This window comes from Mycobacteriales bacterium, from assembly GCA_035550055.1.
Lineage (GTDB): Bacteria > Actinomycetota > Actinomycetes > JAFAQI01 > JAFAQI01 > DASZTV01.
Genome location: DASZRO010000018.1, coordinates 1 through 57,671 on the forward strand (window position 1 = coordinate 1; position 57,671 = coordinate 57,671).

The following is a 57,671-nucleotide window of genomic DNA, read 5'->3' on the forward strand; positions in this document are numbered from 1 at the left end:
GCGGTGACCCTGTCGTGCAAACGGGCCTATCTCGATCGGTACGCGCGCGAGGACAAAGGGTGGACCGATCGCGACGAAGCACGATGGACCGTGCCGTACTGGCACGTCGACACCGGAATGGTCGCGTTGCTGATGCTGCTCGCCGCGGTCGACGAAGGCCTGGGCGCGCTGTTCATGGGCATGGCCCCCGAGGCGGTCCCGCGCTTCCGCGCGGCGTTCGGCGTACCGGAGGATCACGACGTGGTGGGCGTCGTGTGTATCGGGCATGAAGCCGCCGACGCGCCGCGACGCGACTTGCGCTCGCGGCGGCTAGCTGTCGACGACGTCGTCCACCGCGGGCGATGGTGAGCCGGCTGGGCTGACCTGCCCGATCCGGCCCAGCAGCTCGACGAACTCCGCGGCGAGGCGCACCGCGCTCTCCTCGGTCTCCTGCATCGCCACTTCGCGACCGGCCTCAGCGACCACCGTCGTCAGCACCGTGACGAGGGTCTCGCCCAGCGGCTCGTCGTCGGTGCGCAGCAGGATCCCGTTGACGCGCACCCATTCCCGGTAGCGACGGCGAGCGATCAGCTCGAAGCCGGGCGGACCGCCGCCGTCCAGAAACACCCGAGCCAGATCGCGCTCCTCCCAGCACCCGCGCAGGTAGGACATCGCACCCGCCAGCCACAGTTGCATCGGATCGTCAACGCCTCGGGCGCGCGACTGTCGGACCGCGTCAGCGGTGCGCTGCTCTTGCCTGGCCTGGTAGTCCTCGAACAACGCAAGGTAGAGATCGGCCTTGCCGCCGAAGTGGTGGTAGAGGCTGCCGACGCTCGCTCCCGCGCGCGCGACCACGTCGGTGATGTTGGCGTCGGTGAATCCGCCGGCGGCAAACGCGTCCCGTGCGGCAGCGAGCAGAGCCGCCCGCGTTGCGCTGGCGCGCCCCACGTTGCGGTCCGTCGTACTGCGAGCGCCCGTCACCCGTCCTCCAGCCGGCCGGTACCGCGAAGTCGCCGCTGGCGAACGCCAGCATGGATCTCACTCTGCCAGGCGCGGCCGCGACTCGCGACTGCGGTGGTCGGCACGGCCGGGCAGATGGCAGGATTTGGTCATGAGCAACGACTCGGACGTCCCGGGGGCACTTCGAGTCGGAGGTGAGCGGCCCGACCGCAACCTCGCACTCGAGCTGGTCAGGGTGACCGAAGCCGCGGCGATGGCCGCGGGTCGCTGGGTCGGGCGCGGCGACAAGAACGGCGCCGACCAGGCAGCGGTCAACGCGATGCGTCAGCTCGTGTCGACCGTGTCGATGAACGGCGTCGTCGTCATCGGCGAAGGCGAGAAAGACGAAGCGCCGATGCTCTACAACGGCGAGGAGGTCGGCGACGGCAGCGGCCCGGAGTGCGACGTCGCGGTCGATCCGATCGACGGCACCACTCTCACCGCGAAGGGGATGACCAACGCGATCGCGGTGATGGCGGTCGCCGACCGCGGTGCGATGTACGACCCATCGGCCGTCTTCTACATGGAGAAGCTGGTCACCGGTCCGGCCGCCGCAGGCCTCGTCGACATCGAGGCCCCGGTCGAGCACAACATCAACGCCGTCGCGAAGGCCAAGGGCGGTTCCGCAGAAGACGTGACGGTGATCATCCTCGACCGGCCGCGCCACGAGAACCTGGTGCGCGAGGTTCGTGAGGCAGGCGCCCGGATCAAGTTCATTACCGACGGCGACGTCGCCGGCGCGATCCTCGCGGTGCGCGAGGGTTCCGGCGCCGACCTGCTGCTGGGCATCGGGGGAACCCCGGAGGGCATCATCACCGCCTGCGCGGTGAAGTGCCTCGGCGGGGTGATCCTCGGCAAGCTCTGGCCACGCGACGACGATGAGCGCAAGAAGGCGCTCGACGCCGGCCTCGACCTCGACCGGGTGCTCGGCACCGATGACCTCGTGCAGGGCGACAACGTCTTCTTCGTCGCGACCGGCGTCACGGACGGCGAGCTGCTCGACGGTGTCCGCTACCGCGCCGGCGGTGCGACGACGCACTCGCTCGTCATGCGTTCCAAGAGCGGAACGATCCGTTCGATCAAGAGCGACCACCAGCTGACGAAGCTCCGGGCGTACGCCGCGATCGACTTCGAGCACCACGCCTGACCTCGAACGTCGAGCCCAACGTTCTTGGCCACTCAGACCCCTCTGAGTGGCCAACTTCGTTGGGCTCGGCGGGGCATTGGACAATGGGCACCATGAATGACGACGACTTCCGTATCGAGCACGACTCCATGGGGGACGTGCGCGTACCCAAGGCCGCCCTGTGGCGTGCCCAGACGCAGCGTGCGGTGGAGAACTTCCCGCTGTCGGGGGTCACGATCGACCCCGCCCTGATCGGCGCCCTCGGCGCGATCAAGGGCGCTGCGGCCCAGGTCAACGCCGAGCTCGGCGTCCTCGACGCGGACCTTGCGAAGGCGATCACCGACGCGGCGTACGAGGTCGCCGCGGGCAAGCACGACGACGCGTTCCCGATCGACGTCTACCAGACCGGTTCCGGCACGTCGAGCAACATGAACACCAACGAGGTCATCGCCACGCTGGCCAGCCGAGCGCTCGGTCGCGACGTACACCCGAACGACCACGTCAACGCGTCGCAGTCGTCCAACGACGTCTTCCCGTCGGCGATCCACATCGCCGCAGCCCGCTCGATCGTCAACGACCTGATCCCGGCGCTTCGCCACCTCGATGCGTCCCTGTCGCGCAAGGCCGAAGAGTGGGCTGACGTGGTCAAGAGCGGGCGCACCCACCTGATGGATGCCACGCCGGTGACCCTCGGTCAGGAGTTCGGCGGGTACGCCGCGGCGGTCAGGTTCGGGATCGAACGGCTCGAGGCGTCGTTGCCGCGGATCGGCGAGCTTCCGCTCGGCGGCACCGCCGTCGGGACCGGCATCAACACGCCCGCCGGCTTCTCCGCGAAGGTGATCGGCGTACTCGCCGAGACCCTCTCGCTTCCGCTGACCGAGGCCCGCAACCATTTCGAGGCGCAGGGTGCCCGTGACTCGCTGATCGAGGCGAGCGGACAGCTTCGCACCATCGCGGCCGGGCTCTACAAGCTCGCCAACGACTTGCGGTGGATGTCCTCAGGGCCGCGGGCCGGCCTCGGCGAGCTCCACCTGCCGGACCTTCAGCCGGGGTCGTCGATCATGCCCGGCAAGGTCAACCCGGTGATTCCCGAGGCGGTCTGCCAGATCGTCGCGCAGGTCTATGGCAACGATGCAGCCGTGGCGTTCGGCGGCGCTGCCGGCAACCTCGAGCTCAACGTCATGTTGCCGGTCATCGCGCGCAACCTGCTCGAGTCGATCCGGTTGATCGCGAACTGCTCCCGGCTGCTCGCCGACCGCTGCATCGACGGCACGACCGCCGATGTCGACCGCTGCCGCGAGTACGCCGAGTCCTCGCCGTCGATCGTCACCCCGCTCAACGGCTACATCGGATACGAGAACGCCGCCAAGATCGTCAAGAAGGCGGTCGCCGACGGGACGACGGTCCGCCAGGCGGTCTTCGACCTCGGCTTCGTCGGAGACGGCGATGGCAAGGTCAGCGAGGCCGACCTCGACAAGGCCCTCGACGTACTCGCCATGGCCTACCCCCACGGCCGCTAGCAACCCACAAATCTCGGTGATCTTGACGTTGTCGGCCCGAAGACGCCAGTGAAAGACAATCTACGTAGGTCTCGACGTAGGTCTCGACGCGATCTTTGACGGCCTCGGAACCGGCGCCCCGACGGGGCACATGGCTAGACGCCCAGGTCTTCGAGCATCTCCGTCACCAGGGCGGCGATCGGGGATCGCTCGGAGCGCACCAACGTGACGTGGGCGAAGAGCGGGTGACCCTTGAGTGCCTCGATGACCGCAGCCACGCCGTCGTGACGACCGACTCGGAGGTTGTCGCGCTGCGCCACGTCGTGGGTGAGCACGACGCGCGAGTTCTGACCGATGCGTGACAGGACGGTGAGCAGGACACCGCGTTCGAGTGACTGGGCCTCGTCGACGATGACGAACGCGTCATGCAGACTGCGGCCGCGGATGTGGGTCAGCGGGAGCACCTCGAGCATCTCCCGGTGGATGACCTCGTCGACGACGTGGTCGGGCACGAGCGCGCCGAGGGTGTCGAAGACCGCCTGACCCCATGGCGTCATCTTCTCGGCCTCGCTGCCCGGCAGGTAGCCGAGATCCTGGCCGCCGACCGCGTAGAGCGGCCGGAAGACCACGACCTTGCGGTGCAGCCGCTTCTCCAGGACCGCGTCAAGACCGGCGCACAACGCGAGCGCCGACTTGCCGGTGCCGGCGCGGCCACCGAGCGAGACGATGCCGATCTCGGGATCCATGAGGATGTCGAGCGCGATGCGCTGCTCCGCGCTGCGGCCGTGGATGCCGAACGCGTCACGATCGGCACGCACCAGCCGCAGCGACTTGTCCGGCGTCACGCGCGCCAGCGCGGAGCCGCGTTCCGACAGCAGCACGACGCCGGTGTGGCACGGCAGGTCACGCGCGGCGGCGAGCTCGAGGCTGTCCGCGGCATACAGCGCGTCGACCTCATCTCCGGAGACGTCGAGCTCGGTCATCCCGGTCCAACCGGACTCGACCTGCTCGGCGAGGTACTCCTGCACCGCGATGCCGATGCTTGCCGCCTTGATCCGCAGCGGCATGTCCTTGCTGACGAGCACGACGTCGGTGCCTTCGGCCGCCAGGTTTCCGGCGACGGTCAGGATCCGTACGTCGTTGCCGCCCTGGCGGAAGCCGTGGGGCAGCACCGACGCGTCACTGTGGTTGAGCTCGACCCGAAGGGTGCCGCCCTCCTCGTTGACCGGAAGCGGCTGATCGAGCCGACCGTGCTTCGCCCGCAGATCGTCCAGCAGCCGCAGCGACTGCCGCGCGAACCAGCCGAGCTCGGGATGGTTGCGCTTCGCCTCGAGCTCGGTGATCACGACCACCGGCAGGACGACCTCGTGCTCGGCGAAGCGGCCGATCGCCGACGGATCGGCGAGCAGGACGCTGGTGTCGAGGACGAAAGCACGCCGCGGTTCGGCAGTCGCGGACTTGCGGCGCTTCGTCGAGGAGTTCCGTGCAGGGGCTGACGCGGCGGTTGTCGCGACTGGGGACACGTGGCCTCCGGAACTTCGGCTGACCGGCGGACAGCCGCTATGGCCGAACGGTACGACTCGTACCGACTCACCGCGCCTGCGACACGCCCGGGAGCGGGTGAGTTCACCCAGCCTTATACGCCGTGCCGACGCTCACGCTGGGCGTAGGAGCGCAGCGCGCGCAGGAAGTCGATGCGGCGGAAGTCCGGCCAGAGTGCGTCGCAGAAGTAGAACTCGGAATGCGCCGTCTGCCACAGCAGGAAGCCCGACAACCGCTGCTCGCCCGACGTCCGGATCACCAGATCGGGATCCGGCTGGCCGCGGGTGTAGAGGTGGTCGGCGATGTGGTCGACGTCGAGGATCTCCGCGACCTCTTCGAGCGAGGCGCCCTTCGAGGCGTGCTCGTGCAGCAGGCTGCGCACCGCGTCGGTGATCTCACGACGACCGCCGTACCCGATCGCCACGTTCACGAGCAGCCCGGTCTTGTCCTGCGTCGCTTCCGCGGCCTCCTTCAGCACCCGCACCGTCGAGTCGGGAAGCAGGTCGAGGGCCCCGACCGGATGCACGCGCCACGGCTGGGCGGGCGAGGCGAGATCGCGCACCGTCTCCTCGATGATCGCGATCAGCTGAGCGATCTCACTCGCCGGCCTGGCCAGGTTGTCGTTGGACAGCAGCCACAGCGTGACGACCTCGACTCCGGCGTCAGCGCACCAGCCGAGCAGGTCGGTGATGTGATCGGCGCCCGCCTGATGTCCTCGAGCCACGTCGGCGGCGCCGGCCGCCCTCGCCCAGCGCCGGTTGCCGTCGAGAATCACGCCGACATGGCGTGGCCGCGGTGCCCCGGAGAGGTTCGCGATCAGTCGGCGTTCGTAGACGCCGTACACGAGATCGCGCACGTTCACGCAGCGAAGGTTACGCCGCTTCGCCGCGCGTTCGACTCATCCGGTTGGGTGTCAGATGAAACCGCGCGCCTGGTCGCGACGTCTGATCGGCAACACTCCGTGACCAACAGGACCGACCATGAACCGCACCACCTCACGCGTCAGCGTCGTCGCCATCGCACTGCTGTCCGTCGTCACGGCGGCGACGGCGGTCGCCGTCATCGCCGACTCCGGCGGTGGGCCCGCGGATGCGTCGACCTCGGCCGCCAAGACGATCTCGGTCAGCGGCCAGGGCACGGTGCAAGGGGTTCCCGACACGCTGGTCGCGAACCTCACCGTGCACAGCCGGCAGGCATCGGTTCAGGACGCGCTCGACGCGGTCGCGACGGACATGCGCCAGGTCGAGTCGACGCTGGTCAACAAGGGACTCGCACGGTCCGACCTGCAGACCACCGACCTCGAGCTCGACCCGGCGTACGACGACCACAGCCGCGTCATCGGGTACGACGCGAGCGAGTCGCTATTGGCGAGCATCCACCCGCTCAGCCACGTCGGCGCGATCCTGTCAGCCGTCGCGACCTCGGCGGGCAACGCGGTGGACATCGACGGCCTGTCTTTCAACATCGCCGACGACTCGACGCTCATCGACGCCGCCCGGCAGAAGGCGTTCGACCAGGCGAAGGCTGCCGCGGCTCAGGACGCGAGCCTGGCCGGCGAACAGCTCGGTGACGTCGTCTCGATCAAGGAGAGCGAGCAGACGACGACGCCCCCGCAGCCGTTCTACAACGAGTCGTTCGCGGACGCGAAGAGCGCGAGCGTGCCGATCAGTGCCGGCAAGCAGCCGGTGTCGGTGACGCTCGATGTGGTGTGGTCGCTGTCCTAGCGACCACGCTCGTCAGCCGAGGCGGCTTTCGAGAGCGGCTAGCTGGTCCCACAACGCCTGTGGGGTGTGGCTGCCGAAGCGCTCATAGTGCGGGTGGACCAAGGCAGCCTCTTCGCGCCAGGCGTCCACGTCGACGGTGAGCAGGACCTCGAGCTGGTCGTCGGTCAGGTCGAGACCTTCGAGGTCGAGCGCCTCGCGGCTGGGCACCCGGCCGATGGGAGTGTCGACCGCTTCGGCGTTGCCGTCGATGCGCTCGCTGATCCACTTGAGGACCCGGCTGTTCTCACCGAAGCCCGGCCAGACGTACTTGCCGTCGCTGTCCTTGCGGAACCAGTTGACGAAGTAGATCCGCGGCAGCTTGGACGCGTCCGCCGCGGCGCCGGTCTTGAGCCAGTGCCCGAAGTAGTCGCCCATGTTGTAGCCGCAGAACGGCAGCATCGCGAACGGGTCGCGACGCAGCTCGCCGACCTTGTTCTCCGCGGCCGCGGTGCCTTCGGAGGCAACGTTCGACGCGAGGAACACGCCGTGCTCCCAGTCGAAGGCCTCGGTAACCAACGGCACGCTGCTCGCCCGGCGGCCACCGAACAGGATGGCGTCGATCGGGACACCTGCCGGGTCTTCCCACTCGTCCGCAGCGGTGGGGCACTGGGAGGCCGGGGCGGTGAAGCGCGCGTTGGGGTGCGCAGCCGGCTCGCTGGACTCCGGCGTCCAGTCGCGGCCCTTCCAGTCGATGAGGTGCGCCGGCGGGGTGTCGGTCAAGCCCTCCCACCACACGTCGCCGTCATCGGTGAGGGCGACGTTGGTGAAGATGCAGTTGGCGAACAACGTGTCGATCGCGTTCTTGTTGGTCGAGTTGCCGGTGCCGGGCGCGACGCCGAAGAAACCTGCTTCCGGGTTGATCGCGCGCAGCCGGCCGTCCGGACCGAAGCGCATCCAGCAGATGTCGTCCCCGACGGTCTCGGCCTTCCAGCCGGGCAGCGTCGGCTGGAGCATCGCCAGGTTGGTCTTCCCGCAGGCGCTCGGGAAAGCGGCGGCGATGTACTTCACGGATCCGGTCGGCGACGTCAGCTTGAGGATGAGCATGTGCTCGGCGAACCAGCCCTCGTCGCGCGCCATCACGCTCGCGATCCGCAGCGCATAGCACTTCTTCCCGAGCAGGGCGTTACCGCCGTACCCCGAGCCGTACGACCAGATCTCGCGGCTCTCCGGGAAGTGCACGATGTACTTCTGCTCGTTGCACGGCCACGCCACGTCTGCCTTACCGGCCTCCAGCGGGGCGCCCACCGAGTGGACGGCGGGTACGAAGAAGCCGTCCTCGCCGAGGGCGTCCAACGCCGCCTTGCCCATGCGCGTCATGATCTTCATCGAGATCACGACGTACGGCGAGTCGGTGATCTCGACGCCGAGCGCGGAGATCGGCGAGCCGACCGGGCCCATGCAGAACGGGACGACGTACATAGTGCGTCCGCGCATGCAACCGGCGAACAGCCCGTCCAAGGTGGCGCGCATCTCGCTGGGGTCGACCCAGTTGTTGGTCGGTCCGGCGTCCTCTTCGCGTTCCGAGCAGATGAAGGTGCGGCTCTCGACCCGCGCGACGTCAGCGGGGTCCGACCTGGCGTAGAAGGAGTTCGGGCGAAGCTTCGGGTTGAGGCGGATCAGCGTGCCGGCTTCGACGAGCTGGCGGGTGAGCTGGTCCCATTCCTCCTCGGAGCCGTCGCACCACACGACCGCGTCCGGCTGCGTGAGCGCCGCGACCTCGTGTACCCATTCGATCAGCCCGCCGTGGCTCGTCGGGGCATCATCGAGGCCTGGGACCACTGGCGCGATCGTCATGCGTGTCTCTCCTACGGGTTGCGCCACTCGCTGCTCCCGCCCGAAGCGTCCGCAATGGGGGTGCGCAACGTCACGGACACCGGCCGGTAACACGGTGGGGGGCTAAGCATAACGCTCGTCATGTATGCCCGCTACGACGGCCGGCACTCCTTTCGCCGGAGACAAAACCCTCAGCCGGTCGCCACTCCAGGGCCGGCTTCACGCAGCCGCTGCACCTCGCGCATCGCCTCCCGAAGCTCGCCGAGCCAGGCGTTCGAATGCTGCCCGACGAGGCGCACACACCACCCGAGCGCGTCGGAGCGCGAACGCGCGACGCCGGCGTCCACCAACGTGTCGAGGACGAGCCGTTCGGCCTGGCGCAGGCGCGTCATCACGGGCATCGACACCGATGTGAACGCTGCGTGTTCCTCGCCGCAGCGGGCGCCCCAGCTCACCTTCCGGCCGAACCGCTGCTCAGCCTCCTGGGCGATGCGGATCCGCTGGTCTCGGGTCTCCTCACGGAAGCGGGCGATCCGCCCGGACGCTACGCTGCGGTCGTCCTGCGATGCGTCGGGAGCCGGAATCGACACCTCGACGAGGATCTCCTCCCGGTCGACGGTGACCGTGTGCCCGGCGGCGGACCACTCGGCGGGCAACCGGCCGGCGAACCACGCCGCGATCTCGTCGTACATCGCTGCCTCCTGTCATCAGATGATTACAGGATTACACCGTAACTACCCCGATCCGCAAGGCCAGTTGCGCCGGGTCGGACGTGGGCGCGTCACAGACGAACCCGCGACAGACGTACGCCGCGCCGGGCGGGCGGTCGGCGAGCAGCGGCGACTCCCCGCCGGTGACGACGACGGCGCCCGGCGAGGTGGTACGACGCGCGACGGCCGCGAGGTCCGGGGCCTCGACCACGGCGATCTCCAGCGGGCCTGCCAGAAGCGCCTCGGCCACGGCGGCGGACGCCCCGGCAAATCGCGGAAACCGCTCGATGAGCTGCGACGCCGACCCGACGATTCGCTCCGCGGCCTCACGATGCGCCGAGCTGCCGGTCAACGCCGCGCTGGCGAGCAGCGCGCCCGCGAGCGCGGACGCCCCCGACGGCGTCGCACCGTCAGTCGGGTCGCGAGGGCGGCGGACGAGCTGCTCGGCGTCGTCCGCGCTGTCGAAGAACCCGCCCGCTGCGTCGGCGAACCGGATCAGCGCGACATCGAGCAGGTCCGTCGCCAGTGACAACCAGCCCGCCTCGCCGGTGACCTGGTGCAGGGCGAGCAGACCCTCGGCAACGTCGCCGTAGTCCTCGAGCACACCCGCCGGCGCGCCGACCGTGCCGTCGCGCGACACCCGGCGCAACCGTCCGTCGACCACGTGAACCCGCCCCAGCAGCTCCGCGCAGCCGCGCGCCGCACCGACGAAGTCGTCCCTGTCGAACAGCGTCCCGCACTCGGCCAGAGCGGCGATCGCCAGGCCGTTCCACGCCGCGACCACCTTGTCGTCTCGTCCGGGGCGAGTGCGCTCGGCGCGGATCGCGAGCAACCGCGCGCGCTCCTCGGCGTACGCCGCCGGATCCGGCGGGTCGGTGAGCAGCTGAAGCACCGAACGGCCGTGCTCGAAGGTCCCGGCGGCGCTCACCCCGAAGATCGCGGCCGCGCGCGGCCCGACCTCGTCCGGCGTCCACGCGTAGAACTTGCCCTCTTCGCCTTCGCTGTCGGCGTCCAGAGACGACGCGAAGCCGCCCTCCGCGGTCGCCAGCTCGGCGATCATCCAGTCGCAGGTCTCGACCGCGACCCGCCGCGCAAGGGGCGAGCCGGTCTGCCGCCACCAGTGCGCATAGACCCTGGCCAACAACGCGTTGTCGTACAGCATCTTCTCGAAATGCGGCACGACCCACGAGGCGTCGACTGAATAGCGAGCGAACCCACCGGCCAGCTGGTCGTACATGCCGCCGCGTGCCATCGCCTCGCAGGTCTTCTCGACGATCTCGCCACTGCGCGCGCTGCCGGTCCGGGCCGCGTGACGGAGCAAGAACTCGAGGGCCATCGACGGCGGGAACTTGGGCGCCCCGCCGAAGCCGCCTCGGACGTCGTCGTGGTCTTCCGAGAGCCGGGCGGCCGCCGCATCGAGTCCTTCCGCGGTGACGCCGACGCCGCGCTGCGGCGGCGCGCCGTCGCGACGGTTCAGCTCGGCGACGATCTGCGCGGCCGCCGTACGCACCTCATCGCGACGCGACTCCCACGCGTCGACCACGGAACGAAGCAGCTGACCGAACGACGGCATGCCGTGGCGCGGTGTAGGCGGGAAATAGGTGCCGCAGTAGAACGGCTCACCGTCAGGAGTCAGGATCGCGGTCATCGGCCAGCCACCCTGGCCCGTCATCGCCTGGGTCGCCTCCATGTACACGGCGTCGACGTCAGGGCGCTCTTCGCGATCCACCTTGATCGAGACGAAGTGCTCGTTGAGATACGCCGCGGTCGCGGCATCCTCGAATGACTCGTGGGCCATGACGTGGCACCAATGGCATGCCGCATAGCCGACGCTCAGGAATACGGGTACGTCGCGACGTCTCGCCTCGTCGAACGCATCATCACACCACGGCCACCAGTCGACCGGATTGTCCTTGTGCTGCAACAAATACGGACTCGTCGCAGTCGCAAGGCGATTGGCCATATGGCCGACTGTAGGCCGCAACCCCCGGTGATCTTGACGTTGTCGGCCTGATAGGTGGGCCATGGGGCCGAAAGCGTCAAGATCACCGAGGGAAGGTCATCGGAGCTCTACCGCCTGGTGGAAGGTGCCGCGGTTCTCGAAGGGTTGCGGCGGGGTGCTGATCGCACCGGCCGTGGTCGGGAGGTTCTCGTCGCACGTCGGCGAGCTCGTGCCACACAGCACGGGCTTGCGCCACGTCGCGGGGTTGCCGCCGTCCGTCTTGACCAGTGCCGCTACTGCACTCGCCAGCGCTCGCCGCAGCACCTGCCGGCAGCTCGTCAACGTGCCGGAGCCGCAGTAGGTGCCCGTGGGGTTGGACGGGTCGTTCACCCCGAGCACCTTGTGGAATACGCCGAGCAGCTGGCTCTGCCAGCCGTCGAAGAAGCCGGACGCCACGGCTGGTTGGCCGAGGACGAGGTCTTCCCGATCGGCGATCTCGTCGAGGGTTGTCGAGCCGAGGACCGGCCCATAGATGCGGTGGATCACCCGGGTCCACCAGCCGTCGAAGGTCAGGATCGCCGCACTGTGGTCGTCGTAGGACCGGCCCCCGGTCGCGCGCCGATGGGCACCGGTCCGGATCCACGCGCGCAGGTCGCGCACCAGCTGGCGTTCCCGCCGCCCCGTGACCGGACCGAGCACGTCGAGCATCGCGGGGAGCACTTTCAGCGCGCGAAGGTCTTCGGTGCTGGCACGTCCCGCGATGCCGACCAGGTCGGCAAGCGTCATCTTGCGATGCGCGGCAATCGCACGCTCGACCGGGTCGGCGAGGAGCTCGACGCGCTGTACCTGCCCCCACGACCAAGTGCCCGGCGACGCGGCCATGCCTTTGGCGCCCTTGTTGTTCCACGACGCGAGGAAGCCCCGCGCCGGGTCGATCGAGTACGCGTTGAAGGAGTTCGGCTCGCGCTTGTAGGAGTAGGTCTTCGGGTTGAAGCCGACCCAGTCGTCCTTGCCGGTCCCCCACGCCGGCAGCTGCAGGCTGGTGTGCGCGGCGTGGCGCTGGAACCACCCGCTGGCGAACCAGGCGATGTGTGACTTGGAGACGTAAAACCAGTTCTCGTTGCCGGTGTAGTGGCGCATCGCGCTGATGAACTGCTGCGGCGAATGGACCTTGTTCTCCGCCAGCAGCTCGAAGGCGACCAGGCTTCGCAGTCCGTGGTGATAGACGGCGCTCGCCCGAGTCAGCGCGACGGGTTGCTTCCCGACCCAGCCGTAGTCGACCACCGGTCCGTGCACGCTTCGTTCGGTGCGCAACGTCACGGTCTCGGGGATCGACGGCGAGGTCGGCGCAAGCGGCGTCTGCTCGACGACGGTTCGCTGTTCGAACGCCCGGCACTTGCCGCGGTACACGTAGTGCGTCGACGCGAACGTCGGCTTCGTCCCGTCGGGGTTGCACAGCTTCTCGGCGAAAGTGTCGGCGTTGTCTCCCAACGCCGTGGTGCCGGTCCATGCGAAGGACTTGGTGTGCCCGATCAGCGGGTACGGGCTCACGCCCGGGAAGATGACGCCGGAAGCCTGGATGCCGGGCATGTGCAGCTCGTACTCGTCGAAGATCTCCGGCGAGTAGTAGCCGACCTGCGGACCCATCGCGGCGATCGGGTGACCGCTTCTGGTGTGGCTGCCCTCGACGAGAAGCGCGTTGGACTCTTCGTCGGGAAGCTGCAACCCGGTGCGCGCGAGCCGGTCAGCCCAGGCGGGCATGTCAGCGCCGGTCGCGGACTCGCTCGCCTCGCTCAGCGGCTTCGTGATGCTGACCACCGCGTTGCGCGGCTGCAGCGAACCCGGAGTGATGTGCGCACTCGCGGTGCGCGATGGCCTGCCGGTGGTGTCGCTGGGGAAGCTCGCCGTCGTCGTCGTGAAGGCGTCCGGGTCGTCCTGCAGACGCAGGTCGTCGAAGACCTCGCGACCACGTCGGACGCCGAGCTTGTGCTCGAGCCGGTCGAGGATGTCGGATTGGAACTGCTCGCCGTCACCAGCAACCGTGAACTGCGCGATCAGCAGATAGCCCTCGGCGGCCGAGTCGGCGAGCGTCCACGGCCGAGGCGTGGCGCCGAGCGCGACGTACTCCGCCGGGAGCAGCGCCGGGTCGGTCTGCGTGGCCTTGATGTAGCCGTTGATGCCCGCGACGTACTCCTCGATGTCGTGCAGTGCGTCGCGACCTTCTTTGCCCTCCTGCTTCGCGACCTGCTTGATCTCGTGGGTCAGTTCGGCGGGCGAGAGGTCGAACTGACCGAGCGCAGAGCTGTCGCTGGCGATCGCGCTCGGGCCGAGCAGTCCGGCTTGCTCCCCCTCCGCCATCCGCCGCAGGACGTCCATCAAGAACAGCCGGTCCTCCGCGCTCACGTAGCCCGCGGCGTACATGCCCGCACTTCGGGTCGAGGCGTAGATGTGCGGGACGTCGTACTTCTTGTCGCGGATCACCGTCGCGCCGGCGATCGGATGCTCGACGGACTCGACGTCGGCGCCCGTCGGCACGGAGAAGTCGGAGTCCTTGTAGAAGTTGCTCAGGTCGGCGTCGCTGTTCGGCTCGCGATCGATCACCCGGTTGTAGAGCGCCGCCTGGTTGGTGAAGCTCGGCGGGACAGCGCCGCCCGCCTCGAACGTCGCAAGGTCGAGCACCGTCGTCCGACCGCCCTCGCCGTAGCCGAGAACGCTGTGAAACCCGCTCTCGCTTCGTTGGAAGTCGGGGACCTGGCCTGCCTTCACCGTGGCCGCATGCGGCGATGCAGCGGCGCCCGTCACAGCGGTCATCGGCGCGGCGACAGCCGCGGCGAGTGCGAGGAGGGCAAGACGGCGGCCCGGGACGTTCATTGCGCGGCTCCGATCGAGGGGCGACAGCGGCGTGAGCCCCGCGCACGATCTTGCCGCAGACCGGCTATCGCTCTTCGCGGAGCAGCGACTCGAGGATGGGCAGCAAGTCGAGCAGCCGCTGTACGTCGGCCGGAGACATGTCCGACAGCCGCTGGACGAGCGCCGTTGCCTGGGCGCCGCGGACCGACTCCAGCTTCTCCCGCGCCGCGTCGGTCAGCGCGATGTAGGAGGTACGACGGTCCGACGGGTCGCTGGAGCGCGACAGCAGGCCGGCGTCCTCGAGGCTCGCGACCACCCGGGTGGCGGTCGGCGCCGTGACGCCTTCACGCTCCGCGAGGTCGCCGATGCGCAGCGGGCCGTGGGTCTCGACGGTCGCCAACGCCGACCACTGCGACGGGGTCAGGCCACCTGGACTGTGCTGACGCAGCTGGCGAGCCAACCGGGCCACCACGACGCGAAGCCGAGCCGCGGTCTCCGCGTGCGCAACCGCATCACGGGCGGGTGCGATCACCCTTACTCCTCGTCGCGAGTCGGCTGCTCGAACTTCTCCGGCACCTTGCGCAGATGCCGGTTCATCGAGCGGAACAGGAAGAACGATGCCACGCACAAAGCCAGTACGACGGCGAACGCGATAAACCCTGCTCCGAAGTCACTGTCACCTGCGGCGAGCACCCGGACCGCCGGAAGGGCCAGCACGTGTGCGGTCACGTCGCCACCCGGTCTCTCACGCCCGCGAACAGGTCGTCCTCCGGCGTCGTCGTGTCGACGACGGACCGCGCGAGCTCGTAGTCCTCGGTGGGCCACACCCGCTGCTGGATGTCGAGCGGGCAGGCGAACCAGAACCCCTTCGGGTCGACCTGGGTCGCGTGCGCCAGCAGCGCCCTGTCGCGCACCGGGAAGTAGTCGGCGCACTCCACGCGCGTGGTGACCCGCGACGCGACGTCCGGGCGGTCCTTCCACTGCGCGAGGCGCTCGGCGTACGGCGACTCCATGCCGGCGGCGAGCATCGCGTCGTGCAGTGCCTGGAAGCGCTCGAGGTGCATGGACATGTGGTAGTAGAGCTTCAGGGTCTGCCAGGGCGCGCCGAGCTCCGGGTAGCGGTCCGGGTCAGCCGCTGCCTCGAACGCCGCCACGCTGACGTTGTGGCACATCACGTGGTCGGGGTGCGGGTACCCGCCGTTCTCGTCGTACGTCGTCATGACGTGCGGGCGGAACTGCCGCACGATCCGCACCAACGGCGCGGCCGCCGACTCGACGGGCTGCGCCGCGAAGCAGTCGTCGGGAAGCGGTGGCGGCGGGTCGCCTTCGGGGAACCCGGAGTCGGTGAAGCCGAGCCACTCGTGCCGGGCGCCGAGGATCTCGATCGCGGCGGCCATCTCGCGGCGACGGACCTCGGTCAGGTCGGCCACGACCTCGGGTCGTTCCATCGCGGGGTTGAGAATCGACCCGCGTTCGCCGCCGGTGCAGCTGACGATGAGGACCTCGGCGCCCTCGGCGACCAGCCTGGCCGTGGTGGCCGCGCCCTTGCTCGACTCGTCGTCGGGATGCGCGTGCACCGCGAGCAGCCGAAGCGGGCCGTCAGTCACCACTCCATGGTTTCACGAGTGTCGAACGATGGCGCTGGGTAGCCTGAATCGGATGAGCGAGACGAACACCACGTGGTTGACGCAGGACGCCTATGACCGGCTCGAGGCAGAGCTCGAGCACCTGTCGGGACCGGGTCGGGTGGAGATCACCCACCGGATCGAGGCGGCGCGCGCCGAGGGTGATCTGAAGGAGAACGGCGGCTACCACGCCGCGAAGGAAGAGCAGGGCAAGATGGAAGCCCGGATCCGTCAGCTCTCCCAGCTGCTCCGCGACGCTCAGGTCGGTACGCCTCCCGCCGCGAACAGCGGCGTCGCCGGCCCCGGCATGGTCGTCACGATCCGTTACGCCGACGGCGACGAGGAGACGTTCCTTCTCGGCTCACGCGAAGAAGCTGCCGTCACCGACCTCACCGTGTACTCCGCGCAGTCGCCGCTCGGTCAGGCCCTCGACGGCGCGACTCCCGGCGAGAAGCGGTCCTACGTCGCACCCAACGGCAAAGAGATCGCCCTCGAGCTCGTCGACGTCAAGCCGTACCTGTAGCCGGCCCGCGAGAGGCGGAGCTGAGCGCCTCAGCGATCCGCTGCGTCGTCTCGCCGAGCCGCAGCCGCTCTTCCTCGCCGGCCGTCGCGGCAAGCGCGCGGCGGGCAGCGGCCACGTCGGCGGCGAGCATCCGGCGCTCGTCCGGTTCCAGGCTGAGCCGACATCCGTCAGCGACCGGGAGCTCCGCCGCGCACGTCGCCAACGCTCTGCCCGCAACGAAGTAGCCGTAGCCCACCCGCAGTCGCCGCGGCAGGCGACGCAACCACCGAAGCGACGCACCCGCCAGGTCGGCCGCCACCGACGCGGCCCGAAAGCGTGCCAGCTCCGCAGCCGCGAACGCCGGTTGTGCGTCGGCTGACGCGAGCACCGCGGCAACGGTGCCGAACGCGATCGCGAGCTGGCGGCGTACTGCGTCGACGTTGCGGATCGGGAGCACCAGCCACGCGGCGAGGACACCGAGCGAAGCGCCGAGCAGGATGCCCTCGAGCCTGGTAGCGAGCAGGTCGGTGCCGGCCTCGCCGTAGAAGTCGTAGAGCAACGCCAGCGCCGACGTCATGCCGGCCGCCCAATAGGCGTAGCTGAGCGGTCGCAGCCACATCGCCACGGCGAGCACCGCGAACAGCACGACGATCGACCAGTCGTCGTGGGGCGGGAACGAATGCGAGACCAGTTCCGCCACAACGGTTCCGCATGCGGCTCCCGCGATGCGAAGCAACGCCTTGTATGTCACGTCGGCACGGCCCCGGTTCCCGCTGCCGACGATGTACGCCGAGAGCACCACCCAGGTCCAGTGCACGCCGAAGGCCGCTCGCCCGCACGCGAAGGCCGCGCCCAGCGCGACTCCCATCTGCAGCGACATGCGGGTGCTGGGCAGGACCTGCCGGTGCCACGGCAGATCGTCGCGGCGAGTTCGCGCGACCGGTGCCGGGACCGCGGGATCGGGCTCGACTCTGGCCAGCACCCCGATGCGTTCTGCGAGGAACTGCACCAGTCGCAGCCAGCCCAGCGCGACCAATGCGATGACCGCCGCCCACCATCTGCTCGGCGGGTTGGACCCGAGCGCGACGGCCGGCGCCGGCGTGACGAGCATCGCGAGGAACGCCGACGAGACCAGCGACCCCACCCGTCGCAGGTGCGGGCCGAAGCGCCGCAGCCAGATGCCCGCGGCCATCCCGACGGCGAACAGCGTGTCGCCGAAGTTGGGATGCGTGAACATCCACTTGCCAACCTCGGTGGAGGCGACGACGAGGAACGGCATCGCGATCGGGGCGAGCCAGCGGGCCAGCGCCGACTCGTGGCCGCGCCGGTCGGCCCGCCCGAGGGTCAGTGCCAGGACCACGGCCAGTACGACGCTGCTCGTCGTCAGATTGAACAGGTGGTCGAGCAGCAACGCTGTCGCGAAGCTCAGCAGTGCCGCCGACATGGCGACTCCGGCGACCCGAAGCCGCGCCAGCCCGGGATCTATCGACACGGCCGCTCGATCGTCACTGCAGGACGAGGGCGGCGGCTCCGACGAGTCCCGCATCGACAGCGAGTTCGGCGGGCACGATCTCGCAGCGGGACACGTAGGCCATCCCGGCATGGCGCGCGAAGGCTTCCCGCATCGGAGCGAAGATCAACTCTGCGGCGCCGGTCGCAAAACCGCCGCCGACCGCGATGCGGTCGAGCTCGAGCAGCGCGGCGGCACTCGCCAGCCCGACGCCGAGCGCTCGACCGGCCCGGTCGATCGCGGCGATCGCGACCTCGTCGCCGCCACGGGCGGCCGCCACGAGCGATCGCCCGTCAGCTGACTGATCGCCGGATTGCCAACCGTTGGCCACAGCGTGCGCCACGACCGCCGGTCCGCGCGCAATCGCCTCGAGGCAGCCGACCCCGCCGCAACCGCAGGGCGGCCCGTCGGGGTCGGCGACGACATGCCCGATGTGGCCGGCGTTGCCGGTCGTGCCGTCGAGGATGCGGCCGCAGAGGACGACACCGCCACCGACGCCGGTCGAGACGACCACCCCGAGGAAGTGGCGGACGCCTCGTCCCGCGCCGAGCCAGGACTCACCCGCCGCCATCGCCACCGCATCGTTGTGCAGCCGGACCTGAGCCGTCGGGAACAGCTCCCGCACCCGCTCGAGCAACGGGAAATCACGCCAGACCGCGATGTTGATCGGCGAGACCTCGCCGGTGTCGAGCCGCAGCGGGCCACCACACCCGACCCCGACCGCGGCCGGCGGCTCGCCGTCGAGCCGCGAGGTCAGAAGGTCACGTACCGCCGACCAGAGTGCTTCGGAGTCGGCGGCCACCGTGGGCACCTCAGCCCGCGCGTGGACAGAACCGTCCGCATCGACCCAGGCTGCCGCGATCTTCGTGCCCCCGATGTCCAGCGCGAGCGCGCGAGGGCCGATCACGCCGACAGTCTGCTCCATCGGTTTGCCCCAGAGTCGTAACGTGAGGAAATGACGAGCATCCCGCCAGCGAGCGACCTTCCCCGCACCCTCGGCGCACTTCGCGCGTCCGGTCACGTCGCCAAGACGGTCAAGGCCGAGCTACGCGACAACCTGCTCGCGCGAATGCGGGAGGGCGGCGACCGCTTCCCGGGAATCATCGGCTTCGACGAGACCGTCCTGCCGCAGGTGGAGCGGGCGATCCTTGCCGGTCACGACATCGTCCTGCTCGGCGAGCGCGGCCAAGGCAAGACGCGGCTGATCCGGACGCTGGTGCAGCTGCTCGACGAGTGGACGCCGATCGTCCAAGGCTGCGAGATCAACGATCACCCGTACTACCCCGTGTGCGGCCGCTGCCGTCGGCTCAAAGAGGAGCAGGGCGAGGCGCTCCCAGTCGCCTGGAAGCCCCGCGACGAGCGGTACGCCGAGAAGCTGGCCACCCCCGACGTCTCCGTCGGCGACCTGATCGGTGACGTCGACCCGATCAAGGTCGCCGAAGGCCGCGCGTTGGGAGACCCGGAGACGGTGCACTACGGCTTGGTGCCGCGCACCAACCGCGGCATCGTCGCCATCAACGAGCTGCCCGACCTCGCCGAGCGGATCCAGGTGGCGCTGCTCAACGTCTTGGAGGAGCGCGACATCCAGGTCCGCGGCTACGTGCTGCGGCTGCCGCTGGACCTCGTGCTCGTGGCGTCGGCGAACCCGGAGGACTACACGAACCGCGGCCGCATCATCACCCCGCTCAAGGACCGTTTCGGTGCGGAGGTGCGCACCCACTACCCGCTCGACCTCGACGACGAGCTGCGCGTGGTCACCCAGGAGGCCCTGATCGTCTGGGGCGACGACGCGGTGTCCGCGGCGCTGCCCGATCACCTCATCGAGGTGATCGCCCGGTTCACCCGGCACGTGCGGGAGTCGCCCGCGGTCGACCAGCGCTCCGGCGTCTCGGCCCGGTTCGCCGTGTCGGCCGCCGAGACCGTGGCCGCCTCTGCGGTACGCCGCGCCGCGCTGGTCGGCGAGGAGGTTGCGGTTGCGCGGGTCTGCGACCTGCCGGCCATCGTGCCGGCGGTGCAGGGCAAGGTCGAGTTCGAGACGTCCGAGGAGGGCCGCGAGGCCGACATCCTCGAACATTTGCTGCGCCGCGCGACCGCGGACACCTTCCGCAGCCGACTCGGCGGCGTCGACCTCTCTGCGATCGTCGACCTGTTCACCGAGGGCACGACGGTGGAGACGGGTGAGCTGGTCCCGGCCACCGACCTACTCGCCGGCGTCGGGACGGTGCCCGGCCTCGGACGTCTGCTCTCCGCCCTCGGGATCGACGAGGGTGCCGAGACCCCGGGCCTCGCGGCAGCCGGACTGGAGTTCGCCCTCGAAGGCCTCTACCTGCTGCGCCGGCTGTCGAAGGACGAGCTGCCCGACCGCATCGTGTACGGAGCGCGATGAGGAGATCTCGCTACTCCGAGTGGCGTGGCGGGGACGACCCGCTCGCGCCGCCGTACGACCTGTCGGACGCCCTCGACCAGATCGGCGACTCGGTGCTCGACGGGCAGTCACCGGCGGAGGCGTTCCGGTCCATGACCCGTCGTGGGCTGTCCGGCCGGCAGGGCCTCGACGACCTGCTGCGGCAGGTCCGCGAGCGGCAGCGGCGGGCCCGCGAGGCGGGCCGCCTCGACGGCACCCTCGACCGCGTTCGCGAGCTGCTCGACCAAGCGCTCGAGGCGGAACGCAACGCCCTGTTCCCCGACCCGAGTGACGACGCCCGGCTCGCCGAGGCCGAGCTCGACGCCCTGCCGCAGCAGACCGCGCGCGCGGTCCGCGAGCTCAGCGACTACCAGTGGCGCAGCCCCGAGGCGCGCGCCGCGTACGACGAGATCCAGCAGCTGTTGCGAAGCGAGGTGCTCGACAGCCAGTTCCGCGGGATGAAACAGGCGCTGCAGAACGGCGACCCCGAAACGCAGCAGCGCATCAAGGACATGCTGGGCGCGCTCAACGACATGCTCGACGCCGATGCCCGCGGCGAGGACGTGTCGCAGCAGTTCGAGCAGTTCATGCAGAACTATGGCGAGTTCTTCCCCGACAACCCGCGCAACCTCGAAGAGCTCGTCGACTCGCTCGCCCGCCGCGCCGCGGCCGCCCAGCGACTGACGAACTCGCTGTCTGCCGAGCAGCAGGCCGAGCTCGCCGGGCTGATGCAGCAGGCGTTGCAGGACGCGGGACTCGCCGAGCAGATGGGGCGGCTCTCCGACCAGCTGCGGGCCCGGCGCCCCGAGCTCAACTGGACCGGGCGCCAGCGGATGAGTGGCGACACACCGCTCGGGCTGGGCGACGCCACTACCGCCCTGGAGGAGTCGGCCGACCTCGACGAGCTCGCCCAGATGCTCAGCCAGGACTACCCGGGCGCGTCCCTCGACGACGTCGACCCTGAACTGCTTGCCCGAGCCCTGGGACGCAACGCGGTCGATGACCTCGAGGCGCTACGCCGGATCGAGCGCGAGCTTCGGGATCAGGGCTACCTCCAGCGCAGCGACGGCGGGCTCGGGTTGACCCCCAAGGGGATGCGCCGGATCGGTCAGACCGCACTGCGACGCATCTTCAACCGGCTTCACGCCCGCGGTCGCGGCAACCACGACATGCACGACGCCGGTGCGGCCGGTGACCCGACCGGCGCGACGCGCACGTGGGAGTTCGGGGACGAGCAGCCCTTCGACGTGGTCCGAACGGTGCGCAACGCGGTCCTTCGCTCGGGTCCGGGTTCGCCGGTGCGAATCGCGGTCGAGGACTTCGAGGTGGTCGAGACCGAACGGCGATCCGGCGCGGCGGTCGCGCTGCTGATCGACCTGTCGTACTCGATGGCGTTGCGAGGCACCTGGCCCGAAGCGAAGTCGACCGCGCTTGCGCTGCACACACTGATCTCGACGCAGTACCCGCAGGACGCCATCGAGGTCATCGGGTTCTCCCGCTACGCGCGGGTGCTCCGCCCGCAGGACCTTCCCGGGTTGTCGTGGGACATGGTGCAGGGGACCAACCTGCAGCACGCCCTCGTCCTCGCGTCACGTCACATCGCGCGTCACCCCAACGCCGAGCCGGTCGTCATGGTCATCACCGACGGTGAGCCGACCGCCCATCTGCTCGCCGACGGCAGCGCCTGGTTCGACTGGCCGACCCATCCCGAGACGACCGCCGCGACGATGGCCGAGGTCGAGCGCATCACTCGTCGTGGCGCGACGATCAACGTCTTCATGCTCGACGACGAGCCCGGCCTGATCCGGTTCGTGAAGGCCATGGCCGCCCGCAACGGCGGCCGCGTGTTCACGCCGGACGCCAACCGGCTGGGCGACTACGTCATCAGCGACTACCTCAGCGCCCGGCAGGGCCGCCGCGGTGGCCGCGTCGCCTGACGGTCAGTTCGTTAGCTGATGGCGAGGGGCGGCACCGGGCAGCAACCGCTGCCCCGCGAGATCCGGGTGCTCGTCGCGGTGGCGTTCTTCGTCGCGCTCGGTTTCGGCATCGTGGCGCCGGCCCTCCCGGTTTTCGCACGCAACTTCGGGGTCGGCAAAGCGGCGGCCGGTGCGGTGATCAGTGTCTTCGCCGTGATGCGGATCGCGTTCTCGCTACCGGCCGGGAAGCTCGTCGACCGTTACGGCGAGCGCCTCGTCATGGCCACCGGCATCGGCATCGTCGCCGTCAGCAGCGTGCTGGCCGGCATCGCTCAGAACTACGGCGAGCTGATCGCGTTGCGCGGGATCGGCGGGGTCGGGTCGGCGATGTTCTCGATCTCCGCCCTCGGCCTGCTGGTCCGGATGACCGCACCGGCGCAGCGTGGCCGGGCGATGGGTTTCTGGCAGGGCGGCTTCCTGCTCGGCGGGATCACCGGGCCGGTCCTCGGCGGCTTCATCGACGGTGTCTCGATCCGGTTGCCGTTCTTCATCTACGCCGGCACGCTCAGCGCAGCCGGAGCGGTCGGGCTGATCCAGCTGCGGGCGACGCCGCTCGCCGACCGGGCGCACGCGGGCAAGGCGGCCGCCACCAAGCTGACCGACGCGCTGCGCAACCGCGCCTACCGGGCGGCGCTGGCGGCGAACTTCGCCGACTCGTGGGGCGCGATCGGCGTACGGTCCGCGCTGGTGCCACTGTTCGTCGGCGACGTGCTGCACCGCAAGCCCATCTGGACCGGCGTCGGCTTCCTCGTCGTGTCGGCGGTCAACGGCGCCACGCTGATCCCGGCCGGCCGGTTCGCCGACAACGTCGGGCGCAAGCCGCTGCTGGTCGGCGGGTGCATCGGCAGCGGCGTCGGCATCGCGATCCTCGCGGTTGCGCAAGATCTGCCCGGCTACCTGATCGGGCTCGCCGTTCTGGGTTTGGGCTCGGGACTGCTCGACGTCGCCCCCGGGGCGATCGTCGGCGATCTCGTCGAGGGGCGGGCGGGGCCGGTCTTCGCGGCGTACACGATGTCGTCGGACATCGGGACGGTCGTCGGCCCGGTGGCGGCGGGGGCGATCGCCGACATCTCCTACGGGGCGGCGTTCCTCAGCACGTCAGGCATCCTCGGCGTGGCCGCCGTCGTCGCGCTGCTCGCTCCGGAGACGCGCGGCTGGTCAGCCCAGGGCCCGCTGCAGATCGGCGAGCAGATCGGTCACGGCCTCGATCCCGACGCTCAGCCGAACGAGATCAGCGGGGACCTCCAGCGCTGAGCCGGCGACGCTTGCATGGGTCATCCGGGCCGGGTGCTCGATCAGCGACTCGACGCCGCCGAGGGACTCGGCGAGGGTGAACAGCTCAGCCCGGCGACAGACGTCGAGTGCCTGCTGCTCACCGCCCGCGACCCGGAAGGACACCATCCCGCCGAACCGCCGCATCTGGCGACGCGCGACGTCGTCGTTGTCCGGATAGCGGACCTCGACCACGGCGGGATGGCCGCGCAGCATGGCCACGATCTGCTCAGCGTTGTCGCAGTGCCGGTCCATCCGGACCGCGAGCGTCTTGATGCCTCGCAGCACCAGCCACGAGTCGAGCGGGCCGGCGACCGCACCCATGGCGTTCTGGTGGAACGCCACCTGGTCGGCCAGCGAGTCGTCACGGACGATCAACGCGCCGCCGACGACGTCGCTGTGACCCCCGAGGTACTTCGTCGTCGAGTGGACCGCGACGTGGGCGCCGAGTGCGAGCGGCTGCTGCAGGTACGGCGAGGCGAAGGTGTTGTCGACGACGAGCAACGCACCCACGTCGTCGGCGATGGCGGCGAGACCGGCGATGTCGCTGACCCGCAGCATCGGGTTGGTGGGCGTCTCGCACCAGACCACGCGGGTGTTGTCACGGACGGCCGAGCGCACCTGGTCGAGGTCGTGCTGGGGCACCGCGGTGTAGGACAACCCCCAACGCTCGAGCACTTTGGCGAACAGCCGGAACGTGCCGCCGTACGCGTCGTCGGGGATCACCACGTGGTCGCCCGGAGCGCAGACGGTACGCAGCAGGGTGTCCTCGGCGGCGAGTCCGCTGGCGAACGCGAACCCGCGAACCCCGCCCTCGAGCGCGGCCAGACAAGTCTCGAGCGCGGTGCGGGTCGGGTTGGCGCTACGGCTGTACTCGTATCCGCCGCGGGTGCCGCCCACCCCGTCCTGCGCGAACGTCGACGTCAAGTAGACCGGCGGGACCACCGCACCGGTTGCCGGGTCCGGCTCCTGACCCGCGTGGATCGCACGCGTCTCGAACCCGCCCATTTCGGACACGCCACAACGGTAGAGCCAGGCGGGTCCCTAGTGGGAAGCGAGGAAGCCCAGCAGGTCCTGCCGGGTCACGATGCCGACCGGTCGGCCGTCGTCCAGCACGACCGCGGCGTCCGCTCCCTGAAGTGCGGCAACGGCCGCCTCGACGGGCTCGCCCGCTCCGATCAGCGGCAACGCGCTCGACATGTGACGTTCCAGCGGGTCGGCGAGCCGGGCACGGCCGTTGAACAGCGCGTCGAGCAGATCGCGCTCGACGACCGAGCCCATCACCTCGGCGATCATGACGGGCGGCTCCGCACGCACGACGGGCATCTGCGAGACGCCGTACTCGCGAAGGATGTTGATCGCCTCGCGCACCGTCTCGTAGGGGTGGACGTGGACGAACGCGGGGACCTCGCCGGTCTTGCGGGTCAGTACGTCGCGGACCGACTCGGCCTTGCCGCCGGCGGCGAGAAAGCCGTAGTCGGCCATCCAGTCGTCGTTGAAGATCTTCGACAGGTAGCCGCGGCCACCGTCGGGCAGCAACACGACGACGACGGCGTCAGGGTCGGCCTGGGCAGCGACTCGCACCGCAGCCGTGGCCGCCATCCCGCAGGACCCACCCACGAGCAGGCCCTCCTCGCGAGCGAGGCGGCGGGTCATCAGGAAGGAGTCGGCGTCGGACACCGCAATGATCTCGTCGCATACGTCGCGGTCGTAGTTCGCGGGCCAGAAGTCCTCGCCGACGCCTTCGACGAGGTACGGGCGACCGGTGCCACCTGAGTAGACCGAGCCCTGCGGATCGGCGCCGATCACCCGCACGGCGCCGCCCGAAACCTCCTTCAGGTAGCGGCCGGTCCCGGAGATCGTGCCGCCGGTCCCGACTCCGGCGACGAAGTGGGTCACCTTTCCATCGGTCTGTTCCCAGATCTCCGGCCCGGTGGTCTCGTAGTGCGACTGCGGGTTGGCCGGGTTGGAGTACTGGTCGGGTTTCCAGCCGCCGGGCCGTTCCCGCGCCAGACGATCCGAGACGCTGTAGTAGGAGTCAGGGTGCTCCGGCGGTACGGCGGTCGGGCACACCACCACCTCCGCGCCGTACGCCCGCAGGACGTTGATCTTGTCGGCGGACACCTTGTCCGGGCAGACGAACACGCAGCTGTAGCCACGCTGCTGCGCGACGATCGCGAGCCCGATGCCCGTGTTGCCGCTGGTCGGCTCCACGATCGTGCCGCCGGGCGGCAGCGCCCCGGATGCCTCCGCAGCGTCGATCATGCGCGTCGCGATGCGGTCCTTCACCGAACCGCCCGGGTTGAGGTACTCGACCTTCGCGGCCACCGTCGCCGCGGCGCCGTCGGTCACCCGGTTGAGGCGGACCAGCGGCGTCCGCCCGATGAGGTCCACCACCGAGCCGAAGACGTCCACGGCCGCCTCTCCTCACCCGCCGATCAGCGATGCCGGCTTCGCCGACGCCCTTGCATGGAACGTACTCTTGGGAATCTCTGTTCGGCACCGAAGCCGATCCGCGAAGGAGCAGTCATGCCCGAGGCCGTCATCGTCGCCACCGCACGCTCACCGATCGGTCGCGCGTTCAAAGGATCGCTGGTCGACTTCCGGCCCTACGACCTCGCCACGACGATCGTGCAGGCAGCGCTGGACAAGGTGCCCGCGCTCGACCCGCACACCATCGACGACCTGATCGTCGGCTGCGGGCTGCCCGGCGGCGAGCAGGGCTTCAACATCGGTCGCGTGATCGCGGTGAAGCTCGGCCTGGACGACGTGCCGGGTACGACGATCACCCGCTACTGCTCGTCGAGCCTGCAGTCCACGCGCATGGCCTTCCACGCGATCAAGGCGGGTGAGGGCGACGTGTTCGTCAGCGCCGGCGTCGAGATGGTGAGCCGATTCGGCAAGGGCAACAGCGACTCCCTGCCGGACACCCAGGACCCGTCCTTCGCCGACGCGCAGGCGCGATCGGCGAAGATGGGCGAGGGCAACTTCACCTGGTCGGACCCGCGCGAGGACGGCAAGCTCCCGGACGTCTACATCGCGATGGGCCAGACGGCTGAGAACGTCGCGCAACTGAAAGGCATCAGCCGCCAGGAGCAGGATGAGTTCGGCGTACGGTCGCAGAACCTCGCCGAAAAGGCAATCGCGAACGGGTTCTTCGAGCGTGAGATCACCCCGGTGACGACCCCCGGTGGTGTCGAGGTGAGCAAGGACGACGGTCCCCGCGCCGGAGTGACGATCGAGGGCGTCTCCGCGCTCAACCCGGTGTTTCGTCCGGACGGCACCGTCACCGCCGCGAACTGCTGCCCGCTCAACGACGGCGCAGCGGCGGTCGTGATCATGAGCGACACCAAGGCGAAGGAACTCGGCCTGACGCCGCTTGCGCGCATCGTGGCGACCGGCGTGTCGGGCCTGAGCCCCGAGATCATGGGCCTCGGCCCGATCGAGGCGACCAAGCGTGCCCTCGCTCACGCCGGCAAGTCGATCGACGACATCGACCTCGTCGAGATCAACGAGGCGTTCGCGGCACAGGTCATCCCGTCGGCACGTGAGATCGGCATCGACCCGTTCGGTGACAAGCTCAACGTCAACGGCGGTGCGATCGCGGTCGGTCACCCCTTCGGCATGACGGGCGCCCGCATCACGACGACGTTGCTCAACGGGCTGCAGACTCACGACAAGACGTTCGGTCTCGAAACGATGTGCGTTGGCGGGGGCCAGGGCATGGCGATGGTGATCGAGCGTCTGAGCTAGGCGCACACAAAGGGGGAAACAAGTGCCCGCGGATCGGCGGGAAGCACACGAAAGCGGGATCCTCGAGACCTTCGGTCTCACCAGCGACGCCGAATGGTTGTGGTTCGCCCTCCTCGCTGATCCACGCGTCGATGTCATGTCGGCGGCACGTGCACATGGATTGAGCGCCGGGGCAACCCACGCTGCCGTCAACGAGCTGAGGGCGGCGAGCCTCGTCCGCGGCAGCTCGAACCATGAGCTCACCGCGTACGAGCCGAGCCTCGCGGTTGAGACCCTGATCGCTCGAACCGAACGGGAGCTTGCAGGCAGGCACGAGCAGCTGCGGTCGATTCGGTCCAAGCTGCCTGCGCTGTCGGAGTCGTATGCCCTCGCGCGGGCAGTGGACCACAACACCGCCGCCATTGAGGTAGTTGTGTCGCTCGAGGAGATCCGCGAACGAATCTCGCTGGCAAGCGAACAGACCAAGCAAGAACATCGTCACCTGATGCGGGATGCCAAGGCAGCGAGCATTCGAGCGGCCGCCCCGGTCGACGCGGAGTCACTTGCCCGAGGCGTCCACCAGCGTTCGATCATCGGCACGAGCGATCTCGCAGAGCCTGACGTGTATGAGGCGCTGAGGGAACTCCACGAACTCGGCGAGGAGATCAGATCACTGCCTTACGTGCCAACTCAGATGATGGTTATGGACCGGGACCTAGCCGTCGTACCCCGCGCGCCGGTCGATTCTTCGCTTGGCGCGATCTTCGTCAGAGAACGCACCATCGTCGATTTGCTCGTGTACATGTTTGATCATCTTTGGTCGATCGCGCTGCCCGTGTTCGGGAGCGTTGAGGGGCTCGGTGCTCCCAGCGGACGTGTCGCTCGGGTACTCGAGCTGATGGCCGCCGGCGTTAAGGACGAACGCATCGCACGGACGTTGGAAGTCGGCTCACGAACCGTACGGCGCGACATCGCCGAGCTCAAGGAGCGCCTCAGCGTGGCATCCCGGACCGAGGTGGTCGCGGCCGCGGTACGGCAGGGCTGGTTGTAGCTCACCGGGTCGCGGCGAGCGCCCGATCGATCCCGGCCCGCAGCTGTGCCAGAAGATCGTCCTGGGGCGAGTGTGCGAGGCCATCGAGACATTCGCGTCCGATCACGGCGATGGCGTCGGCGAGGACGTGCGAGTCGACCTGTGGGACGGGAAGGCGTCGACCCTGCTGGGACTCACACACGCTCACCATCGTCTGCAGCAACGACTCAGCGGCGTCGCGGCGGGTTCGCCAGGCCAGCGGCGAGAGGCGGCTGAGCCGCGCAACGAGACGCTCGAGCTCGTCTCCGGTGGCCGCGAACGTGCTCTCGACGTCGTCGCTGGGCGCCACGGGCACGACCGTAACCCCTGGCCGCCAGATCCCCTCTTGTTCTCCGGCGATCGTTGGGGGACGCTAGGACAACGGTCGGTCGAATCCGTCAGGAGGCGCTCATGTCGATGCCCCAGTCCGAGGACACTCACCAGTCGTTGCTGGCGAGGATTCCCGATTCGACGGGGCGCGACCTGAGCAGTTGGTTCGGTTGTCTGGACGCCGGACCCGCCCTGCTCAGATTCGATGAACGGGTGACCTGGCTGCGGGATGAGCACGACCTGCCGCACGGCTACGCCCGCGCGATCGTGCACGAGCACGACAAGCGCCGCGCGGCCACCCGCTCCGAGTAGTGGACGTCGACGAGGCGCTCGCGTTCATCCGCAGCAACCATCACGCCGTCCTCGCGACGCTTCGCGGCGATGGCGCGCCACAGCTGACGCCGGTCACGGCAGGCGTGGACGACAGCGGGAACGTGCTGGTGTCCAGCCGAGAACCGGCCGCGAAGGTCCGCAACCTGCGGCGCGACCCACGCGCCTGGCTGACCGTCTTCACCGACCGCTTCTTCGGTGACTTCGTCCAGGTCGAAGGCGACGTCACCATCGTGTCGCTGCCGGAGGCGATGGAGGGCCTCGTCGACTACTACCGGTCGATCTCCGGCGAGCATCCGGACTGGGACGACTACCGGGCCGCGATGGAGCGGGATCAGCGGGTCCTGATTCACATCCGGGTGACCCGAGCAGGTCCGAGCTACTCGGGCTAGGCGTAGACCAGGCGAGTGATCCACTCGGCCACGAGCGCCGGCTTCGACTCGCCTTCGATCTCCACCGTCATCGTCCGGATGGTGTGAAGGGTGTTCGGGTCTTTCAGCTCGACACCCGACAGGACGCTCGTGCAGCGGATTCGCGAGTTGACCTTGACCGCCTGGATGAAGCGGATCTTCTCGAACCCGTAGTTGACGCCCATGACGAGACCGTCGAAGCGTTCCATCGGCTGCTTGATCGTCTCGGTGAGCTTGACCAGCAACGACAGCGTCAAGAACCCGTGAGCGATCGTGACGCCCCACGGCGACATCGCCGCCGCCTTCTCCGGGTCGACGTGGATGAACTGATGGTCCTCCGTGACGTCGGCGAACTCGTTGATCCGCTCCTGGGTGATCTCGAGCCAGTCGCTGGTGCCCTCGGTCTCTCCCACCGCGGCGTTCAACTTCTCGTAGGCCGCCTCAGCCTTGGTCATCCATCCCTCGTCTCATGTGTGCCGCCGGAGCCGCTTCGTCGTGCCCCCGGTCGGACTCGAACCGACAACGACCAGATTTTAAGTCCGGCGCCTCTGACCTGTTGGGCTACGGGGGCACCGCAGACGCTACTTGGCGGCGCCGCGGGCCGCTTCCCGCTGGAAGTCGCGACGGGGGTCCGCAAACGTGCCCAAGGAGACGATCTCGCGTCGGAAGAACAGCGCAAGGGTCCAGTCGAGCACCACTCGGAACTTGCGGTTCAAAGTCGGCACTCGCAGGAGGTGATAGGTCCGGTGCATCCACCACGCCGGCAGGCCCCGCAGCTTGATGCCGTACACCTCCGCCACTCCGCGATGCAGACCCAGGCTTGCGACCGACCCCGCATATGCGTGGCGATACTGGCGCGGCTGCTTGCCCCGCAGGACAGCGACGATGTTGTCGCCGAGTTGCTTCGCCTGCCGTACGGCGTGCTGCGCGGTCGGGCCGCACAGCGCGTCAGGCGAGTCCTTGGTCACATCCGGCACTGCGGCGCAGTCGCCCGCAGCCCAGGCGTCGGGGGTGTCCACGACACGGAGGTCGGCGCGACAACGCACCCGCTTGGCGTCGTCCAGCGGCAGGTCGCTCGATTCGAGGAGCGGGTTCGGCCGGACACCGGCGGTCCAGACGATCGTGTCCGCGTCGAACTCCGACCCGTCGGAGAGCACCACATGACCGTTCTCGAGCGATTCGACCTTGGTGTCCAGCCGGACTTTGATGCCCTGTTTCTCGAGCTGTCGGACGGTGTACTCGGCCATGTCCAGACTCACTTCGGGCAGGATGCGCCCGGTTGCTTCGACCATCGTCCAGTGCATGTCGTCCGGCGACAGCGACGGGTAGGACCGGATCGCGTCTCGCGCCATGTCTTCGAGCTCGGCGATCGCCTCGACACCGGCGTAGCCCCCACCTACGAAGACGAAGTTCAACGCGCGCTTGCGGATCGCGGCGTCATCGGTCGCGGCGGCGAGATCGAGTCGGGACAGCACCCGGTTGCGCAGGTAGATCGCCTCCGCCGCCGTGCGGAAGGCAATCCCGGTCTCGGCCAAACCAGGAATCGGCAACGTCCTCGCCACCGATCCGAGTGCGACGACCAGGACGTCGTAGCCGACCTCGCGTTCTTCTCCGGCATCGGGTCGGAAGCACACCCGCCGCGCCCCATGGTCGATCGAGGTGACGGTCCCGACCAGCACCTCGCACTTGTTCAACACTCGGCGCAACGGCACCACCATGTGTCGCGGCTCGAGGTTGCCTGCTGCCGCTTCCGGCAGAAAGGGCTGGTAGGTCATGTAGGAGTTCACGTCGATCACGGTGACCTTCGCTTCGTCCCGACCGAGCCGCCGCTGGAGTCGCAGCGCGGTGTACATGCCGACGTAGCCGCCGCCGACGATCACGATCCGAGTCTGTGTGGACACCGTTGGTACCTACCCGTGCCTGTGGATGAGATGCGACGCGATCAGTGTGACTCTGCGCACGATGGCAGTCCGCAACCTCAGGGGGCCAACCATGCGCCACACCGAGCCCGACCAACGAGTGACCTTCCGCGCGGTCCTGGCCAACCGCGAGTTCAGAGCGCTCTACCTCGCGCAAACGCTCAGCGTGACCGGCGACCAGCTGGCTCGGATCGCCGTCGGGGTGATGATCTTCGATCGAACGGGCTCTTCCGCCCTCACCGGCGTGAGCTATGCAATCAGCTATCTGCCCTGGCTGATCGGAGGTCCGACCCTCTCGGTGCTCGCCGATCGCCACTCGCGTCGAAGCGTGATGATCGCCTGTGACGCGATCCGCACAGCGTTGGTTGTGAGCCTGACGCTGGGTGTCATGACCACACCCGTGGTCCTTTGCTCCGTGTGCCTAGTTGCACTCGCGGAACCACCCTTCGCCTCGGCTCGAGCAGCGTTGATACCCGATGTCGTCGGTGAGGGTCGGAGTTTCGCGGCTGCCTCCACCCTCGGGAACGCAACCAGCCAACTCGCCGTTGTGGTGGGCTTCGCCGGCGGCGGCGCAATCACCGAAGCGTTCGGGGTCGACTTCACCCTCGCGATTGATGCCGCGACCTTCGCGCTGTCCGGTGCCGTCTCGTCGATCGTTGTCACGCATCGTCCGCCAGCCCGCGGCTCGCACCGGTCGTGGCGCGAGGACATGAGGGAAGGCGCGGCCGTCGTATTCGGCACTCGGTCCCTTCGATGGCTCGTGACCACGTCCTGGTTGGTCGTCGGGGCGGCGATCATGACCGAGGCGGCGGCGGTCCCGTACGCCAAGGACCACGGGGGCGGGGCGTTAGCCGCTGGCTTCCTCACCGCAGCGTTGCCCTTCGGTATGACGCTCGGAGCTCTCGCTTTGGGTCGACTGACCAACGACGCCCTCGAGCCGATCTTGCCCGCGCTCGCGCTGCTGTCGCCCGCAGCTCTGTCACTCACAGCGCTCGGGCCATCACCTGTCGGTGCCGGGATCATCTGGCTGGTCGCAGGCATCTTGAGCGCGATGACAGTTGCGGCCAACCGCATCTTCGTCTCGACCGTTGGCTCAGAAGTACGAGGTCGAGCATTCGGCATCGCCAGCGCCGGCATCTCAACTGCGCAAGGCCTGGGCAGCCTCATGGTCGGCCTGCTTTGCCGGCCGCTTGGCCCAAGTGGGGCGATAGGCGCGCTCTCGCTGGCCACCTTCGCCGGCGTCGCCACGCTGACCGCGGGCGGGCGGTCAGCTGAGACGGTCTCTGCGTACGCCGCATCCGGTACATGCAACTAGGCGCAGAAGGGGACCTTCTGCGCCTAGCCGATCGCAACGCCACTCAGCCCCAAGCCACAGTTGCCTGCATCGTGATCACCTCCGTACCCCGGGTGGATTCGGTCCACGGCAGTCTCGGCGACCGTCACTGTGTGACGCGACCAGCAGTTCGCAACCTGTGGATATCTAGGACGGCTCGGCGAGCTCGGCCTTCACGCGGGAGAACACGGCGTCGAGCATCGGCTCGGTGAGCCGGCCGGTGAACGTGTTCTGCTGACTCGGATGGAACGAGCCGACGACGAGCAGGCCGTCCTTGGCCCGCGCCTCGACCTGATGGCCGAACTTCGGTCGCGGACGTGGCATCTCGTGACCGACGGCGCCGAGCACCGGCCACAACGCCGCCCAGGCGAAGCCGCCGAGCGCGACCACTACCCGCAGCGTGTCCTTCAGCAGCGCCAACTCGCGTTCCATCCACGGCCGGCACGTGTCGCGCTCGCTCGGCGTCGGCGCGTTCGCCGGAGGGGCGCAGCGGACCGCCGCGATCATGCGCGAGTCGATCAGCTCCTGCCCATCGGAAGCACTCACCGATATCGGCAGCCGAGCCAGACCCGCCCGATGCAGCGCCGCGAACAGCCAGTCACCGCTGCGGTCGCCGGTGAAGACGCGCCCGGTCCGGTTGCCACCGTGCGCCGCCGGGGCCAACCCGACGATGGCGACGCGCGCATCCGAGGGACCGAATCCGGTCACCGGTCGACCCCAGTATCGCTGGCCGGCGTACGACGCACGGCCGGTACGAGCGACCTCTTCGCGCCAGTCGACCAGCCGAGGGCATGCCCGGCAGACGCTGACCATCGCCGTGAGCTCATCGATGCCCGACGCCGTGGCGGCGAGGCACGTCACGTCATCGGCCGCGCCCGCGACGGGAGTGTGCGGCGTCGCCAGATCGCCGGGCCAGCCGCTGCCGGGCGCGACGACCATCAGCCGCCGACCGCGCTGAACGCGATCCCGTCGAGGATGTCGTGCTCACTGGCGACGACCGACGTGAAGCCACACCGGTCGAGGATCGAGTCGAGGATCAGCGCTCCACCGCCGATGACGTCGACCCGGCCCGGATGCATGACCGGCAGCGCGGCGCGCGACGCGCGGGTCGCAACGAGCATGTCCTCGGTGACGCGGTGGACGTCGGCCGCCCCGACCCGAGCGTGATGGATGCGCTGCGGGTCGTAGATGGGCAGGTCGAGGGCGAGCGCGACCACGGTCGTCACTGAGCCGGCCAGCCCGATCAACGTGCGAGCGCACTGCGCGTCCACCGCGGCGGCCGCGTCGTCGACCGCCGCGGCAATGTCGCTTCGGGCGGCCTCGATCTGGGCCGCAGTCGGCGGATCGTCCGCGAGGTGACGCTCGGTCATCCTGACGCATCCGATGTCCACCGACTTGGCCGCCAACGGCCCCGACTCGTCGCCGACCACAAACTCCGTCGAGCCACCGCCGATATCGACGACGAGGTACGGCGAAGGCCATGCGGTCGAGCCCGTCAGCTCACGCGTCGCGCCGGCGAAGGACAGCGCTGCCTCCTCGTCGCCGCTGATCACCTCAGGTTCGATACCGAGCCGGGCCACCACCCCGTCGACGAACAGCTGCCGGTTCGCGGCGTCGCGGGTCGCGCTCGTCGCGACCATCCGCAGCTGCGCGACGTCGAGGTCGGCGATGACCCTCGCGTACTCGTCGAGCACCGCAAACGTGCGAGCCAACGCGTCGTCGGCAAACCGTCCGGTCCGGTCGACTCCCGCGCCGAGCCGCACCACCTCCATGCGGCGTACGACGTCGCGGAGCCGATCACCGTCGACGTCAGCAACCAGCAGGCGCAACGAGTTGGTCCCGCAGTCCAGCGCGGCGACCCGGGTCACGGCTGCTCGGTCGCCACGTCGACGCACGGCCCGTCTCCCGACCAGTCGTCGATCAGGGTGAGCGCCTCGTCACCGAACGGGTTCACGCCGGGCCCGGCGGCCAACGAGTGGGCGACGAGCACGTGGAGGCACTTGACCCGCGTCGGCATCCCACCGGCGGTCACCGACGTGCCCAACGGCTCGATCTCGTCGCGGCGGGCGAGATAGGCGTCGTGGGCCGCCTGGTAACGCGCTGCGAGGTCAGGGTCGCCCGCAAGCCGGTCGGTCATCTCCTTCATCAGCCCCGACGCTTCGAGGCGCCCGACCGCCGAGCGGATCCGCGGGCAGGTCAGGTAGTACAGCGTCGGGAACGGCGTACCGTCGTCGAGTCGCGGTGAGGTCTCCACCACGTCCGGCAGCCCGCAGCCGCATCGATGCGCCACGGCACGGGTCGCGCGAGGCGGCCGGTGGAGCTGCGCTGCTACCGCCGCCAGATCGTCAGGAGCTACCACTTGCCGACGAGCCACCGGCGGTCTGCATCGACTTCCACAACTCGCTGTACCACGGCCCGCCCGACGCCGGCGGCGCGGCGGGATGCGCGATCGCCTGGGCCAGCGCCTTCGATGCGTGGGACTTGTGAGGTGCGATGACCACAGTTGTGGACTGCCCCGGCATCACGTAGTGCAGTCGCCGCTGCGCCTGCTGCTCGACGTACGACGGGTCGTTCCAGAGCTGGTCCTTCGTGGTCAACTGCGCCACCTTGGACTGCGCGGCCGCGATCTGGCGGTTGAGCGAGGTGATGTCGCCGCGCTGGCTCAGCCAGATCTTGAACGGCAGCGCGATCGCGACGATGACGAACGCGAGGGTCAGCGCCAGCACCGCGGACCGCCCGGTCAGCGTCGTACGCCGTGCCGTTGCCCGAGTCATCCCGACGCCCGCCGTGACCTCGGAAACGCCTGGTGTCCGGCGTAGCGTGCCGCGTCGTCCAGGATCGACTCGATCCGCAGCAGCTGGTTGTACTTCGCCACCCGCTCGCTTCGCGCCGGTGCGCCGGTCTTGATCTGGCCGCAGTTCGTCGCGACGGCAAGGTCGGCGATGGTGGTGTCCTCGGTCTCGCCGGAGCGATGGCTCATCATGCAGCGGTAGCCGCTGCGGTGGGCGAGGTCCACCGCGTCGAGCGTCTCCGACAAGGTGCCGATCTGGTTCACCTTCACCAACAGCGCGTTCGCGGCGCCTTCGGCAACGCCGCGGCGGAGGCGTTCGGGGTTGGTGACGAACAAATCGTCGCCGACGAGCTGGACGCGATCGCCCACCGCCGCCGTCAGCTCGACCCAACCGGCCCAGTCGTCTTCAGCCAGCGGGTCCTCGATCGAGACGATCGGGTAGGAGCCGAGCAGCTCCTCGTAGTAGGCCGCCATCTCCTGGGCGCTGCGGGATCCGCCTTCGAACCGGTAGCCGCCGTCGGCGAAGAACTCGGTCGCTGCGACGTCGAGCGCGATCGCCACGTCCTCGCCCGGGGCGAAGCCGGCCTTCCCGATCGCCTCGATGATCAGGTCGATCGCCTCACGGTTGGACGGCAGGTCCGGGGCGAAGCCGCCCTCGTCGCCCAGCCCGGTGGACAGGCCGCGGCCCTTCAACACTGCCTTCAGCGCGTGGTAGACCTCCGCGCCCCAGCGAAGCGCATCCGCGAACGTGGCGGCGCCGACCGGCGCGATCATGAACTCCTGGACGTCGACGTTCGTGTCGGCGTGGGCCCCGCCGTTGAGAATGTTCATCATGGGGACCGGCAGCAGGTGGGCGTGGGATCCGCCGACGTAGCGGAACAGCGGCAGCTCGGCCGACTCCGCCGCGGCTCGCGCCACGGCCAGTGACACGCCGAGGATCGCGTTGGCGCCGAGCCGGCTCTTGTCCGGCGTGGCGTCCAGGTCGAGCAGCGCCTGATCGAGCAGCCGCTGCTCGCTCGCCTCGAAGCCGATCACCTCGGGACCGATCTCGTCCATGACCGCCGCGACGGCCTGCTGCACACCTTTCCCGCCGTAGCGGTCGCCGCCGTCGCGCCGCTCGACCGCCTCGAAGGCACCTGTCGAGGCACCGCTGGGCACCGCCGCGCGGCCGATCACGTCGTCGTCGAGCAGCACCTCGACCTCGACGGTCGGGTTGCCCCGCGAATCGAGAATCTCGCGGGCGACGACGCCTTCGATGGCGGGCACTCAGCATCTCCTTCAGGTGAACACCGGTCGGTCGAGCCTAACGCCGCGGTGGCGCCGAACCCGGTAGCGAGGAGGGTCAGGACTCGACGGTGAGCGCCGCGTCGCGAAAGGACCGTGCTCGCTGCCGCAGGCACGCTTCCGGATCCAGCTCGCTCGCGCGCATCGCCGACACCGCGCGCCACAACAGCTCCGCCGCGGACTCAGCCGTCGGGTCATCCGCGAAGCTCTGCGCCGCTTCGACCACCGCCGAGCCGGCGACGGGCTGGTCACCGACCTTGCGTTGCAGCTTCGCCGCGAGCGTCAGCGCCGGCAACGCGAGCGGGACGCTCGCCACCGGCGACGTCCCGCCGCGCTCGGTCGCCTTGATCTGCTCCCAGTTGCGATTGACCTCGTCGGCGCCGGCCACCTCGACGTCGCCGAACACATGCGGGTGGCGTCGGGTGAGCTTGGCCACCAAACCGGCCGCGACGTCGTCGATCGACCAGCGCTGCCCGACGGGCAGCTCCTCGGCGAGGCGGGCGTGGAAGAGCACCTGCAACAGAACGTCTCCGAGCTCGTCACGGAGATGGGCGAGGTCGCCGTCCTCGATCGCCTGCAGCGCCTCGTACGCCTCCTCGATCAGGTACGGCGCGAGACTGGCGTGCGTCTGCTCCGCATCCCAAGGACACCCGCCCGGCGAGCGCAGCCGGTCCATGACCGACACCGCCTCGAGCAGAGCACGACCGGCTGGCGGGTCAGTGTCGGACCGCCGCACTGTGACTCAGCCTGCGGAGCTGATCGCGCTCTTGCGGGCGACCACCGTCTGCGACGACGCGTCCCACTTGCCGTAGCGGGGACTCACGTTGACCCCGAGCTTGCGGCCCTCGGCGGCCAGCGCCTGCTGGAGCAGGGTGGTCGCCTGCGCGGAGTACAGCGACTCCTTCAGCTGCGCAGTGGCCTGCGACAGCGGGATCAGGTTGCGGCTGTTCACCCGTACGACGGAGTAGACGCCGTTCGCGTGAGCGATCCCGACGCTGCCCGGCACCGCGTGGGCAACACCGCCGAGCAGCGAGATGATCTCCGAACGCGGTACCTGACCGACCTCGCCGCCGTTGGAGGCGGTCGTGGTGTCGAGCGAGTACTTCTGCGCCAGGCTTTCGAAGCTGGCCGGGTCTCGACGCACCTTCGCCAGGATCCGCTGCGCAAGACGCTGCTTTGACACGGCGATCTGGGACACGTCGAGGGTGTCGAACTGGTCGATGTCCTTCTTGTACTCGGCCTCGAGCTGCTCGGGTGTGGCCGGCAGCGTCGCGACGAGTGCATCGCTGAGCTGCTGCTGGAGCACGGTCAACCGGATGAGCTCCGGGAGCTGCGCGGGCGCGACGCCGACGCTTTCGGCCGCCTGCTCCTGCAACGCCGACATGCTGCCGGCCTGCTGCACGAACTGCGCCGTCTGGTCGCTGATCTCCTTGTCGGTCACCGTCACGCCGTGCGCCGCCGCAGTCGCGCTGATCAGCTTGTCGCTGATCAGCCGGCTCAGCGTCAACCGGACGAAGCCCGCTTTGCTGCCCCCAAGTGCAGCGCTGAACTGCGAGCCCGGCGCCAGCGCGGAGGAGATCTGCGGATCCTTGAGGGCGGTGTCGACCTCGCCCTGCAGGGTCGCGATGGAGATCCGGCTGCCGCCGATGACGGCGGCCGCGTCCGGGCTGGTGTCGCAGCCGGCGAGCACCGGGACGGCGACAGTGGCGAGCGCCGCGACGGCGACCCGGCGTACGCCGCGCAGGCCTAGCTTCATGACACGCGAGGCTATCGGAGCCACCCCGGCGCCGACGCGGTCAGGTGGCCGGCACCGTCTGGAGATCGGCCACCACGACCTGCAGGACCTCTCGGCACCAGTCCAGCAGCGCCCGGTCACGCAACGGCTGCCCCGCGATTCTGGCCGTGGTCGGAGCGGTGACCAGCACCGTCTTGGTGGCCGCTTTGACGACCGACCCGGGATGCAACCGGGCCAGCCGCAGGGCCTGGGACTCCCGCAGCTCGAGCGGGGTGAACCTGACGTACTTGCCCTGCGCGGCGACCTCGGCGACACCGAAAGACCGGGCGAACGCGCGGAAGGAGGCGACCGCGAGCAGGTTCTCCACCGGAGCGGGGGGCTCGCCGTACCGGTCGCGCAGCTCCTGGCGGACCTCCGCGATGTCGGCGTCGGTGTACGCCGAGGCGAGCCGGCGGTAGGCCTCCAGCCGCAGCCGCTCCCCGGGCACGTAGTCGTGCGGCAGGTGGGCGTCGATCGGCAGCTCCACCTTGACCTCGAGCTGCTCCTCCGCGGGGCCCCCCTTGAACTCCGCGACCGCCTCCCCGACGAGGCGCACATAGAGGTCGAAGCCGACCGCGGCGATGTGCCCTGACTGCTCGCCGCCGAGCAGATTGCCCGCACCTCGGATCTCGAGGTCCTTCATGGCGACGTGCATGCCGGCTCCGAGGTCGGAATGCTGCGCGATCGTCGCGAGCCGGTCGTGCGCCTCCTCGGTCAACGGCTTGTCCGGTGGATACAGGAAGTAGGCGTACGCCCGCTCGCGCGCCCGACCGACCCGGCCACGCAGCTGATGCAGCTGCGAGAGCCCGAGCAGATCGCCGCGCTCGACGATCAGGGTGTTGGCGTTGGACACGTCGAGGCCGTTCTCCACGATCGTCGTACAGACCAGCACGTCGTACTCGCGCGCCCAGAAACCCACCATGATCCGCTCGAGCTCGTGCTCGCTCATCTGCCCGTGGGCGGTGGCGATCCTGGCCTCCGGGACGAGCTGCCCGAGCCGGGCGGCAGCGCGGTCGATCGACTCGACGCGGTTGTGGATGTAGAACGCCTGGCCTTCGCGCAGCAGCTCCCGCCGGATCGCCGCCGCGATCTGCCGCTCGTCGTAGGCACCGACGAAGGTGAGCACCGGATGGCGCTCCTCGGGCGGTGTCTGGATGACGCTCATCTCACGAATGCCGGTGATCGACATCTCCAGGGTCCGCGGGATCGGCGTCGCCGACATCGTGAGGACGTCGACCGAGGTACGCAGCTGCTTCAGGAACTCCTTGTGCTCGACGCCGAAGCGCTGCTCCTCGTCGACCACGACCAGGCCGAGATCTTTGATCTTCGTCGACGGCTGCAGAAGTCGATGGGTGCCGATCACGACGTCGATGGAGCCGTCGGCGAGGCCCGCGAGGACTTCGTCGCGCTCCTTTTCGGTCTGGAACCTCGACAGTGCGCGGACCGTCACCGGGAACGCGGCGAACCGCTCGGAGAAGGTCGCGTAGTGCTGCTGCGCGAGCAGCGTGGTCGGGACGAGTACGGCGACCTGCTTGCCGTCCATCACCGCCTTGAACGCAGCGCGGACCGCGATCTCGGTCTTGCCGTAACCGACGTCGCCGCAGATCACCCGGTCCATCGGGTGCGGCGCCTGCATGTCCGCTTTCACGTCGTCGATTGCGCCGAGCTGATCCGGGGTCTCCACGTAGGCGAACGCGTCCTCGAGCTCACGCTGCCACGGCGTGTCCGGGCCGAAGGCGTGACCGGGCGTCGCCATGCGGGCCGCGTAGAGCCGGATCAGCTCCGCAGCGATCTCGCGCACCGCTTTGCGGGCCCGCCCCTTGCGCTTGGCCCAGTCACCACCGCCGAGCTTGTCCAGGCTCGGCGACTCGCCGCCGACGTACCTCGTCACCTGGTCGAGCGCGTCGGTCGGGACGTAGAGCCGATCGCCCGGCTGACCCCGCTTGCTCGGCGCGTACTCGATGACGAGGTACTCGCGGGTGGCGCCGGCGACGGTGCGTTGCACCAGGTCGATGTAGCGGCCGACGCCGTGCTGTTCGTGGACGACCGCGTCACCGGGCTTGAGGGTCAGCGGGTCGATCGTGCCGCGGCGTTTGCTCGGCATCCGCGCGCCGTCACGCGACGAACCGCGCACCCCGCTGAGGTCGCTCTCGGTGAGGACCGCGAGCCGCAGCGCGGGCGAGACGAACCCGGTCTCCAGGCACCCGGTGGTCACGTGCACCACCGCGGGAGCGAGGTCGGGATCGAGCGCGTCGTCGGTGCGGGCAGCGACACCCTCATCGCGCAACACCTCGACCAGCCGCTGCCCGGACCCGTGGCCTTCGGTGACGACGCTGACCCGCCAGCTGTCGCTCACCCACGCGCGCAGGTCGTCGACGGCCCGCTTGATGTCGCCTCGGTAGAGCTCCGGAGGTTGCAGGCTCGACGTCACCGAGTCGTCATCGAGCTCCTCGTCGGTCACGAACGGGCTCACCGACAACCAGGGCAAGCCGAGCTCTGCGGCACGGGCGCGGATCTCGCCCACCGACCGGTACGCCGCCGCGCCCAGGTCGATCGGGGTACCGCCGCCGTCGGCAGCGACGGCCCACGACGCCTCCAGGAACTCCTGGCTGGTGCGGACGAGGTCACTTGCCCGCGACCTCACGCGCTCCGGGTCGCAGACCACGATCCGGCTCCGCGCGGGAAGCAGGTCGAGCAACAGGACGAGGTCGTCGACCAGGACCGGCGCGAGGGACTCCATGCCTTCGACCGCGATGCCGTCAGCGAGCTTGTCCAGGATGTCGGCGAGCTCGGGGCGTTGCGCGGCGAGCGCGCGAGCGCGGGCGCGCACCTCGTCGGTGAGCAGCAGCTCCCGACACGGCGGAGCCCACAACCCGTGGGCGGCGAGCTCGAGGGAGCGCTGGTCGGCCACCGCGAAGGTGCGGATCTCCTCGACCTCGTCACCGAAGAACTCGACGCGGACCGGGTGGTCCTCCGTCGGCGGGAACACGTCGAGGATGCCCCCGCGTACGGCGAACTCCCCGCGGCGCTCGACCATGTCGACCCGGGTGTAGGCGATCGCGACCAGGGACTCCACGAGCGCGTCGAAGTCGGCGACGTCCCCCGGCTGCAACGCGACGGGGACCAGATCGCCGAGCCCGGGCACCAGCGGCTGGAGCACGCTGCGGATCGGCGCCACGACGACGGACACCGGTCCGGTGGTGGCATCGTCGCCGGGGTGAGCGAGCCGGCGCAGCACCGCCAGCCGGCGCCCGACGGTGTCCGCCCGCGGCGACAGGCGCTCGTGGGGCAGCGTCTCCCACGCCGGGAACTCGACGATCCCGTCCGGGGGCAGGATGGACCGCAGCGCCTCAGCGAGATCGCTGCACTCGCGCTCGGTCGCGGTGACGGCAAGGACCGGGCGATCCGGGGCGACGAGCGCCGCAACGGCGAACGGGCGTACTCCGGGCGGACCGCTGAGGTCCACAGCGGCGCCCGCCGGACCCGCCAGCTGCTCGAGCGCCGGATCGGCGCGAAGCGCCGAGAGCAGCGGGGAAAGTGACATGACCCGCCCAGGCTATGGGCGGGCGGTGACCGCCTGCCGGCTGCCTACAGCTTGGTGACCTTCACCGCAGTGCCGTACGCGCAGATCTCGGTCCACATGTCACCCATCTCGGAAGTGTCGAAGCGCATCGCGAGGACGGCGTTGCCGCCGCGCCGCTGGGCCTCCTCGACCATCCGGTTCATGACCTCGTTGCGGCTCTCGTACAGCGCCTTGGTCATGCCTTTCAACTCACCGCCGAACATCGACTTCAGCCCGGCCCCCATCTGGGAGAACGCGTTGCGCGAGCGGACCGTCAGGCCCCACACCTCGCCCAACACCTCGTCGATCCGGTAGCCGGGAAGGTCGTTCGTCGTCGCCACGATCATGGCGCGGACCATACCGCGACTAGTTGAAGGTGTTCTGAGCGGCGACGAGGCCGTCGCTGAGCAGCAGCTCCACCGCGTCGGCGGCGCGCTCGAGCTGTACGCCGAGCTCCTCGCGGGCGGCAGCGGGGAAGTCGCGCAGGACGAAGTCCGCCGGGTCCTGTCGCCCCGGTGGGCGGCCCACGCCGAGCCGGACCCGGTAGAACTCGCCGGAGCCGAGTGATGCTCGAAGTGACCTCAGACCGTTGTGGCCGTTGTCTCCGCCACCGAGCTTCAGGCGGATCGTCCCGAACTCGAGATCGAGCTCGTCGTGGATCACCACGACCCGGCCGACCGGCACCTTGAAGAACTTCGTGAGCCCGGCGGCCGGACCCCCGGACTCGTTCATGTAGACGCGCGCCTTCGCGAGCACGCACCGCTCACCGACGAGCCGGGTTTCGGCGACGTCGGCACGGGCCTTGTGGGCCTTGAACGACGCGCCCGCCCGGGTCGCCAGCAGGTCGACCGCCATGAAGCCGACGTTGTGACGGTTGCCGGCGTACTGCGCCCCGGGATTGCCCAAGCCGAGCACCAACCAGGGCGCTTCGTCCGGCATGCGGTCGCCGCCGTGGAGGCGGTGGAGGAGCGCCAGCGCTACTCGGCGGCGGGCTCTTCCGAGCCGCCTTCGGCGGGAGCCTCGTCGGCCGCGGGTTCGCCTGCCGCCTCAGCGGTCTCGGTGGGCTCGGCCTCGCCCGCCTCACCGGCGCCCTCGGCCGCCAGCTGCTCGGCGGTCGGTGCGGCGACGACGTGCAGCACGAGCTGGTCGGGCTCGCCGACCAGCTCGGCACCCTCAGGAAGCTTGATGTCGCCGGCGTGGATCGCCGCACCGACCTCGAGGCCCTCGATCGAGACCTCGACGCCGGACGGGATGTGAGTCGCCTCGGCCGTGACCGACAGCGTGGTGAGGGACTGCTCGAGCAGCCCGCCGGAGACGATCGCGCCGTCGAGGGTGATCGGGATGTCCACGGTGATCCGCTCGCCGCGGCGGACCAGGATCAGGTCCAGATGCTCGATGTCACCGCGGACCGGGTCACGCTGGATCGACTTCGGGAGCGCCAGCTCGTTGCCGTCGGCGAGCTGCAGCTCGAGCAGGACGTTGGCACCGTCGGTGCGCAGCGCGTGCTCGAACTCGCGCGTCGGTACGGAGATGTGGCGCGGGTCGCTGCCGTGGCCGTACAGGACGGCCGGGATCTTCCCTGACCGCCGGGTACGCCGTGCGCCGCCCTTGCCGAACTCGGTGCGCGGTTCGGCGGCGATACGGACCTCGGGCACAGCAATGACTCCTTGACTACGCGACGCTGATGATCAGCGCTGGGAAGCGCGAACGAGTCTAGGTGAAGCCCTGAAAATGCGCGAAACCAGCCGGAACGGAGCTAGGCGTTGCCGTCGAAGAGGCTCGTGACGGAACCGTCCTGGAACACCTCTTGGATGGCGCGGGCGAGCAGCGGAGCGATGGAGAGCACCGTCAGGCCGTCGTAGTGCTGCTCGTCGGTCAACGGCAGCGTGTTCGTGACCACGACCTCGGAGATCCGGCTGTTCTTCAACCGGTCGATCGCAGGTTCGGAGAACTCGCCGTGGGTCGCGGCGACGATCACCTCGGTAGCGCCCGAGTCCAGCAGGATGTCTGCCGCCTTCGTGATGGTGCCGCCGGTGGCGATCATGTCGTCGATCAGCAGGCAGCGTTGCCCCTCGACGTCACCAACCACGCGGTGCGCGACGACCTGGTTGGCCACCTTGGGGTCGCGGGTCTTGTGCACGAAGGCGACCGGTGCGCCGCCGAGGCGGTCAGCCCAGCGCTCGGCCATTCGGACCCGGCCCGTGTCCGGCGAGACGACCGTGAACTCGCCGCCGTACTTGTCCGCCACGTAGTCGGCGAGCAACGGCAGCGCGAACAGATGGTCGACGGGGCCGTCGAAGAAGCCCTGGATCTGCGCGGTGTGCAGGTCGACGGACATGAGCCGGTCGGCGCCCGCGGTCTTGAACATGTCGGCCAGCAACCGCGCCGAGATCGGTTCGCGCCCCAGGTGCTTCTTGTCCTGGCGCGCGTACGGATAGAACGGCATCACCACTGTGATCCGTTTGGCGGAGGCGCGCTTGAGCGCGTCGACCAGGATCAGCGCCTCCATGATCCATTTGTTGATCGGCGGCCCGTAGGACTGGATCACGAACGCGTCCGCACCGCGCACCGACTCTTCCGGGCGGGCGTAGATCTCGCCGTTGGCGAACTCCCGGATCTGGGTCGGGCTCACCGAGATCCCGACGTGGTCGGCCACCTCGTCGGCAAGCGCCGGGTGCGCACGCCCCGAGAAGAGCAACAGCGTCTTCTCGCCTTGCGTCTTGATGCCGGTCACTTTGGGGGCTCTCCCTGCTCGGTTCTTGCGGTCGACCGGGGAAGTCGCCTCCATTGTCACCCGTTATTCAACTTCGCCGCGGGCCCGGCGTGCCGCCTTGGCGGCGTTCGAGTCGGGGCGCCGCTTCTCGACCCACCCCTCGACGTTGCGCTGCTTCTCCCGGGCGATCCCCAGGGCGCCCGGCGGCACGTCCTCGGTGATCACGGAGCCGGCCGCGGTGTACGCGCCGTCGGCGATCGTCACGGGGGCGACGAGCATCGTGTCCGAGCCGACCCGGGCGTCGTCGCCCACCACGGTCTTGTGCTTGTCGACGCCGTCGTAGTTGACGAAGACGGTGGCAGCGCCGATGTTCGACCGCTCACCGATCTGCGCGTCGCCGACGTACGACAGGTGCGGCACCTTCGTGTCGTCGCCGATCTCGGCCTGCTTCGTCTCGACGTACGCTCCGATCTTGCCTCTGGCGCCGAGCTTGGTCCCGGCGCGCAGGTAGGCGAACGGGCCGACGTCGGCGTCCTCACCGATCTCGGATCGCGTGCAGTGCGACTTCACGACCTTCGCGCCGCGGCCGACCCGGGTGCTGCGCAACGTGCTGTCGGGACCGACCTCGGCGAAGGCCGCGACATGCGTCGTGCCGTGCAGCTGAGTGTTCTGGTGGATCACGCAGTCGGGCTCGAGCGTGACGCGAACGCCCATCCACGTCGTCTGCGGGTCGATGATCGTCACGCCCTCGCGCATCCAGTGCGCCACGATCCGGTCCCGCATGGACCGGCGTACGGCGGCGAGCTGGATCCGGTCGTTGACGCCGAGTGTCTCGGTTTCCGGCACTGTGACGGCAGACACGATCTCGCCGTCACCGACGAGCAGTGCGATGACGTCGGTGAGGTACTCCTCGCCTTGGGCGTTGTCGGTCGTGACCCGCGCCAGCGCGGCGCGCAGCTTGGCGCCGTCGAAGGCGTAGATGCTCGTGCCGACCTCACGGATCGCTCGCGCGGCGTCGTCCGCGTCGCGGTCCTCGACGATGGCGCAGACCTGGCCGTCGCTGCCCCGGATGACCCGGCCGTACCCCTGCGGGTCGCTCACCTCGCTGGTAAGCAGCGTGGCCGCAGCAGCAGAACGCGAGTGCTCGGCGAGCAACGCCTGCAGCGACGCGGTGGTGATGAGCGGCGCGTCGCCGGGGAGCACGAGCACGGTGCCCTCGCCAGGGACGCCGGCCGCCTTCAGCGCCATTCGGACGGCATGTCCGGTCCCGAGCTGCTCTTCCTGGACGACCGGGATCGCGGTGGACTCGATCTCCGTGAGGTGCTCGATGATCTGCTCGCGCTTGTGGCCGACCACCACCACCGTGTGCGCGGCGCCGAGCGGATCGGTGGCGGCGAGCACGTGCCCAAGCAGGCTGCGCCCGCAGATCGCATGGAGCACCTTGGCAAGCGCCGACTTCATCCGCTTGCCCTCGCCGGCTGCCAGCACCACCACAGCAGCAGGCGCGTGGTCGCTCACGAGGTGAGCCTACCGAGCGACACAACCCAGATCCGGCCCTCATCGGTGCCGAAGAAAACACAAACGTTGCAGTTGTCCGCGTGTGTCCCACGCCGCCCGCCACACGGGGCCACCCACGTCACGTTTGTGTGTTCTTACGTACGGCGTTGCTCCCCGACGAGGATTCGAACCTCGATAACGAGATCCAAATTCTCGCGTCCTGCCTGGTTGGACGATCGGGGATTGGATCGACACTGAGCCTAAGACCTCACTGCGGCTATCCGTGTCTCGGAGTTGCTGCCGGGTAGGACAATGCGGGCAGACTGTTCACAGCACCGCGTTGAACGATCGAGCTTTCCGACAGGACAGGGCGCCATGACGCAGACGATCACTCCCCCGATCGACGACACCGTCGAAGCGGGTCCGCGGGCTGCGCTTCCCGCCACCGGCCTGGTACGCAGCAAGGCGGCCGCCCGGGCCGAACAGGTGATCCTCTTGGTCGTCATCGCGGTCCCGCTGGCTGCGGTGCTCGCGGCGGTCCCCGTTGCGTGGGGGTGGGGGCTGGGCTGGCACGACGTGGTCATCGCGGTCGTGATGTACGCGATCTCCGGGCACGGCATCACCGTCGGCTTCCACCGGTACTTCACCCACGGCGCCTTCAAGGCGAAGAAGGCCCTGCGCGTCGCACTGGCGATCGCGGGCAGCTTGGCGATCGAGGGGCCGGTGATCCGCTGGGTCGCCGATCACCGCCGCCACCACGCCTACAGCGACCGGGAAGGCGACCCGCACTCGCCGTGGAAGTACGGCGAAAACCTCCGGTCGCTGGTGAAGGGCCTCTGGCATGCGCACATCGGCTGGATGTTCGACATCGAGCAGACCAACCACGAGCGCTACGCGCCCGACCTGCTCGCCGACCGGGCCATCGTCAAGATCTCAAAAGCGTTCCCGTGGTGGGCCGCACTCAGCCTGCTCACCCCGCCACTGGTCGGCTACCTGTGGTCCGGCTTCACCTGGCAGGGCGCCGCGACCGCGTTCTTCTGGGCGAGCCTGGTCCGGGTCGCCCTGCTCCACCACGTGACCTGGTCGATCAACTCGATCTGCCACGCGGTGGGCAAGCACCCGTTCACCAGCCGGGACCGGGCCGGCAACGTGTGGTGGCTTGCGATCCCCTCGATGGGCGAGTCCTGGCACAACCTGCACCACGCCGACCCGACCGCGGCCCGCCACGGCGTCCTTCGCGGACAGCTCGACTCGACCGGCCGGATCATCTGGACGATGGAAAAGCTCGGCCTCGCCTACGACGTCCGCTGGCCGTCCCCGGAGCGGATCCACGCCAAGCTCGCGTAGCGCGCACGCCCCGCCTCCGCCGAAAACCCCTCCGCCGAGCCCAACGTTGTTGGTCTTTCGGGGGCTCTGAGAGACCAACAACGTTGGGCTCGACGTCTTGTCAGGTGGTGATGCGGGCGCCGGGTGCCGGGCCGGAGGCGCGGCGGACGGTACGGCAGACGTCGTAGCCGGCGAGCGCTGCCGCGATCCGTACGGCGTCTCCCGGCGTTGCCGCGAGCAGCGCGACGGTCGGACCCGACCCGGAGATGATGCCGCCGGTGGCGCCGAGCTCGCGGCCGGCCTCGAGCACCCGCGCCAGGTTCGGGCGCAGCTGTAGCGCCGGGGCCTGCAGGTCGTTGCGCAGCGCCCGGCCGAGGGCGACCGGATCCCCCGCCCGCAACGCCGCCAGCACCTCGTCCGGCGGCGAGGCCTCGACGTCGATCGCGTCCCCGCGCTGCCGGTCGAGCTCGGCGTAGACGGTCGGGGTCGACAACCCCGACTCGGCGACGGCCAGCACCCAGTGCCACTCGCCGCGGCTCAGTACAGGCGAGACCACCTCGCCGTGCCCCGTGCCGAGCGCCGTACCGCCGTGGAGCAGGAACGGTACGTCGCTGCCGAGCGCCGCCGCGAGCCGCTCGAGGTCACGCTGGGCGAGGTCAGCCCCCCACAGCGCGTCCGCCGCGACCAACGCGGCCGCAGCATCCGCGCTGCCGCCGGCAAGGCCGCCACCGACCGGGATGTCCTTGCGCAGCCGCAGGTGCGCGCCGGCGTCGACGCCGGCAACGGAAGCGACGGCGCGCACCGCCCGGACCGCGAGGTTGTCTTCGCCGAGCGGGACCTCTCCGGCGCCTTCGCCCTCTATCTCGACGGTGATCCCGCGCTGCTCCGACCGTTCGAGCACCACGGTGTCGAACAGGCTCACCGCGTGGTAGATCGTGTGCAGCTCGTGCTTGCCGTCCGGACGAAGCGGACCGACGCCGAGATGCAGGTTGACCTTCGCCGGCACCTTGACGGTGACACTGTGAACCGGCACCCGACCGATCGTAAGGCGGCGACCTACCGGCGCTGTTCGGCGATCCGTGCGAACGCCGCGACGTCGAGCGTCTCCCCGCGGGCTGCCGGGTCGACGCCGGCTGCAGCGAGCGCCGCCTCAGCCGCCGCGGGCGAGCCTGCCCACCCGGCCAGGGCAGCACGCAGCGTCTTTCTCCGCTGGGCGAACGCGGCGTCGATCACCGCGAACACCTCGGTCCGGGCGGCGGCCGTCGGCGGCGGCTCGCCGCAGCGGAACCGGACCAGGCCCGAGTCGACGTTCGGCACCGGCCAGAACACCTGCCGCGGCACCGAACCAGCCCGCTGCGCCGACGCCCACCAGGCGAGCTTCGCGCTGGGCGCGCCGTACACCCGCGATCCCGGAGGAGCGGTCAGCCGGTCCGCAACCTCCGCCTGCACCATGACCAGCCCGTGCCGCAGCGAAGGAAGCACCTCGAGCAGGTGCAGCAGCACCGGGACCGCGACGTTGTAGGGCAGGTTCGCCACGAGCGCCGTCGGAGCCTGCGCAAGCCCGGTCAGCCGAAGCGCGTCCTGCGCGATCACCTCGAGCCGGTCGGCGTACGACGGCGCGAACGACGCCACCGTCGACGGCAGCGCGCCGGCCAACGCGGGCTCGATCTCGACCGCGACCACCTTCGCGACCGACGGCAGCAACGCCAGTGTCAGCGAGCCGAGGCCCGGCCCCACCTCGACGACGAGGTCGTTCGCGGTGAGCTCGGCGGCAGCCGCGATCCGACGGACCGTGTTCGGGTCGATCACGAAGTTCTGGCCTCGCGACTTGCTCGGTCGCAGGCCGAGCGAGTCCGCCAGCGCGCGAACCTCTGCGGGCCCGAGCAGCCCGGCGCCGGTCACTGCCAGCCGAAGACGCGAGCCGCGTTGGCCGTCACGGCGGCGGCGATCTCCGCCTCGTCCACGCCCTTGACGTCGGCGATCGCGCGGACGGTCAACGGCACAAGGTACGGCGCGTTCGGCGCGCCGCGGTACGGCATCGGGGTCAGGAACGGCGCGTCGGTCTCGACGAGCAGCTGGCCGAGGGGGGCGACCGCCGCCGCATCACGCAGGTCTTGTGCGTTCTTGAAGGTGACGTTGCCGGCGAAGGACATCACGTAACCGCGGTCGGCGCACTTGCGGGCGAACTCGGCGTCGCCGGAGAAACAGTGGAAGATCACCCGGTCGGGCGCTCCCTCGCTCTCCAGCACCCGCAGCACGTCCTCGTGGGCGTCGCGGTCGTGGATCACCACCGCCTTGCCCGTCTGCTTGGCGATCGCAATGTGACGGCGGAAGGACTCCTCTTGCGGCCCCCAGCCGGCATCCTCGGTGCGGTAGTGATCCAGCCCGGTCTCACCGATCGCCACGACGCGATCGTGCGCGGCGAGGCGCGCGATCTCGTCCCACTCGGCCTCGCTCGCCGCGTGCGCCTCGTTGGGGTGCACCGCGACGGCCGCCCACACGTCGTCGCGCGAGCCGGCAAGATCGACGCTCCACCGCGACGACGGCACGTCGATCCCGATCTGCACGACGCGGGTGATGCCGACTGCGCGCGCCGCCGCCATGATCTGCTCGACGTCGCCGTCCATCAGGTCGAGATGACAGTGGCTGTCGATCGCCGCAGCGGCGAGTGCGGGCGGGGCCGGTGGCGGCTCCCCGGTTCGGCCGGACTTCCGCTCTCGGCCGGACGCCGAGACGCTCACGCGCCCTCCAATCGGGCCAGCTCCTCGTCGACGACGCCGACGTCGAGCTTCGCGAACAGCGGTGTCGGCGGCTCGACCGGGTTGCCGACCTTCAACGGGTCGCGTTGCCATCGAACGTCGCTGCGGTAGTCGCCGGTCAGGATCGGGTACGCCGGACCGCCGTCGAGGTCGTCGACCTCCCGCAGCTCGGGCTGCGCAGCGAGCACGCCGTCCCGGCCGAGCAGCTGGTGCACCTGTTGCGACGTCTGCGGCAGGAACGGCGCCAGCAGCGTCGTGCAGTCGCTGACCGCCTGGAGCGCCACGTGCAGGATGGTCGCCATCCGGTCGGGCTGCGACTCGCGCAGCTTCCACGGCGCCTGCTCCGACAGGTACTTGTTGGCCTCGGCCACGACTCGCATCGTCTCGCTGAGCGCCGCCCTCATCCGCGACCGTTCGAGGTCGGCGCCGACCGCTGCGAACGCGCCGTCGGTGACGCCGAGCAGCGCACGGTCGACGTCGGTGAGCTCCCCGGCGGCCGGCAGCGAGCCGAGGTTCTTGGCCGTGAAGGACAGGGTGCGGTTGACCAGGTTGCCCCACGCCGCGACCAGCTCGTCGTTGTTGCGTCGTACGAACTCCGACCAGGTGAAGTCGGTGTCGTTGGACTCCGGACCGGCGGCGGTCAGGTAGTAGCGCAGCGAGTCAGCGGAGTAGCGGTCCAGGAAGTCCCGGACGTAGATGACGACGGCGCGACTGGAGGAGAACTTGCGGCCCTCCATCGTGAGGAACTCACTCGACACGACCTCGGTCGGCAGCTGGAGCTGCCCGTACTCGCCGGGCGTGCCGCCCTTGGCCCCGAGGCCGTCGTAGCCGAGCAGCTCAGCCGGCCAGATCTGGGAGTGGAAGGTGACGTTGTCCTTGCCCATGAAGTAGAAGGACTCCGCCGCCGGGTCGGTCCACCAGGCGCGCCACGCGTCCGCGTCGCCGCTGCGCCGAGCCCACTCGATCGACGCCGACAGGTAGCCGATGACGGCGTCGAACCAGACGTAGAGCCGCTTCGTCGGGTTGTCCTCCCAGCCGGGCAACGGGATCGGGACACCCCAGTCGATGTCGCGACTCATCGCGCGCGGCTTGAGGTCGTCGATGAGGTTGAGCGAGAACTTCAAGACGTTGGGTCGCCAGTCCTTGCGGGTCTGCAACCACGAGCCGAGCGCGTCGGCGAGCGCCGGCAGGTCGAGGAAGAACTGCTCCGTCTCGACGAACTGCGGCACCTCGCCGTTGATCCGTGACCGCGGGTTGATCAAAGCGTCGGCGTCGAGCTGGTTGCCGCAGTTGTCGCACTGGTCGCCACGGGCGCCGTCGTACCCGCAGATCGGGCAGGTGCCCTCGATGTAGCGGTCGGGCAACGTGCGCCCGGTCGACGGCGAGATCGCGCCCTTGGTGGTGCGCTCGATCATGTAGCCGTTGCGGTGCAGGGTGCGAAACATCTCCTGGACGACGGCGTAGTGGTTGCGGGTCGTCGTGCGGGTGAACAGGTCGTAGGACAGCCCGAGCCGCTGTAGGTCCTCGGCAATCACCCGGTTGTAACGGTCGGCGAGCTCGCGCGGCGTCACGCCTTCCTGGTCGGCCTGCACCAGGATCGGCGTGCCGTGCTCGTCGGTGCCGCTGACCATGAGGACGTTGTTGCCGGCGAGGCGGTGGTAGCGGCTGAAGACGTCGGACGGTACGCCGAAGCCCGCGACGTGGCCGATGTGCCGCGGGCCGTTCGCGTAGGGCCACGCCACCGCGGCAAGGATCTGGCGCGACATGGATCAGAGCCTATTCACGCTCGCACGCCGAAATCGTCCGCGCGAGTGTCGCAGCCGGGCAGGGCGGGGAAAAGCAGCGAAAATAGCGCGAAGCCCCTCCGTGTATGAGACGGAGGGGCTTCGCTTCGAATCCTTGCTGCACCGGCGAAGCCGACCGATCAACCAGGGTCGATCACTCGACTGCCGTGCGTTGCAAGAACTCGGACTCCGGTCCTGAGGACCCGCGCGATGCCCCGCTGCCACCACGCTCCAGTTGCCCGGAACAGGTGGACCGCGACGCGGCCCGGTCGCCCGAACCGCTCGCTCCGCGCCTCGACTGGTAGCCCTAGTTGCCTAGGAGCCAGCCGCCTCGCGTCGCGTCGTACCTGGCGTTTCCGGATCCGATCTCCTGGTTGCCCAGGGGCTCGGCTCCGACTGCCCGAGTACGTCACACCCTGTTGCCAAGGTGCTTTGCATCTTGCGTTGCTTCGGGTTCCCGAAGGCCCCCTCCGCGTGGTCTCCGTTTCCGGTGACAGACGGATTTGTAGTGGGTAGCCGGGGGTAGCACAAGAGGTTTCCAGAAGTATTTTCAAGATCTTTTTTCGTGCACAGCCATGTCCACAACCGCAGCCGGGTTGTCCCCCGAAATGGCTGTCGACGCACCGGTAATCCACCGGTTCATCCCCAGCTGGGGAAACCCTTGCTCAGGCCAAAGAACGTGTGGCGGCGTCGTAGACGACTCGCCGTGACAGGCCGTGAGCGACGGCAACCGCGTCGACGGCATCGCGGCGGCTGGCACCCGCCGCGACCAGCTCGCCGACCTCGTCGCGCAAGGCGGCAGGGTCGACCGTCGCCGGCGTTCGCTGAGCACCGGCGATCACCAGGGTCACCTCGCCGAGCACCTCGGTCCCCGCGGCCCACGCCGCGAGCTCGCCGAGCCGGCCGCGGCGCACTTCCTCGTGGGTCTTGGTCAGCTCGCGGCAGACGGCCGCCAGCCGGTCGGCCCCGAAGCCGGCCGCGAGGTCGGCGAGCGTCGCGGCCACCCGCTTGGGGGACTCGAAGACGACGAGGGCACGAGGGTCGGCGGCCAGCTCGGCGAGCCGCGCTCGACGCTCCCCCGCCTTGCGGGGCAGAAACCCTTCGAAGCACCACCGGTCGACGGGCACGCCCGCGACGGCGACCGCCGCGGTCACTGCGGACGGCCCCGGCAGGACCGTGACCGGCAGGTCACGTTCGATCGCGGCGGTCAGCATCTGGTAGCCGGGGTCAGACACGAGCGGTACGCCGGCGTCACTCACCAGCACGACCGTTCGCCCGGCAGCGACCGCATCGAGCAAAGCGCCGGCCCGGCCACGCTCCACGGCGTCGTAGACGGCGACGACCTTGGCGGTGAGGGCGATACCGAGCGAGGACGCCAGCCGCCGCAGCCGTCGGGTGTCCTCGGCCGCGATGACATCTGCCTGGGTCAGCGCCTCGACCAGCCGCGCCGACGCGTCTCGCGCATCGCCGATCGGCGTCGCGGCGAGGACGAGCGGCATCGGACCATTCAACCGGTCGCCGCCCGCCGTCACGCCGCCACGAGGGGCGGCTTCATACGATGAGGCGCATGCCGCCGGCTTCTGCGACGCTCGACGAGCCGGTTCCGGCGGACGAGCTCGTCGCGGATCCCGCGCTGGCGCGGATCAAGGCGCGCCTGGTCACTGCGATGCCCGACGACCGCCTGCGCAGCTGGCTGCTGACCATTGCGCTCACGGTCCTCGGTGGCATCGCCCGCTTCTGGCGCATCACGCGCCCGGGTGGTCACACGCTGCACAGCGCGACCAGCATCGTGTTCGACGAGACCTACTACGTCCACGACAGCTGGTCCCTGCTCCACCACGGAGTCGAGACGAACGGGCCGATGACGTCATCGGGCTTCGTGGTCCATCCGCCGCTCGGCAAATGGCTGATGGCGATCGGCGAGGCGATCTTCGACCACGGCAAGACCGTGACCTACCACCACACGGTCTACCCCGCGAGCCCGCTGTCGTTCCGGTTCATGGGCGCCGTCCTCGGGACGCTCGCGATCCTCATGGTCGCGCGCATCGCCCGGCGGCTGTTCCGCTCGACCGCGATGGGACTCATCGCCGGCTCGCTCCTCGCGCTCGACGGGCTGGAGTTCGTCCAGAGCCGCACCGCCATGCTCGACATCTACCTGATGTTCTGGGTCCTCGCGGCCTTCGGCTGCCTGGTGCTCGATCGCGACTACGGACGGCGCAAGCTCGCCAGCCGGCTGACCGCCCCCCTTGGGTACCGCGAGTGGGGACCGTCGATCGGGTTCCGGCCGTGGCGGCTGGCGACCGCGTTCTGTCTCGGCGCGGCGTGCGCCACGAAGTGGAACGGCGCTTACTACATCCCCGCCGCGATCCTGCTGGCGCTCGCGTGGGACATCGGTGCGCGCCACTCGGCCGGAGCCAGCGGACGCAACTGGCACGTCGACCGCACCGGCGGGATGCGCATCGACCAGGTGGACTGGTGGCTGGTCGGCAACGGCGCGGTGCGCGTGCTGCTGCCCCTCGTCGCGGTCATGGTGCTGATCCCCGCCGCGGTCTACGTCGCGTCCTGGGCGGGCTGGTTCGCTTCCAACAGCACCTACGCCTACGACCACGACCTCTACGTCCACCACGGCCAGTCGTGGCTGGCGCACGACTGGGCGGTGCTGCACGGTTGGTGGGAGTACCAGCGGGCGATCTGGCACTACGACGTCACGCTGCACGCGCCGCATCCGTACCTGTCGCGGCCGTGGGGGTGGCTGCTGCTCGAGCGACCGGTCGCGTACTACTACCAGTCGCCGAGCGGCTGCGGCGCGGCGTCGTGCTCGCAGGAGGTGCTCGGGATCGGCAACCCCGCACTGTGGTGGGCGAGCATCCCCGCGCTCGTCGTCGTCACCTGGATCTGGGTCGCGCGCCGCGACTGGCGGGCGGCGGCGGTGATCGTGACGTTCGCCTTCGGCTACCTGCCGTGGATCTTCCAGGAGCTTCAGGTCGTGAACACCGACCCGGCCTGTACGCCGGCCGGCGACTGCCACCGCACGATGTTCCTGTTCTACATGCTGCCCAACGTGCCGTTCATGGTCCTTGCGGTCACCATGACCCTCGGTCTCGTCATCGGCCGGCGTACGGCGAGCGACGCCCGCCGCGCACTCGGAGCCAGCGCCGCCACGAGCTATCTCGCTTGCGTCGTCGTGCTGTTCGCCTTCTTCTATCCGGTGCTCGCGGCGCGCAACATCTCCTCCACCGCCTGGCACAAACGGATCTGGTTCTCGAGCACGTGCAGCACCGACCCGCATCGCAACGAACATCACGAGGACGCGCCCTGCTGGATCTAGCAGGGCGACGGCGCTAGACGCCGGCGAGCTCGAGTTCGGGCTCCACGTCGGCGCTCACCCGCCGCCGCACCCGCTCCAGCAAGCGGGCGATCCCCCATGCCGGCACTAGCAGCAGGCACGCCGCGATGCCGTCGAACCAGTAGTGGTTGGCCGTCGCGACCACCACGAAGATCGTGAGCAGGCCGTGCAGCAGCCCCAGCCATCGCCATCGGCTGGTGCTGCACGTCACGATCGCGACCGAGATGAGCACCGCCCAGCCGACATGGATCGACGGCATCGCGGCGTACTCGTCGGCCAGGCCGGAGCCGATCGCCGCGTAGACCGACTGCCCGTAGACGGCAGCGGTGTCGACGAGCCCGGTGCCACCGATCAGCCGGGGAGGCGCGACCGCCACCATCTGGATCAGCAGCGCCATCGCGGTGAACGCGGCGATCGTGTTGCGCACCAGCGGATAGCGGTCACGGTGGCGCAGCCACAGCCACACCAGGAACACCACCATCAAGGTCAGGTGCGCGGTGTCGTAGAAGTAGTTGGCACTTCTGACCAGCCACGGGTGGCCGATGATCAGGTCCTGGACCGCCTTCTCGCTCGGCAGCCCGATGACCCGTTCGGCGTGCCAGATCCAGTGACCGCGGCTGACCCCGCCGCTGCTGTGGCCACGGGTCAGCCGGTTGGCGACCTGCCACAGCGTGAACAACGCGCACACGACCGCGATCTCGAAGGACGCAGCGGCGACGAACCGGGCGCGCCGGCTCGTCCAGCGGTGCGCGAGGACACAGACGACGAGCATCGCCGCCGCGAGTGCCGATGCGCTGTCGATGTCCAGCCGCAACCACGACACGTCGGCACACTACGCAACGGCCGGGCGGGTGATGAGCTCAGGCGTCTCGTCGTGCGTCGACGAGCGGGATCTCGGTCTGCGGCGGTGTCAGGGGCGCGAGCGTGACGCTGACCACCGCGCCACCCGTCGGGCGGTTGTGAATCGACACCGTCCCGCCGTGGCCGTCGACGACCTGCTTGACGATGGACAGGCCCAGCCCCGACCCGGGCAGGCCGCGTGCCTCGTCGGCGCGATAGAAGCGGTCGAAGACGTGCTCGATGGCCTCCTGCGGCACACCGGGACCTTGGTCGGCCACCGTCAGGACGCCACCCGGTTCGAGGTCGACGTCGACGACGCCACCCGGCGGGCTGAACTTGCCCGCGTTGTCGAGCAGGTTGGCGACGGCGCGGTCGAGCCGTGCCGGTACGCCGCGAACCGTGACCGGGCTGAGGTCGGCCCGGAACTCCAAGGCCGGCCAGTGTCGGCGAGCCCGGTCCACGGCGTGGCTGACGAGCTCGTCGAGCGCGACTTCTTCCTGCGCCGACTCAGGAGCGTCGCCGCGGGCGAGCTCGACGACGTCGGCGACGAGGCCGGTCAGCTCGTCGAGCTGCGTCACGATCCCGTTGAGCAGCGAGCGCCGTTGCTCCACGGTGAGCCGGTCGACGTCATGCAACACCTCGACGTTGGTGCGAAGGCTCGCCAACGGGGTCCGCAGCTCGTGACTCGAGTCGAGGATCAGCTGCCGTTGCTGGTCGAGCGAGCGCTCGAGCGCGTCGAGCATTCCGTTGAACGTCGAGGCGAGCCGTCCGAGCTCGTCGGCGCCGTAGTGCTCGATACGTGTCGTCAGGTCCCGCGTCTGCGCGATCTGCTCCGCCGTCGCGGTGAGCCGAGCAACCGGGCGCATCGTTCGCCGTACGACGAAAGAGGCGCCCGCTGTCGCCATGCCGAACCCGGCCAGGACCAGCAGCAGGAACGCGAACCGCAGCTTGTGCAGCTCGCTGTTCGCGGCGGTCAACGGCAGCGCGACCTGCAGCGCCAGGTCGACCTGCTGGCCGGTTGAGGAGGTGAACGTGCGTTGCGTGGTGAGCAGCCGCATCGGCACGCCGTCGACGTTCTCGGTCCGCAGCCACCTGCCGCCGTCGCGCGCGATCGCCAGGTCTCGCTGCGCAACCGGCAGGGCGAGCCCTCGCGCTTCCTTGATCGTGTGCCCGGCGACGTCGACGACCTGCACGTTGCCCGCGCTCTTGTCCGGATCCGGGGACACCACCGGCTGGTAGGACTGCGGATCGACCGTGATCGAGTGCGAGTTGCTCGCCTCGTCCTGAAGCTGCCCGTCGATGTTGCTGTAGAGCTCGTGCTGAACCGCGATGTAGGCGACGGCAACGACCGCGACGATCGCGAAAGTCGCCGCGAACGCCGCGGCTCCGGTGAGCCGGCT

52 protein-coding genes and 2 tRNA genes (1 of these 54 running past the window's edge) are annotated in these 57,671 nt (G+C 69.5%); 15 read left to right on the forward strand and 39 right to left on the reverse strand.

What is annotated here, in order from left to right; translation table 11 throughout:
- A partial coding sequence (locus VG899_02305) for a nitroreductase family protein (protein HWA65186.1) occupies positions 1-348 on the forward strand: 348 nt, incomplete at its 5' end.
- On the opposite strand, the gene VG899_02310 is transcribed toward VG899_02305, so the two are convergent.
- Complete coding sequence (locus VG899_02310; GenBank protein HWA65187.1) at positions 310-960, reverse strand: TetR/AcrR family transcriptional regulator; 651 nt, start codon at positions 958-960, stop codon at positions 310-312. The two genes, VG899_02305 and VG899_02310, sit on opposite strands and share 39 nt — an antisense overlap.
- 130 nt (positions 961-1,090) lie before the next feature.
- Between VG899_02310 and glpX the strand changes: the two genes are divergently transcribed.
- Together glpX and VG899_02320 are read left to right on the forward strand one after the other, a co-directional pair.
- On the forward strand, positions 1,091-2,125 hold the full coding sequence (glpX, locus tag VG899_02315; protein ID HWA65188.1) for a class II fructose-bisphosphatase: 1,035 nt from the start codon (positions 1,091-1,093) through the stop codon (positions 2,123-2,125).
- Positions 2,126-2,208: 83 nt separating this feature from the next.
- Positions 2,209-3,624, forward strand: a complete 1,416-nt coding sequence (locus VG899_02320) for a class II fumarate hydratase (protein ID HWA65189.1) — start codon at positions 2,209-2,211, stop codon at positions 3,622-3,624.
- A 134-nt stretch (positions 3,625-3,758) separates the two neighbouring features.
- On the opposite strand, the gene VG899_02325 is transcribed toward VG899_02320, so the two are convergent.
- A complete protein-coding gene (locus VG899_02325; GenBank protein ID HWA65190.1) occupies positions 3,759-5,126 on the reverse strand; it encodes a PhoH family protein in 1,368 nt (455 codons plus the stop codon).
- Between the two features lie 113 nt (positions 5,127-5,239).
- Positions 5,240-6,007, reverse strand: coding sequence for an isoprenyl transferase (locus VG899_02330; protein ID HWA65191.1), 768 nt, complete (start codon positions 6,005-6,007; stop codon positions 5,240-5,242).
- Positions 6,008-6,125: 118 nt separating this feature from the next.
- Between VG899_02330 and VG899_02335 the strand changes: the two genes are divergently transcribed.
- Positions 6,126-6,869 (forward strand): SIMPL domain-containing protein, encoded by a 744-nt coding sequence (locus tag VG899_02335; GenBank protein ID HWA65192.1) that lies wholly within the window; start codon positions 6,126-6,128, stop codon positions 6,867-6,869.
- A gap of 12 nt (positions 6,870-6,881) precedes the next feature.
- On the opposite strand, the gene VG899_02340 is transcribed toward VG899_02335, so the two are convergent.
- The 7 genes from VG899_02340 to mca all read right to left on the reverse strand — a co-directional run bounded on the left by VG899_02340 (position 6,882) and on the right by mca (position 15,790).
- Positions 6,882-8,702, reverse strand: a complete 1,821-nt coding sequence (locus VG899_02340) for a phosphoenolpyruvate carboxykinase (GTP) (GenBank protein ID HWA65193.1) — start codon at positions 8,700-8,702, stop codon at positions 6,882-6,884.
- A 170-nt stretch (positions 8,703-8,872) separates the two neighbouring features.
- Positions 8,873-9,373: a hypothetical protein gene (locus tag VG899_02345; protein HWA65194.1), complete on the reverse strand. Its 501-nt coding sequence runs from the start codon at positions 9,371-9,373 to the stop codon at positions 8,873-8,875.
- Between the two features lie 31 nt (positions 9,374-9,404).
- Complete coding sequence (locus tag VG899_02350; protein HWA65195.1) at positions 9,405-11,354, reverse strand: thioredoxin domain-containing protein; 1,950 nt, start codon at positions 11,352-11,354, stop codon at positions 9,405-9,407.
- A gap of 96 nt (positions 11,355-11,450) precedes the next feature.
- A complete protein-coding gene (locus VG899_02355) occupies positions 11,451-14,204 on the reverse strand; it encodes a penicillin acylase family protein (protein HWA65196.1) in 2,754 nt (917 codons plus the stop codon).
- Between the two features lie 64 nt (positions 14,205-14,268).
- The gene (locus VG899_02360; GenBank protein ID HWA65197.1) at positions 14,269-14,715 is read right to left on the reverse strand and encodes a MarR family transcriptional regulator; all 447 of its coding nucleotides are present in this window, start codon (positions 14,713-14,715) and stop codon (positions 14,269-14,271) included.
- A 2-nt stretch (positions 14,716-14,717) separates the two neighbouring features.
- Positions 14,718-14,912: a hypothetical protein gene (locus VG899_02365; GenBank protein HWA65198.1), complete on the reverse strand. Its 195-nt coding sequence runs from the start codon at positions 14,910-14,912 to the stop codon at positions 14,718-14,720.
- Entirely contained in the window at positions 14,909-15,790 is an 882-nt protein-coding gene (mca, locus tag VG899_02370) for a mycothiol conjugate amidase Mca (GenBank protein HWA65199.1), read from the reverse strand. The genes VG899_02365 and mca overlap by 4 nt, the downstream gene beginning before the upstream one ends.
- 52 nt (positions 15,791-15,842) lie before the next feature.
- Here mca and greA point away from each other — a divergent pair, with 52 nt between their 5' ends.
- Positions 15,843-16,331, forward strand: a complete 489-nt coding sequence (greA, locus tag VG899_02375) for a transcription elongation factor GreA (GenBank protein ID HWA65200.1) — start codon at positions 15,843-15,845, stop codon at positions 16,329-16,331.
- Here the strand turns inward: greA and VG899_02380 are convergent.
- Positions 16,315-17,802: an FUSC family protein gene (locus VG899_02380; GenBank protein ID HWA65201.1), complete on the reverse strand. Its 1,488-nt coding sequence runs from the start codon at positions 17,800-17,802 to the stop codon at positions 16,315-16,317. The genes greA and VG899_02380 overlap by 17 nt on opposite strands.
- A 13-nt stretch (positions 17,803-17,815) precedes the next feature.
- The gene (locus tag VG899_02385; protein HWA65202.1) at positions 17,816-18,727 is read right to left on the reverse strand and encodes an ROK family protein; all 912 of its coding nucleotides are present in this window, start codon (positions 18,725-18,727) and stop codon (positions 17,816-17,818) included.
- Between the two features lie 48 nt (positions 18,728-18,775).
- On the opposite strand from VG899_02385, the gene VG899_02390 reads away from it, so the two are divergent.
- The 3 genes from VG899_02390 to VG899_02400 are packed head-to-tail and all read left to right on the forward strand — an operon-like array spanning position 18,776 to position 23,454.
- On the forward strand, positions 18,776-20,206 hold the full coding sequence (locus VG899_02390; GenBank protein HWA65203.1) for a sigma 54-interacting transcriptional regulator: 1,431 nt from the start codon (positions 18,776-18,778) through the stop codon (positions 20,204-20,206).
- Positions 20,203-22,161 (forward strand): hypothetical protein, encoded by a 1,959-nt coding sequence (locus tag VG899_02395; GenBank protein ID HWA65204.1) that lies wholly within the window; start codon positions 20,203-20,205, stop codon positions 22,159-22,161. Before VG899_02390 ends, VG899_02395 begins: the two co-directional genes overlap by 4 nt.
- 18 nt (positions 22,162-22,179) lie before the next feature.
- Positions 22,180-23,454 (forward strand): MFS transporter, encoded by a 1,275-nt coding sequence (locus VG899_02400; protein ID HWA65205.1) that lies wholly within the window; start codon positions 22,180-22,182, stop codon positions 23,452-23,454.
- On the opposite strand, the gene VG899_02405 is transcribed toward VG899_02400, so the two are convergent.
- Both VG899_02405 and VG899_02410 read right to left on the reverse strand, forming a co-directional pair.
- Entirely contained in the window at positions 23,359-24,480 is a 1,122-nt protein-coding gene (locus VG899_02405; GenBank protein ID HWA65206.1) for a cystathionine gamma-synthase, read from the reverse strand. The two genes, VG899_02400 and VG899_02405, sit on opposite strands and share 96 nt — an antisense overlap.
- 36 nt (positions 24,481-24,516) lie before the next feature.
- The gene (locus tag VG899_02410; GenBank protein ID HWA65207.1) at positions 24,517-25,887 is read right to left on the reverse strand and encodes a cystathionine beta-synthase; all 1,371 of its coding nucleotides are present in this window, start codon (positions 25,885-25,887) and stop codon (positions 24,517-24,519) included.
- Between the two features lie 114 nt (positions 25,888-26,001).
- On the opposite strand from VG899_02410, the gene VG899_02415 reads away from it, so the two are divergent.
- The gene (locus VG899_02415) at positions 26,002-27,225 is read left to right on the forward strand and encodes an acetyl-CoA C-acetyltransferase (GenBank protein ID HWA65208.1); all 1,224 of its coding nucleotides are present in this window, start codon (positions 26,002-26,004) and stop codon (positions 27,223-27,225) included.
- Positions 27,226-27,247: 22 nt separating this feature from the next.
- Entirely contained in the window at positions 27,248-28,255 is a 1,008-nt protein-coding gene (locus tag VG899_02420) for a LuxR C-terminal-related transcriptional regulator (protein ID HWA65209.1), read from the forward strand.
- 1 nt (position 28,256) lies between these two features.
- Here VG899_02420 and VG899_02425 read toward each other — a convergent pair whose 3' ends face one another.
- Complete coding sequence (locus VG899_02425) at positions 28,257-28,583, reverse strand: hypothetical protein (GenBank protein ID HWA65210.1); 327 nt, start codon at positions 28,581-28,583, stop codon at positions 28,257-28,259.
- Positions 28,584-28,684: 101 nt separating this feature from the next.
- Between VG899_02425 and VG899_02430 the strand changes: the two genes are divergently transcribed.
- A complete protein-coding gene (locus tag VG899_02430; GenBank protein ID HWA65211.1) occupies positions 28,685-28,915 on the forward strand; it encodes a DUF4287 domain-containing protein in 231 nt (76 codons plus the stop codon).
- Entirely contained in the window at positions 28,915-29,325 is a 411-nt protein-coding gene (locus tag VG899_02435) for a PPOX class F420-dependent oxidoreductase (protein ID HWA65212.1), read from the forward strand. The genes VG899_02430 and VG899_02435 overlap by 1 nt, the downstream gene beginning before the upstream one ends.
- On the opposite strand, the gene VG899_02440 is transcribed toward VG899_02435, so the two are convergent.
- The 3 genes from VG899_02440 to VG899_02450 form a co-directional block, all read right to left on the reverse strand.
- Complete coding sequence (locus VG899_02440; GenBank protein ID HWA65213.1) at positions 29,322-29,798, reverse strand: MaoC family dehydratase; 477 nt, start codon at positions 29,796-29,798, stop codon at positions 29,322-29,324. The two genes, VG899_02435 and VG899_02440, sit on opposite strands and share 4 nt — an antisense overlap.
- Positions 29,799-29,839: 41 nt before the next feature.
- Positions 29,840-29,914, reverse strand: a tRNA-Leu gene (locus VG899_02445).
- Between the two features lie 10 nt (positions 29,915-29,924).
- Positions 29,925-31,244 (reverse strand): NAD(P)/FAD-dependent oxidoreductase, encoded by a 1,320-nt coding sequence (locus tag VG899_02450; GenBank protein HWA65214.1) that lies wholly within the window; start codon positions 31,242-31,244, stop codon positions 29,925-29,927.
- Between the two features lie 91 nt (positions 31,245-31,335).
- Here VG899_02450 and VG899_02455 point away from each other — a divergent pair, with 91 nt between their 5' ends.
- Positions 31,336-32,577 carry an MFS transporter gene (locus VG899_02455; protein ID HWA65215.1) on the forward strand — a complete coding sequence of 414 codons (1,242 nt, stop codon included), beginning with the start codon at positions 31,336-31,338 and terminating at the stop codon, positions 32,575-32,577.
- A gap of 165 nt (positions 32,578-32,742) precedes the next feature.
- Here the strand turns inward: VG899_02455 and VG899_02460 are convergent, their stop codons facing one another.
- The 14 genes from VG899_02460 to VG899_02525 all read right to left on the reverse strand — a co-directional run bounded on the left by VG899_02460 (position 32,743) and on the right by VG899_02525 (position 46,459).
- Positions 32,743-33,534: a uracil-DNA glycosylase gene (locus VG899_02460; GenBank protein ID HWA65216.1), complete on the reverse strand. Its 792-nt coding sequence runs from the start codon at positions 33,532-33,534 to the stop codon at positions 32,743-32,745.
- Positions 33,534-34,463: a Ppx/GppA phosphatase family protein gene (locus VG899_02465; protein HWA65217.1), complete on the reverse strand. Its 930-nt coding sequence runs from the start codon at positions 34,461-34,463 to the stop codon at positions 33,534-33,536. Before VG899_02465 ends, VG899_02460 begins: the two co-directional genes overlap by 1 nt.
- Complete coding sequence (locus VG899_02470; protein ID HWA65218.1) at positions 34,460-34,954, reverse strand: DUF501 domain-containing protein; 495 nt, start codon at positions 34,952-34,954, stop codon at positions 34,460-34,462. The genes VG899_02465 and VG899_02470 overlap by 4 nt, the downstream gene beginning before the upstream one ends.
- Positions 34,941-35,369 (reverse strand): septum formation initiator family protein, encoded by a 429-nt coding sequence (locus VG899_02475; protein HWA65219.1) that lies wholly within the window; start codon positions 35,367-35,369, stop codon positions 34,941-34,943. The genes VG899_02470 and VG899_02475 overlap by 14 nt, the downstream gene beginning before the upstream one ends.
- The gene (eno, locus tag VG899_02480) at positions 35,366-36,652 is read right to left on the reverse strand and encodes a phosphopyruvate hydratase (protein HWA65220.1); all 1,287 of its coding nucleotides are present in this window, start codon (positions 36,650-36,652) and stop codon (positions 35,366-35,368) included. Before eno ends, VG899_02475 begins: the two co-directional genes overlap by 4 nt.
- A gap of 76 nt (positions 36,653-36,728) precedes the next feature.
- A complete protein-coding gene (locus tag VG899_02485; GenBank protein HWA65221.1) occupies positions 36,729-37,346 on the reverse strand; it encodes a MazG family protein in 618 nt (205 codons plus the stop codon).
- 66 nt (positions 37,347-37,412) lie between these two features.
- Complete coding sequence (locus VG899_02490; GenBank protein HWA65222.1) at positions 37,413-38,426, reverse strand: SurA N-terminal domain-containing protein; 1,014 nt, start codon at positions 38,424-38,426, stop codon at positions 37,413-37,415.
- 40 nt (positions 38,427-38,466) lie between these two features.
- Complete coding sequence (mfd, locus tag VG899_02495) at positions 38,467-41,988, reverse strand: transcription-repair coupling factor (protein HWA65223.1); 3,522 nt, start codon at positions 41,986-41,988, stop codon at positions 38,467-38,469.
- Positions 41,989-42,032: 44 nt separating this feature from the next.
- Positions 42,033-42,353, reverse strand: coding sequence for a YbjQ family protein (locus VG899_02500; GenBank protein ID HWA65224.1), 321 nt, complete (start codon positions 42,351-42,353; stop codon positions 42,033-42,035).
- Positions 42,354-42,372: 19 nt separating this feature from the next.
- A complete protein-coding gene (gene pth, locus VG899_02505) occupies positions 42,373-42,945 on the reverse strand; it encodes an aminoacyl-tRNA hydrolase (protein HWA65225.1) in 573 nt (190 codons plus the stop codon).
- A 38-nt stretch (positions 42,946-42,983) separates the two neighbouring features.
- On the reverse strand, positions 42,984-43,661 hold the full coding sequence (locus VG899_02510; protein HWA65226.1) for a 50S ribosomal protein L25/general stress protein Ctc: 678 nt from the start codon (positions 43,659-43,661) through the stop codon (positions 42,984-42,986).
- A 101-nt stretch (positions 43,662-43,762) separates the two neighbouring features.
- On the reverse strand, positions 43,763-44,740 hold the full coding sequence (locus tag VG899_02515) for a ribose-phosphate diphosphokinase (protein HWA65227.1): 978 nt from the start codon (positions 44,738-44,740) through the stop codon (positions 43,763-43,765).
- A 63-nt stretch (positions 44,741-44,803) separates the two neighbouring features.
- The gene (gene glmU / locus VG899_02520; GenBank protein ID HWA65228.1) at positions 44,804-46,237 is read right to left on the reverse strand and encodes a bifunctional UDP-N-acetylglucosamine diphosphorylase/glucosamine-1-phosphate N-acetyltransferase GlmU; all 1,434 of its coding nucleotides are present in this window, start codon (positions 46,235-46,237) and stop codon (positions 44,804-44,806) included.
- Positions 46,238-46,386: 149 nt separating this feature from the next.
- A tRNA-Gln gene (locus VG899_02525) sits at positions 46,387-46,459 on the reverse strand.
- A gap of 132 nt (positions 46,460-46,591) precedes the next feature.
- Between VG899_02525 and VG899_02530 the strand changes: the two genes are divergently transcribed.
- Positions 46,592-47,563 (forward strand): acyl-CoA desaturase, encoded by a 972-nt coding sequence (locus VG899_02530; protein ID HWA65229.1) that lies wholly within the window; start codon positions 46,592-46,594, stop codon positions 47,561-47,563.
- Between the two features lie 100 nt (positions 47,564-47,663).
- Here VG899_02530 and VG899_02535 read toward each other — a convergent pair whose 3' ends face one another.
- From VG899_02535 to rsmI, 5 genes are all read right to left on the reverse strand, one after another.
- Positions 47,664-48,575, reverse strand: a complete 912-nt coding sequence (locus tag VG899_02535; protein ID HWA65230.1) for a 4-(cytidine 5'-diphospho)-2-C-methyl-D-erythritol kinase — start codon at positions 48,573-48,575, stop codon at positions 47,664-47,666.
- Between the two features lie 23 nt (positions 48,576-48,598).
- Positions 48,599-49,450 carry a 16S rRNA (adenine(1518)-N(6)/adenine(1519)-N(6))-dimethyltransferase RsmA gene (rsmA, locus tag VG899_02540; protein ID HWA65231.1) on the reverse strand — a complete coding sequence of 284 codons (852 nt, stop codon included), beginning with the start codon at positions 49,448-49,450 and terminating at the stop codon, positions 48,599-48,601.
- Positions 49,441-50,283: a TatD family hydrolase gene (locus VG899_02545; protein HWA65232.1), complete on the reverse strand. Its 843-nt coding sequence runs from the start codon at positions 50,281-50,283 to the stop codon at positions 49,441-49,443. The genes rsmA and VG899_02545 overlap by 10 nt, the downstream gene beginning before the upstream one ends.
- Positions 50,280-52,067 carry a methionine--tRNA ligase gene (metG, locus tag VG899_02550; GenBank protein HWA65233.1) on the reverse strand — a complete coding sequence of 596 codons (1,788 nt, stop codon included), beginning with the start codon at positions 52,065-52,067 and terminating at the stop codon, positions 50,280-50,282. The genes VG899_02545 and metG overlap by 4 nt, the downstream gene beginning before the upstream one ends.
- Positions 52,068-52,750: 683 nt before the next feature.
- Complete coding sequence (gene rsmI / locus VG899_02555) at positions 52,751-53,584, reverse strand: 16S rRNA (cytidine(1402)-2'-O)-methyltransferase (protein HWA65234.1); 834 nt, start codon at positions 53,582-53,584, stop codon at positions 52,751-52,753.
- 68 nt (positions 53,585-53,652) lie between these two features.
- Between rsmI and VG899_02560 the strand changes: the two genes are divergently transcribed.
- Entirely contained in the window at positions 53,653-55,413 is a 1,761-nt protein-coding gene (locus VG899_02560) for a phospholipid carrier-dependent glycosyltransferase (GenBank protein HWA65235.1), read from the forward strand.
- A 13-nt stretch (positions 55,414-55,426) separates the two neighbouring features.
- Here VG899_02560 and VG899_02565 read toward each other — a convergent pair whose 3' ends face one another.
- On the reverse strand, positions 55,427-56,254 hold the full coding sequence (locus tag VG899_02565; protein HWA65236.1) for a phosphatase PAP2 family protein: 828 nt from the start codon (positions 56,252-56,254) through the stop codon (positions 55,427-55,429).
- A gap of 37 nt (positions 56,255-56,291) precedes the next feature.
- Positions 56,292-57,671, reverse strand: the 3' portion of a protein-coding gene (locus VG899_02570; protein ID HWA65237.1) for a HAMP domain-containing sensor histidine kinase. Its footprint extends 75 nt past the window's final position; the window shows 1,380 of its 1,455 coding nt (coding positions 76-1,455); its start codon lies beyond the right edge, outside the window — the gene reads right to left on this strand; it ends in the stop codon at positions 56,292-56,294.

Excerpts from the sequence above, each read along its gene's own strand:
- glpX (HWA65188.1), top strand. The coding sequence starts at position 1,091 with ATGAGCAACGACTCGGACGTCCCGGGGGCACTTCGAGTCGGAGGTGAG.
- VG899_02320 (HWA65189.1), top strand. The coding sequence starts at position 2,209 with ATGGGCACCATGAATGACGACGACTTCCGTATCGAGCACGACTCCATG.
- VG899_02335 (HWA65192.1), top strand. The coding sequence starts at position 6,126 with ATGAACCGCACCACCTCACGCGTCAGCGTCGTCGCCATCGCACTGCTG.
- VG899_02340 (HWA65193.1), bottom strand. The coding sequence starts at position 8,702 with ATGACGATCGCGCCAGTGGTCCCAGGCCTCGATGATGCCCCGACGAGC.
- VG899_02345 (HWA65194.1), bottom strand. The coding sequence starts at position 9,373 with ATGTACGACGAGATCGCGGCGTGGTTCGCCGGCCGGTTGCCCGCCGAG.
- VG899_02350 (HWA65195.1), bottom strand. The coding sequence starts at position 11,354 with ATGGCCAATCGCCTTGCGACTGCGACGAGTCCGTATTTGTTGCAGCAC.
- VG899_02355 (HWA65196.1), bottom strand. The coding sequence starts at position 14,204 with ATGAACGTCCCGGGCCGCCGTCTTGCCCTCCTCGCACTCGCCGCGGCT.
- greA (HWA65200.1), top strand. The coding sequence starts at position 15,843 with ATGAGCGAGACGAACACCACGTGGTTGACGCAGGACGCCTATGACCGG.
- VG899_02390 (HWA65203.1), top strand. The coding sequence starts at position 18,776 with ATGACGAGCATCCCGCCAGCGAGCGACCTTCCCCGCACCCTCGGCGCA.
- VG899_02395 (HWA65204.1), top strand. The coding sequence starts at position 20,203 with ATGAGGAGATCTCGCTACTCCGAGTGGCGTGGCGGGGACGACCCGCTC.
- VG899_02400 (HWA65205.1), top strand. The coding sequence starts at position 22,180 with ATGGCGAGGGGCGGCACCGGGCAGCAACCGCTGCCCCGCGAGATCCGG.
- VG899_02405 (HWA65206.1), bottom strand. The coding sequence starts at position 24,480 with ATGGGCGGGTTCGAGACGCGTGCGATCCACGCGGGTCAGGAGCCGGAC.
- VG899_02415 (HWA65208.1), top strand. The coding sequence starts at position 26,002 with ATGCCCGAGGCCGTCATCGTCGCCACCGCACGCTCACCGATCGGTCGC.
- VG899_02430 (HWA65211.1), top strand. The coding sequence starts at position 28,685 with ATGTCGATGCCCCAGTCCGAGGACACTCACCAGTCGTTGCTGGCGAGG.
- VG899_02440 (HWA65213.1), bottom strand. The coding sequence starts at position 29,798 with ATGACCAAGGCTGAGGCGGCCTACGAGAAGTTGAACGCCGCGGTGGGA.
- VG899_02455 (HWA65215.1), top strand. The coding sequence starts at position 31,336 with ATGCGCCACACCGAGCCCGACCAACGAGTGACCTTCCGCGCGGTCCTG.
- VG899_02460 (HWA65216.1), bottom strand. The coding sequence starts at position 33,534 with ATGGTCGTCGCGCCCGGCAGCGGCTGGCCCGGCGATCTGGCGACGCCG.
- VG899_02475 (HWA65219.1), bottom strand. The coding sequence starts at position 35,369 with ATGACTCGGGCAACGGCACGGCGTACGACGCTGACCGGGCGGTCCGCG.
- VG899_02485 (HWA65221.1), bottom strand. The coding sequence starts at position 37,346 with ATGGACCGGCTGCGCTCGCCGGGCGGGTGTCCTTGGGATGCGGAGCAG.
- VG899_02490 (HWA65222.1), bottom strand. The coding sequence starts at position 38,426 with ATGAAGCTAGGCCTGCGCGGCGTACGCCGGGTCGCCGTCGCGGCGCTC.
- mfd (HWA65223.1), bottom strand. The coding sequence starts at position 41,988 with ATGTCACTTTCCCCGCTGCTCTCGGCGCTTCGCGCCGATCCGGCGCTC.
- VG899_02500 (HWA65224.1), bottom strand. The coding sequence starts at position 42,353 with ATGATCGTGGCGACGACGAACGACCTTCCCGGCTACCGGATCGACGAG.
- pth (HWA65225.1), bottom strand. The coding sequence starts at position 42,945 with ATGCCGGACGAAGCGCCCTGGTTGGTGCTCGGCTTGGGCAATCCCGGG.
- VG899_02530 (HWA65229.1), top strand. The coding sequence starts at position 46,592 with ATGACGCAGACGATCACTCCCCCGATCGACGACACCGTCGAAGCGGGT.
- metG (HWA65233.1), bottom strand. The coding sequence starts at position 52,067 with ATGTCGCGCCAGATCCTTGCCGCGGTGGCGTGGCCCTACGCGAACGGC.
- rsmI (HWA65234.1), bottom strand. The coding sequence starts at position 53,584 with ATGCCGCTCGTCCTCGCCGCGACGCCGATCGGCGATGCGCGAGACGCG.
- VG899_02560 (HWA65235.1), top strand. The coding sequence starts at position 53,653 with ATGCCGCCGGCTTCTGCGACGCTCGACGAGCCGGTTCCGGCGGACGAG.